The sequence below is a fragment of the Arthrobacter glycogeni genome (genome assembly GCF_054510815.1).
Genome location: NZ_JBTNDV010000019.1, coordinates 1 through 57,080, shown reverse-complemented (window position 1 = coordinate 57,080; position 57,080 = coordinate 1). Strand labels below are relative to the sequence as shown.

The following is a 57,080-nucleotide window of genomic DNA, read 5'->3' as shown; positions in this document are numbered from 1 at the left end:
TGCGCATCAACCCAGGAACGCAACCCTCCCAGATCCTTAATCAGGTCCAGGGTCCGCCCCGCATCCAGGCCGACCACCGCCGCCACAGCCACCCCGCCCATCAACGCCGGCCGATCAGCTGACGCTTCCCGATCAGCCGCCGGGGCGGTCCACACCGCGCCGACGCCCAACGGACCACCCGGACCATACCCACCAGACGCCCCGCCAGACGTCCCCGACGAACCGCCCGAAGCCCCCGCGGCGGTATTCGCGGGCCCGCCGGTCGAGCCGGAATCCGCGCCGGATTCGGGAGGGTATCCCGTTCCGGTAGGAGAAGCTGTACTGCTTTTCATACCTTCATTCCATCATCGGGCACTGACAAAATAAGGTCCGTGGGAAGCCATCCGGAAAAGAATTTTGAACTATTTTTCGCGGCCCGGTCACAGCCCACAGGGGGCGTGCACGAAACCCCACAACCCACCCGCCGAGGCGTCAGATCGGGCGACTCACACGCCCAATCACCCACCAGATCTCACTGGGGTTAGCCTCTGTTGGTGGACACCTGAAGTAGCGGGATCCTTGGATTCTGCGGGAAGGTGTTCTTGTGAGCACAACACGACGTAAATTTACCCCGGAGTATCGGCGGGAGGCGGCTCGCTTGGTGATCGATACCGGGCGGCCGGTCGCGCCGGTGGCTCGGGAGTTGGGGCTCGGTGAGCAACTCTTGGGCCGGTGGGTGGCCCAGGAGCGAGCCCGTATGGAGGCCCCGGAGAAGTCGGCGGCGATGGAGGTAGAGGCATCGGAGCTAGAGCGTTTACGACGGGAGAACGCGCAGCTGCGAATGAACGATGAGTTCTTGGGAAAAGCCGCAGCCTTCTTCGCTTCCAAGCAACAGAGTCGGAATGCTTCGAACTGATGCAGGCGCAGAAGGCCAACTATCCGGTTGCACGAATGGCCCGGCTTTTACGCGTGTCTCGATCCGGTTTCTACGCTTGGCGGCGCCGGATCCTCGATGGTGGCTCCACCCGAAGATCAGATCAAACCAACCTTGATGAGTTGGTTCGGCAGGTCCACCTCGACTCGAACGGGACGTATGGGGCTCCGCGGATTCGGACGGTGCTGGCTAGGAACGGGACCGGTGTTGATCGGAAAACTGTTGCCGCATCGATGCGGCGCCAGGGTTACGATGCAGGAATCCCTTTGGTCAACGCTCAAAGCCGAGTTCTACGACCGGCGCCGCTGGGCGACACGACACGCAGCGATCCAGGCGACCGGTAGATGGATCGAAGAGTTCTACAACCGCATCCGCCTCCACTCAGCGCTGAGCTACACGACTCCCGTGGAACACGAACAATTTCTCACCACAGCAAAGCCTCAGCCGGCACAAGCCGCCTGACCAACTGTCCACGACTTGCGGACAACCCCAATCACGGTTCGGCGAAGGGGAGGGTACGGAGGGGGTTGAGGAGGGGTAGAAGGGGAGTCGAGTCGAACGAATCCGCTAGGCGAGCACAGTGTGCGACACGTTGTCCGGGTTGCCGAACCGGTGAGCAGTGATGCTCACCGCCTGCTCGTGCAGGAACGGCAGCATCTCAAGGCGCCCCGATTCGGTAACCGGTCCTGCATAGATGGCCACGTCCGGATCACCCAACGTCGCAGCACACAGGTCCGAATAGCCGCCGCCCACCAGCCGCACCCGGCCGAGACCAGCTGCCGGCGCGTGCGCCAGCCAGGCGGCGTCGTCCTCAACACCATGATCCACGGCGTGCGCCGACAACACAGCAGTCAGCGCAGGCGGCAGGGAATGGGCAGACGACACCCGCAGCGTCGCTCCTGTACGCAGCCCGGCGGCAAGCACCCGAACCAACGACGCCAGGGTTCCCTGCTCGTTGAGACGGACCGTCACCGCACCAGGAACGTACCGGAACTCATTGCGTTCCACCCCGAGCCCCGACACATCACGGTTGGCGCCGAAGGACTTCACCCAGTGGCGCTGATCGTCGGCCGTCGCACGGGCCAGGAAGCCCTGGTCGACGGCGGGAATGTCGGCAGCGTGCAACAGGTCCCGGACCGGTGCGCTCAGCGGCGCATGGACATTTCCCGGGTGCAGCTCGACGGGCTTCCAGCTGCCGAGGTGCATCAGGTAATTGGGGCCGCCGGCCTTCGCGCCGGGTCCAACTGCCGACCGCTTCCAGCCGCCAAAGGGCTGACGCTGCACGATGGCGCCGGTGATGCCGCGGTTGACGTAAAGGTTTCCGGCCTGCACTGCGTCCAGCCACAGGGCCAACTCATCGCTATCCATGGTGTGGATGCCCGCCGTCAGACCGTAGGCACTGGCGTTCTGCCATTCAATCGCCTGTTCCAGCGAATCGGCGTGCATCACGCCCAGCACCGGACCAAAAAACTCGGTGAGATGAAAGTAGCTGCCGGGTTTCACCCCCGCCCGGACGCCCGGGCTCCAGAGCCGTCCGGTGTCGTCGAGCTGCTGCGGTTTGACCAGCCAGGTCTCGCCGTCGCCGAGCGTGGTCAGCGCATCACGAAGCTTTCCTTCGGCTGGCTCGATGACCGGGCCCATTTCGGTGGCCGCGTCGTGGGGGTACCCCACCTTCAGGGATGCCACGGCGTCGACCAGCTGGTTGCGGAACCGCGCCGATCGCCCAGCCGACCCCACCAGAATCACCAAGGATGCCGCAGAACACTTCTGCCCGGCATGACCGAACGCCGACTTGACGACGTCGGCGGCCGCCAGATCGAGGTCCGAGCTGGGCGTCACAATCAACGCGTTCTTGCCGCTGGTTTCAGCGAGCAGGGGCAGGTCATGCCGCCAGCTGCGGAACAGCTTCGCGGTGTCGTGCGCCCCGGTGAGGATCACCCGGTCCACCGACGGATGGGAGATGAGGTGCTGGCCCACAGGGCCCTCCTCGACGTCAGCGAAGTGCAACACCTCGCGGGGGACTCCTGCGTCCCACAGCGCCTGCACGAGAACCGCAGCACAGCGCTTCGCCTGCGGTGCAGGCTTGACGACGACGGCGCTGCCCGCCGCCAACGGGGCAAGGGCAGACCCGGCCGCGATGGCCACCGGGAAGTTCCACGGCGGAGTCACCACGGTCAGACCGGCCGGAACAAACTCGGCACCCTCGACCTGGTCCAACTCCTCGGCGAGGAGCGCGTAATAGTTGGCGAAGTCGATTGCCTCGGAAATCTCCGGGTCGGACTCGGCGACTGTCTTGCCGGTCTCGCTGGCCGCAACCTCCACCAGGTCCCCGCGGATCGCCGCGAGCCGCGCCGCCGCGTTCCGCAGCACCACTGCCCGTTCGGCTCCGGTCCGGGACGCCCAGCCGACCTGGCCCGCGAGCGCCGCCACGATGGTACGGTCGACGTCGTCGTTCGTGTCCAGCCAAGACGCCTCCACTAGCTCAACCCCGAGGAATGACCCCGGAACCCGCTCAAGGATTGCTGTCGCCCAGTCCCTGATCACCGGGAGAGACGGGTCGGAGTCGGCCTGGTTGGCGAACTCACCGGGGACCGACTCCACGAACCGGTCGACAGTCTGCGCGCGGTTCGGTCCTGGCACAGCGGTGTCCACAGCGGCCAGCGAATCGAGGAAGCGCTGCTTCTCCCGTTCGAACAGCTGGGGATTCTTGTTCAACTCGAAAACAGCCGACATGAAGTTTTCCTGGCTGGCATTCTCCTCGAGCCGACGGATCAGGTAGCTGATGGCGACGTCGAACTGGGCCGGGTGCACCACCGGCGTGTACAGCAGGAGAGAGCCAACATCCTTCTTGATCTCTTCGGCCTGCTCCTCCGCCATCCCAAGCAGCATTTCGAACTCGATCCGGTCCTCCACCCCGCGGGCGAGCGACAGCAGGCGCGCGAAAGCGATGTCGAACAGGTTGTGGCCGGCCACACCGATCCTGACCGCCTCAGCGTTCTCGGGGCGCAACGCCCAGTCAAGGCACCGCTTGTAGTTGGTGTCGGTCGCTTCCTTCGATGGCAGGGTGGCGGCCGCCCACCCGTGGACCGTCGCATCAACCAGTTCCATGGCCAGGTTGGCTCCCTTGACGAGCCTGACCTTGACGGCCGAGCCGCCGTCTGCCCGGCGCGCGGTGGCCCACTCAGTGAGGTCCTGCAGCGCCCCGAGCGCATCGGGCAGGTAGGCCTGCAGCACGATTCCGGCCTCGAGGTGCGTGAGGTCCGCAGTGCCGAGGATGCGTTTGAACACCGCGACGGTCAGATCGAGGTCGTGGTATTCCTCCATGTCGAGGTTGATGAACTTCGGCGCTGGCGACGACGCAGCCAGCCGGTACAGGGGAAGGAGCCGCTCGGCGACCCGCTCCACCGTCTCGTGGAAGTCCCACAGGTTCATGGTGCTCACCACGGACGACACCTTGATCGAGACGTAGTCGACATCGTCGCGGGCCAGCAGTTTCCTGGTCCCTGCGAGGCGGGCGTCGGCTTCCTCGTTGCCGAGCACCGCTTCACCGAGCAAATTGATGTTGAGCCGGATCGATTCGCCCCTGAGCCCGGCAATCGCCTTGCCCAGTTTGTGGGGCCGGGCGTCGACGATGAGGTGTCCCACCATTTCGCGCAGCACCCGCTGCGCCACGGGCACCACGATGCCGGGCAGGGCCGGAGCAAGTGCTCCGCCGAGTTTGACGGCGCCGCGCATGTACCAGGGGAGGAACGACGGCGTCTGCCGGGCCAGTTTCGACAGGTTCCGTGCAGCGACTGCGTTGTCTTCGGGCCGGATGACCCTGTCGACGAAGCCGAGCGTGAACTGCAGTCCGGCGTCGTCCTTCAGGACTTCGGCGAGGAGCTGCGCCGATCGTGACCCGCGGGTGACGGTGGGCTCGGGGCGGCGGGCGTCGTCCAGGTGCAGCCAGCGGCGTACCAGGGCGACGGCGTCGTCACCCACGGCTGCGGGAGCGGGATCAGCGGTGGGAAAGCGTTGTGTCATGCGATCGTGCCTCACAATGCGACGGGCCACTGCAATCGGATCCTGAGTCAGGTGGTATTCCCCTTGCGGGGCCGGTGGCCGATCAGCCGGGGGCGCATTCCGCCTCGGCATGGTAGGCCGCGCGATGCGGGCGCGGGTACCAGAAACATCGTAACCCGCGTCGCGGGTCGCGGGTGCCAATCTGCGCTAGAGTGGTCGAATGTCTGTAGTACAACTCCTTAGCTAGCCGTACGGTCGACCGTGCGGCATGCCCCTCCCTGGACGAGGGGCTTTTGTGTGTCTAGGGGCAATTGATCAAGAGGACAGGGCAAACGACAGTGAGCACGCAAGCCGACGCCGGGCAACCGGACGAGAACACCTATAACTTCGCCGACATCGAAGCCCGGTGGCCCGCGGAGTGGGACCGGCTCCAGCCGTTCAAGCCTGCCGACGACGGATCCCGGGAACGACGCTACGTCCTTGACATGTTCCCGTACCCCTCCGGCGACCTGCACATGGGTCACGCCGAAGCGTTCGCGATGGGCGACGTCGTCGCCCGCTACTACCGTCAGCTGGGCTTCGACGTCCTCCACCCGATTGGCTGGGACTCGTTCGGGCTGCCCGCCGAGAACGCCGCCATCCAGCGCAACGCCCACCCGTCCGAGTGGACCTATACGAACATCGAGACGCAGGCCAACTCGTTTCGGCGTTACGCGATTAGTGTCGACTGGTCGCGGCGGCTGCACACGTCCGACCCGGGGTACTACCAGTGGACGCAGTGGCTGTTCGTGCGTTTCTTCGAAAAGGGCCTCGCCTACCGCAAGGACTCACCGGTCAACTGGTGCCCCAAAGACCAGACAGTGCTGGCCAACGAGCAGGTAGTCAACGGCGCCTGCGAGCGCTGTGGCACCCCCGTCACCAAGAAAAGCCTGAACCAGTGGTACTTCAAGATCACCGACTACGCGGACCGCCTGCTCGATGACATGGACCAGCTGCAGGGTCACTGGCCCGAACGGGTGTTGGCCATGCAGCGCAACTGGATCGGCCGCTCCGAGGGTGCCCGTGTTGACTTTGTCGTCGAGGCAGCTGAAGGAGCGCCGGCGCAGAGCGTCCCCGTGTTCACCACCCGTCCCGACACGCTGCACGGTGCCACGTTCTTTGTGGTGGCAGCTGATGCGCCGCTGGCCCTGGATCTGGTCACCGAGGCCCACCGGGCTGAGCTGGAAGAGTACCGGGAGGGGATTAAATCCCTGTCGGAGATCGAGCGCCAGTCCACTGAGCGGGAAAAAACCGGCGTGTTTATCGGGCGCTGGGCCATCAACCCCCTGAACGGTGAGAAGCTGCCGGTCTGGGCCGCCGACTATGTGTTGGCCGACTACGGGACCGGAGCCATCATGGCCGTCCCCGCCCACGACCAGCGTGACCTCGATTTCGCGAAGGCGTTCAACCTGCCGGTGAGGATGGTCGTCGACACGGGTGCTGATAACCCTGCCGCATCGGGAGTCGCGACTACTGGCCCCGGCACGCTGGTGAACTCCGGCGAACTGGACGGGCTGGGCAAAGACGAAGCGATCGCCCGCGCCATTGAACTGGTGGCCGAACAGGGCACCGGCGAACAGACGGTCAACTACCGGCTGCGCGACTGGCTGCTGTCCCGGCAGCGGTTCTGGGGCACCCCGATCCCCATCATTCACTGCTCAACGTGCGGCGAAGTGCCGGTCCCCGACGACCAGCTGCCTGTCACCCTGCCCGAGGACCTGCGCGGCGGGGATCTCTCCCCGAAGGGCACCTCACCGCTGGCCGCGGTCGAGGAATGGGTGAACGTGTCCTGCCCCCAGTGCGCGGGGCCCGCCAAACGGGACACCGACACGATGGACACGTTCGTCGATTCGTCCTGGTATTTTCTGAGGTTCGCCTCACCGGAGACCACCGATGCACCATTCGACACGGATGCGGTCAACCGCTGGCTGCCCGTGGGTCAGTACGTGGGCGGCGTCGAGCACGCCATCCTACACCTGCTGTACAGCAGGTTCTTCACCAAGGTGCTGTTCGATCTGGGACTCATCGGGTTCATCGAACCGTTCGCCGCACTGTTGAATCAGGGGCAGGTACTTAACGGCGGCAAAGCCATGAGCAAGTCGCTGGGCAATGGTGTTGACCTGAGCCAGCAGCTGGACAAGTTTGGTGTCGACGCGATCCGGCTGACCATGGTCTTCGCTTCCCCGCCCGAGGACGACGTCGACTGGGCGGACGTCTCGCCGTCGGGCTCCTCGAAGTTCCTCGCCCGCGCCTGGCGCCTCGGCCCGGACGTCACGAGCGCGCCCGGCGTCGACGTCTCGGCTGGTGACCGTGCGCTGCGGTCGATCACCCACCGGACCGTGGCCGACAGCGCGGCATTGCTGCGGAGCAACAAGTTCAACGTGGTCATTGCCCGTGTGATGGAACTGGTCAACGCAACCCGCAAGGCCATCGACTCGGGCGTCGGCGGTGCCGACCCGGCCGTTCGTGAAGCCACCGAGGCCGTTGCAGTGATCCTGAGCCTGTTCGCCCCCTACACGGCCGAGGATCTGTGGAACCGGCTGGGACACCCGGCGTCGGTGGCGACAGCGGGCTGGCCCGCCGTCGACGAGACACTACTGGTACAGGACACGGTGGTCGCCGTCGTGCAAGTGCAGGGCAAGGTCCGGGATCGCCTCGAGGTTTCACCGGACATTACCGAGGAAGCGCTGCGGGAACTGGCGCTGGCCAGTGCTCCCATCCAGAAGACCCTTGACGGTAGGGGAATTCGGACCATCATTGTGCGGGCTCCGAAGCTGGTCAATATCGTTCCGGAGTGACCCATGCCTCCCGTTCAAGCAGTGCAGCCTCACCCGGTTCACGCCGCACCGGTTCACGCCGTAGCGGTCCAGCGTGAACCGTCGGCGCCGCCGAAACCCGGCCCTCCCGGTTGGTATCCGATGAGGTGGCTTGAGCGGCTGTGGGTCCGGCCGTCGGGTGCACGGGCCACGCCCCAGACCGCCGTGAAGCCCCGGATTGCCGTGGTGACCGATTCGGCCGCGGCGCTACCGCCCGGCTGGCTGGCCGAGGGCGGGGCGGCGCACGGCGTCGTCGTGGTGCCGATGCCGGTGATGATTGCCGGCCGGATCTTCGGTGAGGGGACCGACGATCTCACCGGACCGCTCTCCGTCGCGTTAGCCGAAGGGGCCGAGGTGCGCACCTCACGGCCATCGCCCGGACAGTTCGAAGGCGTGTACCGAAGGTTGGAAGCCGAGGGCGCAACGGGCATTCTCTCCGTGCACCTTTCGGCTGACCTGTCGGGTACCACCGACGCAGCACGGTTCGCGGCCGCCGCGGTGTCGATTCCGGTCGAGGTTGTCGACTGCCGGACGGTCGGTATGGCGATGGGGTTCGGTGTAGCCGCCGCGCAAGCCGGTGGGCGCGACGGTCTTGACCTGGCCAGCGCAGCGGCGGTGACGAAGGCCGTCTGCGATTCGTCGACCCTGCGGTTCCTGGTGCCGAGCCTTGAACAACTGCGCAAGGGCGGCCGGATCGGCGCAGCAGCCAGCGTGCTTGGCACCCTCTTGGCGGTAAAACCCATCCTCAGTGTTCAGGAGGGCAAGGTCCTTCCGCTCGAAAAGGTGAGGTCCACTGCCAAGGCAACGGCACGCCTCATCGATTTGGTGGAGGCAGACATTGCTGGACGGTCCGAAGCGGTGGTGGCGTTCCATTACTTCGGCAATCACACGCAGGTGGCGGAGCTCGCGACGACGCTGCAGCACCGCCACCCCGAGGTGCGCACAGTCCTGGCCCAGTTGCCAGCTGTGCTTGCGGCCCACACCGGTCTGGGCGTCATCGCGATCGCCGTAGCCGGACGGATTGGCGACGCCGACCGGCCCTCCACAGCCCCCTGAGTTCCACTGGGATTACCCACATAACCTGACGCCGCACCCCCGTAATTCGTCGGGGAATCCTAGGCTCAGCAGCATGGCACAACACCGCTGGGCGACCAGCCCTCCGTCCCGCGGCAGGATCAGCGCATGGCAGAATCCGCCAGATCCCGTACAGGACGTTGACGGTCCAGAAGATCTTGAGACGCCGGAAAATGTTGTGACCTTAGACAATGTTGAGACCCTGGACGGTCCGCGGCCGCCACCTCGGGGAGGCCGCCGGTGGGCGGTTGGACGTGGCGCGTCGCTGGTGGTGCTTGGTCTGACGCTCTCCATCGCCTTCGGTCTCTTTGTTCTGCGCGGTGCCCCATCGCCGGAGGTGACCTCGGTGGCGTTCGACGCGCCAGCCAGTAGCCAACCCGGAACGGGCGGCGCCTTAGGTTCGTCTGGAGCGCCCTCGTCTGGAGCGCCCTCGTCTGGTGTACCTCCGCAGGGGGAGCGGGTGGGAAGCGGATCAACTGGTGGATTGTCGCCGCCTGCGCCGTCCCAGGGAACCGCCGATACGGCCGAAGACGCAGTCCAGCAGGTTCTCCTAGTTCACGTTGCCGGGGCCGTAGCTCGCCCGGGTGTGGTGGAGCTGGCATCGGGTTCTCGAGCATTTGAAGCGCTGGATTTGGCAGGCGGAGCGTTGCCTGAGGCCGATCTCGCCGCGATTAACCTGGCCGCGCCCGTGCAGGACGGCCAACAGATCAGGGTTCCGCTGCACGGTGAGGTCCCGCCCAATGGGCCGCCACCTCTAGGTTCCGGCGACGCCGGTGGCGCTGGTGGCGGCCCTGCGGCGGGCGGCCCTGAAGCCCCGCCTCCTGTCGGCCCGATGGGTTCACCGGGGATGGTGAACATCAACACGGCCGATCTTGATGAGCTCGAAACACTTCCGCGGATTGGCCCCGTCCTCGCAGAGCGCATCCTCCAATGGCGGACCGACCACGGGGGGTTTACCAGGCCCGAAGACCTCGACGCCGTCCCAGGTATCGGCGAAGCGATGCTCGCGGCCCTGCTCCCCGTGGTGACAGTGTGACGGGCCCGCGTCGACGGGGTACGAGATGAGAACCCGCAGGGCCTGGACAAGGTATCTTCAGGCGGCCACCGAGCCGCCCCAATCACGGCGCGACTCGGTGGATCAGATTCCTGAGCGCCGCTCCGGCTGGTTAGCCCTACCCGGCTGGGTCTCGCTGTCCGGCCGGGCCGCGATAGCTGGACGGTTGACGAAGTGGAAGGAGCGTCTGGCACCGGACTCCCCGACACCTCGCACCGAACCAGGGACCGGGGATTTTCGCCTTCTGCCAGCTACTGCAGTGGCCTGGGCTACCGCAGCGGGGGTGACACGGCTCGACGCCGCTGCAGCCTTCCTCTGTGCTGGAGTCTTGGCGGTGTTGGCCGCGTGTTCCGGGATTGGCTGTTTCGTTCCCGTCGGAATGAGGCGGATCAGACTAGTAGTCCTCTGGTGTGTGGTGCCTTTGGCTACTGCAGCGGTGGTCGCCGTGTCGGCCGCCGCCGCAGTTGAGGCCCGCACCATGGGGCCGGTGCTCTCAGCCGTGCACGAGCGGGCGTCCATCACCGCGGTCCTCGAGGCAACCTCGGATGCCGTCCTGATCAGCCCCGACCGGTTCACGGGGGCGGACCGGTTCCTTGTTGAGGCGGCGCTGATAGCCGGCACGGTCAACGGGACCCAATTCGCTGCACACACCCCGGTGGTGGTAATCGGGCCGGCATCCTGGCACCGGGTCACCTCCTCAGACTCGATTAAAACCGCGGGGCGTCTCCTGCCAACGGAACCAGGAGACCGGGCAGTCGCCTTACTCATGGCTGAGACGAGCCCCCTGGTGCAGACGTCAGCAGATTGGACCACCTACCCGGCACAGGTGCGAAAGGATTTCGTGGAGCTGGCGTCGCGGCTGGCGGGGGAGGGTGGCCTCTTGCCGGGGATGGTCATCGGCGACCGTAGCACCCTTGACGAGCTAATTGAACAGGATATGCAGATCACCGGCCTGACCCACCTCACCGCGGTGAGCGGCGCCAACTGCACCTATGTGCTCGCGTTCGTTTTCCTCGGTGCCCGCGCCGTGGCCTTGCCCCGCCTGCCCGCGGCTGTGTTGGGAGTCCTTGCCCTGATCGGCTTCGTGATCCTGGTCAAGCCCGAACCAAGCGTGCTCCGCGCTGCCGTGATGGGAGGGCTCGGCGTGGCAGCGGTGCTAACCGGTCGTGGCAGGGTGCCGCTAGCTCTCCTGCTGCTGACCGTCGTCGTATTGCTCACGGCCGATCCATGGCTGACCGCCTCCTACGCATTCATGCTGTCGGTGACCGCGGCCTCCGGTCTGATCCTGTTTGGTCCGATACTGGCGACCAGGCTGGCCCGATTCATGCCGGCGCTTGCCGCCCGGCTCCTCGCCGTTCCGATTGCGGCTCAGCTGTTCTGTACTCCTATCGTGATCCTCCTGCAGCCCGCGCTACCGCTCTACTCGGTTCCCGCGAACTTGGCTGCCAGCCCGGTAGTGCCGGTGGTCACGATCCTTGGAATGGCAGCCGTGGTGTTGCTTGTCGTAGCTGAGCCCCTTGCCGTGCCGTTGGTCCTGGTGGCCGGATGGGGAGCCGGCTGGGTGGAAACGGTAGCGACATTCTTCAGCTCCGCACCGGCGGCGGCCCTGCCGTGGATGGGCGGTCCGTTGGGTGCGGTGCTCACCGGCGCCCTGTCGTTGGCGATAGTTCTGGCTGTCGTATTCAGCCCACGGCTGCGCGCGGTTTTCCGGAAACCGCACCAATCAGGTCGACGGGGCGGGCACCGACCGGGTGCCGGTCGAGGCAGGGCCTTCGCTGTGCTGTGGCTGGCGGCTGGCTGCGCGCTGGGCCTTGGCGCAGTGATGGTGTGGTCGTCAGGTCGCGGCACGGAGGGCGCCTGGCAAGTCGCCGCCTGCGATGTTGGCCAGGGCGACGCGTTTGTGCTGCGCACCGGTGAGCGGGAGGTGATTCTGGTCGACACCGGTCCGGAACCCGACGACGTCGACGCCTGCCTTGATCGCCTCGCTGTCACCACTGTGGAGCTCCTGGTCCCGACCCACCTGCACGCCGACCATTACGCAGGAATTGAAGGAGTTTTCAGGGACAGGTCGGTGGAGCGGATCCTCTACTCGTCCTCCGAGCCGGCTCTCCCCACAGCGGTCACGGCGGCCTCCTCTCAGCGCCCTTCGCCGGAGCGGCTGGTGGAGGGCATGCACGGAGAACACGGCGACGGTGGCTCCTATGGCCGTGTCAGCTGGACGGCGCTGTGGCCAAGTGCTGGTGCGCAGCTCGAATCGGAAAATAATTCTAGTGCGGTGTTGGAAGTCATCATCGATTCTCCAGACGGCGCCGACGTCGCGATCCTGATGACGGGTGATCTGGAGGAGGACGCTGCCCAATCGTTGCTGCGCGCCAACCCGGGTCTCGTGGAACGAGGAGTTGACATCCTCAAAGTCGCTCACCACGGTGCACCTAATGGCGGGCTGGAACTTGTCCACGCCGTTCGCCCCCAACTCGCCCTGATATCAGCTGGCCAGGACAACGACTACGGACACCCTCATCCGTCGATCGTCTCTGGACTGTCAGCGGCGGGGATTACTGTGGCAAGAACCGACGAGCTCGGGACGTTTCTCGTCTCGGTGCAGGACAACTTGTTGCGGATCCGGCGGTGACCACCGGATCCGCTTTGCCGTAGGTCCGGCCCGTGGCACAGTTGACACGTAGACCATCGATCCGCCCACCACTCAGCAGGAGCAACCGCGTGACGTCGAGGCAAGCCGCATCCCGTCGGGAACCAGCTGGCAGCTCGGGAATCCAGTGGCGGACAGTTGTGCCTGCGTCGGTAGTCCTGCTCAGCGGCCCGGAGGAGTACGCAGCGGGTCAGGCTGTCGAACGCATCCGCCGCAGCCTGCGCGATGCCCGTCCCGATCTTGAGGACGTGAAGCTGGACGCCGGTAAGTATGAGGCCGGTAATTTGACGATCCACGGCAGTCCTTCCCTTTTTGGCGAAGCTAAATTGATCGAGGTGAGTGGCCTCGCTCAAATGAACGACGACTTCCTGCAGGACGCACTCGGCTACCTCTCGGATCCAGCGCCCGACGTCGTCCTGGTGATGCACCACAGCGGCGGAAACCGCGGCAAGAAACTCCTGGACGCCGTCAAAGCGTCGGGGGCACCTGTCGTTGACTGCCAGCCGCTGAAGAAGGACTCGGACAAAACCGATTTCGTGGTCGAGGAATTCCGGGCCGCTGGGCGGCGGATCGGCGGTGGGGCACTGCGAGCCCTGGTGGCGGCCGTCGGCTCCCAGCTCGCCGAGTTAGCAGCAGCCTGTCAGCAACTGATCTCCGATACGGCAGGAGAAATTACCGAGGAGACGGTCGAAAAATACTATGGCGGCCGGGTCGAGGTGACCGGGTTCAAGGTGGCCGACGCGGCTTTGGCTGGCAGGGGAGGTCAGGCCCTCTCAATGCTTCGGCATGCTTTGGCCACTGGTGCCGATCCGGTACTGCTGACCGCGGCGCTGGCGATGAAGGTCAGGGCCGTGGCGAAGGTCCATCAGGTGCGGGGGAGCTCAGCCCACTTGGCCAAAGAACTGGGGATGGCACCCTGGCAGGTAGATCAGGCCCGACGCGACGCCCAGCGGTGGAGCCCCGAGGCGCTGGTGCTGTGCATCCAGGTCCTTGCAGAGGCCGACGCCCAGGTGAAAGGCGCGTCACGGGATCCGGTGTACGCCGTCGAGCAGGCCGTCACCATGATTGCCCTCGCTGGCCGCGGCTAGTTTCCATCCCGACCCCACCCCGACCCCACCCCGGCCCAACACCCCGGCACCCCACCCCTCCGCCGAACCGTGCGGTCTGGCGGGTCGCCAGACGTAACCGCTCGGCGCACGGCGTTCGGCGCAGGGCGGTGGGTGAACGGAGGGTGAGGTTGAGGGCCCGCCCGTTAAACGACAGATGGCCGACCCGAAGGCCAGCCATCTGGAAAACGTCGAACAGTCGATCTCTGGTTAGAGAGCGTTGACCTTCTTCGAGATCGCGGACTTGTGGTTCGCCGCGTTGTTCTTGTGCACGACACCCTTGCTGACAGCCTTGTCCAGCTTGCGGCTTGCCGACTGGAGGGCGCTGGTAGCGGCTTCCTTATCGGCCGAGCCGATCGCAGTGTTGACGGCGCGGATAGCCGTCTTCAACTCGGACTTCACCGAGTTGTTGCGCTGACGTGCCTTCTCGTTGGTGAGAATGCGCTTTTTCTGGGACTTGATATTTGCCACGTATTTAGAACTCTCTTTGTATTGCGGACTGGTCGTGAGGGTAATTCAGTTCAACCAATGACTGAGCGGCGTGGGGATACCGTAGGCGATTGGACTAAAGTGCCCGTCGACCTGCGCGGACACACAGCTGTCTAGATTACCAGAGATGCCGGGATTAGTCCCGGCGGCGAGTCTGTCCGAGCGCGGCGGCACCGTCGAAAGATACGGCAACGTCAAGGGGTGGCGGCACCAAAGAAAGATGGAGGCACCGTCGAACGATCAGCCCAGCCGCGCCGCAACACGATCAAATTGCGCCCGCGGGAGCACCGCGCCGATTCGGCGGACATCGCCAGGGGCCAGTTGGATGATCCGATCGGTCCTGACCTCGCTGGGTCGTCTCTGCACATCCCAGGAGCCGGACCCGATGTCGACGTAGGCTGGATCCGACCTCGCCGAATCGTTCCGATTGCGACTGGTCAATATCAGGCCCAGCAACCTGCCGCGGTTTTCCCCGATCAGCAGGACGGGACGGTCCTTGCCCTGTCGGTGATCCTCTTCGTAGGGCACCCAGGCCCAGACGATCTCGCCGGCATCCGGGACATTGTCGGCCCGGGGGGCGTAACTCACGCGAGGGGTCCCGGTGAAATCACCGGGATAGGCGGTCGGCTTGCGGGCAACCCCCGACGGCCGCGTCGGGGGTTGCAACAGCCGGATGGCAGAACGGGCTAGTCGCAGTAGGGAACGGGCATCGAAGGGCATGCGGTCAAGGATACAGTTCGGGTTCCTAAGCAATTCAAGATCAGTCGCCAGCTCGTGGGAGACTGTTAACCGAGCTGGTTTTACGTGACCGGCTGAAGAGGTAAGTTCACCTCGCTCCGAACCCGGCAGTTGTTGCTGAAACCAGTTGCTGCTGAGACGGCCGCTACGCAGCAGCCCTTTCGCAACAGCCCTTCCGCAACAGTAAGGAATGTCCTGTGTCACCGAAGGCCCGCACCTCACCGGTGCCCGCCGCCACTGATCCGGCGATCATCAGAAACTTTTGCATCATTGCCCATATTGATCACGGGAAGTCCACCCTGGCGGATCGGATGCTGCAGCTCACCGGCGTCGTCGAGCAGCGGGACATGAAGGCCCAGTACCTGGACCGGATGGACATTGAGCGCGAACGGGGCATCACCATCAAATCCCAGGCCGTCAGGCTGCCGTGGGAGCTCGATGGCGTGAGTCACGCACTGAACATGATCGACACCCCCGGTCACGTTGACTTCACCTACGAGGTGTCACGGTCGCTCGCGGCCTGCGAAGGGGCGATCCTGCTGGTCGACGCCGCCCAGGGGATCGAGGCCCAGACCCTGGCCAACCTTTACCTGGCGATGGAAAACAACCTGACGATCATTCCGGTCCTGAACAAGATTGACCTCCCCGCAGCCCAGCCCGAAAAGTACGCCGCTGAGCTGGCCAACCTGATCGGCGGTGACCCCGACGACGTCCTCCGGGTCTCCGGGAAGACCGGCATGGGAGTCGAGGCACTCCTTGACAAGATTGTCAGGGATCTTCCCCCTCCCGTCGGCGACCCCAACGCACCCGCCCGGGCCATGATCTTTGACTCGGTCTACGACACCTACCGCGGCGTCGTGACCTACGTTCGTGTGGTCGACGGCATGCTGCACCCCCGCGAGCGGATCCAGATGATGTCCACCCGTGCCAGCCACGAACTCCTGGAGATTGGAGTCAGCTCCCCGGAGCCCACGCCGTCCAGGGGACTCGGCGTCGGCGAAGTGGGCTACCTCATCACCGGGGTGAAAGATGTCAGGCTTTCCAAGGTGGGCGACACGGTCACCAACCTGGCCAAGCCGGCACAGGCGTCCCTCCCCGGTTACGCTGATGCCAAACCGATGGTCTTCTCCGGCCTGTACCCGCTGGACGGCACCGATTACCCGGTGCTCCGCGATGCGCTGGAAAAACTGATGCTCAACGATGCGGCCCTCGTGTACGAGCCGGAGACCTCCGCGGCCCTCGGCTTCGGTTTCCGGGTCGGGTTCCTCGGACTCCTGCATCTGGAAATTACCCGTGAGCGGCTTGAGCGTGAGCACAACCTGAACCTGATCTCCACCGCCCCCAACGTCGAGTACCAGGTGACGCTTGAGGACAGGAAGCTCATCCACGTGACCAACCCCAGCGAATATCCCACGGGCAAGATCGCCGAGGTCCGCGAGCCGATGGTCGCGGCAACGATCCTCGCCCCCACCGAGTTTGTCGGGTCCATTATGGAGCTGTGCCAGAGCCGGCGCGGCGTCATGGGCGGAATGGATTATCTTTCGGAGGATCGGGTGGAAATCCGTTACCGCCTGCCACTGGCTGAGATCGTGTTCGACTTCTTTGACATCCTCAAGTCCAGGACCAGGGGCTACGGTTCACTGGATTGGAAGGCCGACGGCGATCAGGTCGCCGACCTGGTGAAGGTCGACATCATGCTGCAGGGCGAGCAGGTCGACGCGTTCTCCGCCATCACCCACCGCGATAAGGCATACGCCTACGGCGTGATGATGACCGGTAAACTGCGCGAGCTCATCCCGCGCCAGCAATTCGAGGTGCCCATCCAGGCGGCCATCGGTTCACGGATCATCGCCCGGGAAAGCATCAGGGCCATCCGTAAGGACGTTCTCGCCAAATGCTATGGCGGCGATATCACCCGCAAGCGCAAGTTGCTGGAGAAGCAGAAGGAAGGCAAGAAGCGGATGAAGATGGTGGGACGCGTCGAGGTCCCCCAGGAAGCCTTCATCGCCGCCCTGACCACCGACGAATCCAAGGACAAGGTCAAAAAGTAGCAATGCCGAGTGCCCTGCCTCTCGGCCTGCCAGCGCCGGAGAACGGCCTGCTCCCGGAGCAGTCAGCGATTGGCAGCGCCCACCGCAAACTGGGGCTTTACGTCCATATCCCCTTCTGCGCAGTGCGTTGCGGCTACTGCGACTTCAACACCTACACGGCCACCGAGCTCGGCGGCGGGGCGTCCCAGGACCGGTACGCCGCAACCGTCAGTGCCGAACTGGACTTCGCCGCGGGAGTCCTGACCGCAGCGGGGGCAGCACCGCGCCCGCTGTCGACGGTGTTCTTCGGCGGCGGAACTCCCACGCTCCTACCAGCCGAGGACCTCGCGGCTGTGCTGCGCTCCGCCGTCGGGCACTGGGGGCTCGTCCCCGGCGCTGAGGTCACCACGGAAGCCAACCCGGACTCGGTGACGCCCGAGTCCCTCAAGATGCTGGCCAGGGCTGGGTTCACCAGGGTCTCCTTCGGCATGCAGTCGGCGGTGCCTCACGTGCTACGGGTCCTGGACCGCACCCACGCGCCGGAACGGGTTCCGCTGGCGGTACAGTGGGCACGCGATGCTGGCCTGCGCGTCAGCCTCGACCTGATCTACGGCACCCCGGGGGAGAACGCAACCGATTGGCAGCAGTCACTTGACGCGGCCCTGTCCTACGGGCCGGACCACGTGTCCGCCTACGCGCTGATTGTTGAGGACGGGACCAAGCTGGCGGCGCGGATCCGGCGCGGTGAGATGCCCGACATCGACGACGACGATCACGCCGAAAAGTACGCGCTGGCGGAACGGTCGATGGAGGCCGCCGGCCTGGGGTGGTACGAGGTCAGCAACTGGGCCCGCACACCAGACGACGCCTGCCAGCACAACCTGGCCTATTGGCGCGGCGACGACTGGTGGGGTGCCGGACCGGGCGCCCACTCCCACCTGGGGGGTGTGCGGTGGTGGAACGTGAAACACCCGACGGCTTACGCCCAGCGCCTCGCCTCGGGCGTCTCGCCGGCCGCGGGCCGGGAAGTCCTCGACGACGACACCCGCTATGTAGAGGAGGTCATGCTCCGCGCCAGGCTCAGCGAGGGTCTTCCGACCCATAGGCTTCGTCCCGCGGGACGACTCGCTGTGGCGGGCCTGATAGCCGACGAACTCATTGTTCCGGCTGACGCCTTCGCTGGCGTCATCACGCTGACCAGCAGCGGCAGATTGCTGGCCGATGCGGTTGTCCGCAGGCTGCTACCCGACTAGGTCGCCCGAGTGCCCGGAGACCTTGGGAAACGTCTACCTGAACAGGTGCAGGTTGAAGGCATACCGGTACGGGCGGCCTCGGTTGACCTCGATCCCGGCAATCACTGAAGAAACGGCGATGGCCACCCAGATCAGCGCATTGACGACGGCGAACAGCCCACCGACCGTCGGCAGCAGTGACAGCAGCCACGCAAGAAACGCCACCAGCGTGGGCGGGAAAGTGAAATTGAAGGCTTCCCTCGATTCCTGGGCGGTAAAGGGGCCGCGGTTCCTGAAGATCAGCAGGATGACTAGTGAAGGAATGAACCCCAGAATCCCGCCGAAATGGGACAGTGTAGCCCACTGCCGGTCCTCGGACGCGGTCAATGGCAGGGCATTCGCCGGCACACCCTCAAAAGCGGAAGGGGGCTGGGTCTCGCCGCCCTCGGATCCGTGCTGTTTGTGCTGGTCAGCGGGGTTCGACAACTAGACATCCTCTATTGCATGGGGGCGCCTGGGCAGGTACCTTTCCCCTCTAGAATACGTCTTTGCCCGGAAAACGCGTAGCGCGGATCAGGGGCTCAAGCCGGGATTCCCGGGAATTGTGAGGAAGTCAATGACCTCTTCAACCCTGCCCAGGAGCGATGGTTCGAGGTCCGCGTAACTGGTGACGCAACCTAGCAGACGTTTCCAGCCATGCGCCACAGCAGCCTTGTCCCCGTATGGCCAGCCAAGACCGGCGAGGATTCCGGTCTTCCAATCCTGGCCGCGCGGGACCACAGGCCACGCGGTGAGTCCGACTGCGGCCGGTTTGATTGCTTGCCACACGTCAACGTAAGGGTGCCCGACGACGAGAACGTTGGACGCCGCACCCGGAACCTTCATCGCCTCCTGCGCGATGCGCTGCTCTTTCGACCCGGTCACCAGGTGGTCGACCAAAATACCAAGCCGTCGGTTCGGTCCCGGGCCGAAGGAACGGATCATTCCGGCCAGGTCGTCGACGCCGTGGAGCGGTTCGACGACGATCCCCTCGAGTCGTAGATCGTCACCCCACACCTTCTCGACCAGTTCGGCGTCGTGCTGGCCCTCCACCCAGATCCGGCTGGCCCGGGCGGTCCGCGCCCGCGCGCCGTCGACCCTCAGCGAGCCCGACGGCGTCAGCCGGCGCGCTGGTGTCGCCGGCGGGCCGATGGGTGCCACCACTTCGACAGGGCCACCATCGACGTGGAAACCGAATCCCAATGGGAAGGTCTTGAGTTTGCCGCGCCGGTCCTCCAGCACCATCACCCGCATGCCTCCGGACTTCTCGACCCGGACAACAGCGCCCACGTAGCCGCTCTGTACATCCTCGAGTACCAAGCCCGTGCTGGCTGGAACCTTCGGGAGGGAAACCCGCCGCGGGGCGGAGATATCCTGGGCGCCCCATTCGTGTGGTGACAAAATTTTCGCTCGCTTCCAGTCTCGCCGCTGGACGGTCCGGCCAGGGATTTCAATGCTAACAATCCAATGGAACGTACTAGACTTGGCACTTGGGCGTGTCGAGTGCCAGATTTGCCGGAAGTGTCAGGAACCGTGTGCGGAGGTGAAATGTGAGCGAACCACGCCGCCTTGAGGTGTTGCGTGCCATCGTCGAGGACTATGTGCATTCCCGGGAGCCGGTGGGGTCGAAGGCCCTGGTGGAGCGCCACCAGTTGGGCGTATCATCGGCCACCATCCGCAACGATATGGCGGTCCTCGAAGAGGAAGGTCTCATCACCGCACCGCACACCAGTTCGGGGCGCATTCCCACCGATAAGGGTTACCGGCTGTTCGTCGACCAGATTTCCGAGGTCAAGCCCCTGTCGGCGCCCGAGAAGCGTGCCATCCAGGCTCTGTTGGAGGGCGCTGAGGACCTCGACGACGTCATGGACCGGACCGTCCGGCTCCTCTCGCACCTGACCAATCAGGTGGCGGTTGTGCAGTACCCCCACCTGGGGAGCGCGGCGGTTCGCCACCTTGAGTTTGTGTTGCTGGCTCCGAACCAGGTGTTGGTGGTGCTGATCGCCACCAACGGAACGGTCCAGCAGCGGGTGGTATCCCTCCCCGAAGCGGTGCCAGAGACCAGCCTCGCCGAACTCCGGCAGCATTTCCTCGGCTCGCTGGCCGGCACCAGACTGACATCCCTGCCGCAGGAACTCGCACTCGCCGTCGCTGCGTTGCCGTTTCAGCAACGCCGGGCGGGAACCGTGCTCGCGCGAACGCTTGAACAACTCGCCGGCATTAACCGCGACGACCGGATTGTGATGGCTGGCACAGCCAACCTGGCCCGATCCACAGTAGACTTTCCGTTGAGTATTGGGCCAGTGCTGGAAGCCCTTGAGGAGCAGGTGGTCATGCTACGCCTACTGTCCGAGATGAAGCACGACGCGTTTGGGGTCTCGGTGCGGATCGGGCGGGAGAACCCGCACGGCGGGCTTGCCGAAGCCTCGGTGATTGCCACCGGATACGGCCGCGATTCGTTGGCCAAGGTGGGAGTCCTGGGACCGACCCGAATGGACTACCCCACATCGATGGCGGCAGTACGTGCAGTGGCCCGCTACCTTTCGAGAATTCTGACCGACTGAGCCGCAGCCACGGCAGCGATGAATGTGTTCCAGCAACAGCCAAGCCATACCAGGTGGGGCACGAAGCCCCCATCTGGTCAGTAACGTAGGAAGTGAAGTGCAGGAGTGAGTAATCACTATGAAGTCCTCGGTGTGAACCGCGATGCCAGCGGCGAGGAGATCAAGAAGGCGTACCGCAAACTCGCGCGTAAGCTGCACCCGGACGTCAACTCGGGCCCGGACGCGTCCGAAGAGTTCAAGTTGGTCACCCGTGCGTACGAGGTGCTGTCGGACCCCCAGAAACGCCGCGTGTATGACACGACCGGCAACGAGAACGGGACTGACAACGGTTTCGGCGGCGGACACGCCGGCCCGGGCTTTGCTTTTCAGGACATCTTCGAAACCTTCTTCGGTGGGGGTGGTCCAAGCGGCCCGCCGTCGCGCACACGCCGCGGCCAGGACGCGCTCATCGCCGTCCGGATCGACCTGGTCGACGCCGTCTTCGGGATCAACAAAAAGATCGACGTCGACACAGCAGCCGTCTGTCCTACCTGCGACGGGTCCTGCTGCCAGGCGGGCACCTCGCCCAGGACCTGCGACATTTGTGGTGGCTCAGGCCAGGTGCAGCGGGCTGTCCGGTCAATTCTCGGTCAGGTCATGACCAGTGCCACCTGCGGCACCTGCCAGGGCTTCGGCACTGTCATCCCCAACCCCTGCAACGAATGCAACGGCGACGGCCGCGTCCGCAGCCGCCGCAGTCTCACCATCAAGGTGCCGGCGGGAGTCTCCACCGGCACTCGGATCCAGCTCGGCGGCCAGGGTGAAGCCGGTCTCGCCGGCGGGCCCCAGGGCGACCTGTACGTGGAGATCCGGGTCAACCCGGACCCCACCTTCCTGCGCGAAGGTGACGACCTTCATGTCACCCTTAGCGTGCCGATGACCGCCGCCGCCCTCGGGACCACCCTGAACCTTGCCTCATTCGACGGCGACCAGGAACTCGGGATCAAATCCGGCACCCAGTCGGGTGAGATCGTCACCCTTCGCGGCCTCGGCGTCACCCACTTGCGTGGCTACGGTCGGGGCGACCTCAAGGTCCACCTCAACGTTGAAACGCCGCGGAACATTGACCAGGCGCAGGAGGAACTGCTGCGCCGCCTCGCCGAACTTCGTGGGGAAGAATTCGTTGACGGCCAGCTGGCCAGCAACGGTTCCGGAGTTTTCGCGAAGCTGCGGGAGCGGCTGGGTAATCTCTAGGCGTGAGTAACGCACTCTACTTCGGTGACCCCGCCGCTGTCGCCGCTGCGCGCGCCGGATCGGACTTCGTCCTGACCGGCGCCGAGGCGCGGCACGCCGCCACCGTCAAGCGGGTAGCGGTCGGCGAGACGATCGATGTCGCCGACGGCCGGGGGCGGAGGGTCGTCGGGACAGTGAAAAGCACCGGGCAGGACGTTGTCCTCGACGTCGGGGCGGTGACCGACGAACCGGCCCCCGCCTGCCGCCTGATCCTCATTCAGGCCCTGGCCAAGGGAGACCGCGATGAACTGGCGGTGGAGGCAGCCACCGAATTGGGTGTCGACGCGGTTGTCCCGTGGCAGGCAGACCGCAGCATTGTGCGGTGGCGGGCAGAAAAGGCGCTCAAGGGGCAGCGGAAATGGGAAACCACCGTGTGGGGCGCTGCCAAGCAGTCCCGGCGGGCGTGGCTGCCCGACGTCCACCCGCTGCTCGACAGCGGATCGCTTGCCCACTGGTTGGCGGGGGTGGACTTGGCCCTGATTCTCCACGAGGACGCAGCATTGGGGGTCGGCTCGCTCCTGCCACCACAGTCGGAGGGCCACCCCAGCGCCATCGCCGTGGTGGTGGGCCCCGAGGGTGGCATCAGTGCGCGGGAACTGGACCTCTTCACGGCCCAGGGTGCGCACCCAGCCAGACTGGGCAACCAGGTACTCCGCTCGTCCACCGCGGGCCCGGCGGCCCTCGCTGTACTGAGCCAACTGATCGGCCGCTGGTAGCGGGCACGCCACCAGCAACCGAGAGGCCTGTGTTCAATAACAGCTTGCGCTATTTTACGGTGATGCGTTTGGTGTCGGTGTTGAGTTCCGGCCCGGACGGGTCATCCGACGGGCGATCGAAGACGCTGATCTCGTACTCCCCGGGCAACAGGGCGATGGTGAACTCGAACGGCCCAGGAGAGCCGGGACCATCGTCCAGGCGGACCGTGCCGCTGCGGTAGGGCTCCAGCACGGCGCCGTCCACCGCGGAAATACGCCAGTGCAGTACACCGACCTCGGAAACCGCACTGCCAGCCACGGTGATCGTCGACTGGTCGCGGACCTCACCATGCTGCGGCTCAATAATCCAGATCGGGGCCATCAACGCGGCATCGCGCTGCATCCGCCCACCAAGTTCGATCTGCCCGAAGGCGTTGAAGCCGGCCACTCCATCGACCAGGACGACGACGCTGCCCGGGTCGCCGTCGGACACCAGCCCCGCGTTGGCGGCTGCGGCAGTTGCCGTATACACGAGTTGCTGGATGGCCTGATAGGCCGAGCCCTCATCGATCCCGGCACCGAAGGCATCCGACGAGATGTCGACGGTGATGATGTTGTCGGGGGAGATCGACGCACTTACCGTGCTGGCCGGCGACCACGACCCGAAGTAGTCCGGGTCCAGGGGGCTGCTGGCGGTCATCGCCTGGATCGCGGCAGCGATCGGGTCGCCACCCTGATCACCCTCGATGAACTCCCGGTACAACAGGAGGTCGCCTTCGTTGTCGCCCAACCAATAGACGGGGAGCAGATTGCCGCTAGTGGCCGTGGCGGGGGGGATAACCGAATTGGCCACCGACGAGGGATCGGTCAGAGTACTTGCCTGCTGTGGGAGGGATGTGGTGGCATCGTCACTGTCGACTGACGCGCAACCTCCCACTCCCGCAGTAATCAGCGAGATCAGCACGACCGTAGCGAGAACGCGGCCCCGACGGCGCCGCACCACTCCGCGTTGAAAGGTCCAGTCCATCGGTGTCCTGTCCTTTCGCCGGTCCGCAGGTCATTGTTCGTCGCAGAGTGGTGCATCCACGCAACGTCTTCAAGCTTGACATACGGCACCCCGACCAAAAGGGGGTTAAGCCAACTCGTCGCCGGACTGAGACAGTATTGGAACCGAGCCGTTGCAGGGAAGAGATCAACTGCTTCCTGGTGGCACTGACGCGGTGCCGGTCCTACGGATTCGCCGTGGGTGGAAACGCCCGGGTAGGGGAGCGCATAACGTAAGATTGACCGCGGGGCGGTATGCCGTCACCAACCGATTCAAGGAGAGATGGAAGGCCGCGAGGGCCGATTATATGACCGATTCTTCAGTTGGCATTAGCGCAGTGGGCATGGACACGAAGGTAGTCCACTTCGATTCGACCGAACAGATGGTTCAAGCGCTGGGAACCAACGATGAAGCGCTGAGGCTGATCGAGAGCACCTTCGTCGGGGTAAATCTCCACGTCCGCGGCAACGAGTTGTCCATCACTGGCCCCGCCGTCGACGTTTCACGGACCGAACGTCTGATCTCCGAGATCCGCACCCTTGCCGCCAACAACACCACCGTCAACCCCCAGGTGCTCAAGCAGCTGGTCGCGATGCTGAAGGACCAGTCGATCAGCAGTCCCTCCGATGTACTGACCATGAACATCCTCTCCTCACGCGGCCGGACGATCAGGCCGAAGACGCTGAACCAGCGTGACTACGTTGAGGCGATCGACCGGCACACCATCGTGTTCGGCATCGGCCCGGCCGGAACCGGAAAGACCTACCTGGCAATGGCCAAGGCCGTCCAGGCGCTGCAGCACAAAGAAGTCAACCGGATCATCCTCACCCGTCCTGCAGTCGAAGCGGGGGAGCGGCTCGGTTTCCTGCCCGGCACCCTCAGCGACAAGATCGACCCGTATTTACGGCCCCTCTACGACGCGCTGCACGACATGATGGACCCCGACACCATCCCCCGGCTGATGGCCGCCGGCACCATCGAGGTGGCGCCCCTGGCCTACATGCGTGGCCGCACCCTTAACGACGCCTTCATCATCCTCGACGAAGCGCAGAACACCACCCCGGAGCAGATGAAGATGTTCCTGACCCGGCTGGGCTTCGGCTCCAAGATGGTGGTTACCGGCGATGTGACCCAGGTTGACCTGCCCGGGGGGACCAACTCGGGCCTGCGGGTTGTCAGCGAAATTCTCGGTGGGGTACCGGACGTCAGTTTCCGCACCCTCGACGCGTCCGACGTCGTCAGGCACCGGTTGGTTGGCGACATCGTGACCGCCTACAGCGTCTGGGACGAAAACCAGCGGGCGTCGTCCGCCCGGGATCACCGCGGCCCACGCGGGCACGCCGGGGTCAAACCGGCCGGGGTCAAAGCATGAGCATCGAAGTCAACAACGAGTCGGGGATCCCGGCCGATGAAGAGAATCTGATCCGGCTTGGCCGCTTCCTCCTTGATGGGCTGTTTGTGCACCCCGAGGCCGAGCTTTCCATCATTTTGGTAGACACCACCACGATGGAGAAGCTCCACCTTGAGTGGATGGACGAACCGGGGCCGACCGATGTCCTATCCTTCCCGATGGATGAGCTCCGACCGGGGACTGCGGGCCGGCTCACCCCCGCTGGGGTGCTGGGCGACGTTGTGCTGTGTCCCGAAGTGGCGCAGGCTCAGGCCGTGAAGGCCGGGCATTCGACCCAGGAGGAACTGTTACTCCTAACAACGCACGGTGTCCTGCATCTTCTCGGATATGACCACGCCGAGCCGGACGATGAAGCTGTGATGTTCGCACTGCAGCGCCGCCTGCTGGCCGAGTTCCTGGGCGGAAAAGCGCCCGAGGAGACTGTCAGTTGATCATTTGGGTTCTCGCCATCATGGCGTTGGTGTTTGTTCTGGTAGCTGCCCTGGTGACTGCGGCCGAGGCCGCCTTCAGCTACCTGCCCCGCCAGGAGGGCGAAGAGCTGGTTCAGGGCTCATCGGGCAAGGCTCTGGAGGGAATCCTTGCGTCTCCGATTTCCCACATGCACGCGCTCCGGTTCTGGCGCGTCTGGTTTGAGATGGCAGCCGCCGTGGCGGTGGCGATCCTGTTCCACGATGTCCTGGACAACGTCTGGATTGCTGGACTGCTGGCAACCGCCACCATGGCCGCCGTCGGGTTCGTGCTGGTGGGAGTATCACCCCGCCAGCTCGGCCGGACCCACGCGAGCAGGGTGGTTCCTGCGACTGCCGGACTGGTGAGGTTCCTCTGCAGGATCCTCGGGCCGGTTCCGCGCTGGCTGGTCTCCCTGGGAAGCGCTATCACACCGGGTGCAGCCCGCGCGGAGGCTGCCTTCTTCACCGAGGAAGAGTTCCGCGAACTACTCTCCCGCGCCAACGACGCCGAAATGATCGAGGACAGCGAAGCCGAACTGATCCACTCGGTCTTCGAACTCGGCGACACCAAGGTCCGCGCGGTGATGGTGCCGCGCACCGACATGGTCTGCATCGACTCGGGTTGCACCCTGAAACAGGCGATGTCTTTGTTCCTCCGTTCGGGATACTCACGAATTCCGGTGATTGGCGAGAGCGCCGACGAAATTGTCGGCATCCTCTACCTCAAGGATGTGGTGGCTCAACTGCACGGCCCCGACGGTCATGACGAGGACCTGGTCGACGGCGTCTGCCGGGCCGTGCGTTATGTCCCCGAATCGAAACCAGTCAGCGATTTCCTGCAGGAGCTGCAGCGGGAATCGACCCATGTGGCGATCGTCATCGACGAGTACGGTGGAACAGCCGGGCTCGTTACCTTGGAAGACTTGATCGAGGAGATTGTTGGCGAGATCGTCGACGAATACGATTCTGAGGTACCCGAACTGGAACAGCTGGCCAACGGCGAATACCGGATCAGTTCGAGGATGGGCATCGACGACCTAGGCGAAGTGTTCCACGTCGACCTGGAGGACGACGAGGTGGACACGGTCGGTGGGCTGCTCGCCAAGACCCTGGGTCGGGTACCCATCGTGGGCAGTGAGGTAACAGTCGGCAGTATCGGCCTGCGTGCCGAACGTGTCGAGGGTCGCCGCAACCGGGTTTCGCACCTTATTGTGTGGAAACGGGAACGAGCGTTCGACGACGACGGCCGGGACCGGAATCCCGCACAACTTCAAGGACACGGCGGAACATCATGAGCGAACACCATCACCGGGCTGGCTTTGTTTCCCTGGTCGGACGTCCCAATGCCGGGAAGTCGACGCTCACCAACGCGTTGGTGGGGCAGAAGGTGGCTATCACCTCCTCCAAACCCCAGACCACCCGCCATACCATTCGTGGCATTGTGCACCGGGAGGACGCCCAGCTGATCCTCGTTGACACGCCGGGGTTGCACCGGCCGCGTACCCTCCTGGGCCAGCGCCTCAACGACCTGGTCGCCGACACCCTCGCCGAGGTCGACGCCATCGGCTTCTGCATTCCCGCCAACGAGCCGATCGGCCCGGGCGACAAGTTCATTTCGCAGCAGCTCTCCAGGTTGCAGCGGAAACCCCTGATCGCTGTCGTGACCAAAACCGACCTCGTCGACCGCGCCGCCTTGACCCGCCAGCTGATGGCAGTCGTTGCCCTCGGCGAGGAAGTGCTGGGCGCTGACGGGTGGGCCGACGTCGTCCCCGTTTCGGCTGCTGACGGTTTCCAGGTGGAAACGGTCGGCGACGTTTTCGTCTCCCACATGCCCGAATCCCCGCCCCTGTACCCGGGTGGGGCTCTCACCGACGAACCCGAAGCCGTAATGGTGGCGGAACTGGTGCGGGAGGCGGCCCTTGAGGGGGTGCGCGAGGAGATGCCGCATTCCCTCGCGGTGGTGGTCGACGAAATCGTCCCCCGCGAGGGCCGGAGCGCTGACAACCAGCTTCTCGACGTCAGGGTCAACCTGTTCGTCGAGCGCTCCTCCCAGAAGGCCATCATCATCGGCAAGGGTGGGTCCCGGCTCCGGGAGGTTGGCACTAACGCCCGCAAGAGCATCGAAGCCCTGCTGGGCACCCGGATCTACCTCGACCTGCACGTGAAAATTGCCAAGGACTGGCAGCGGGATCCGAAGCAGCTGGTGCGCCTCGGGTTCTAATCGGGCACTACCCGGTCGCAGCAGACGTTGTCTCTAGTGGCTGGGGTCAGTCCGCTCCGCTGGAACTCAGGCCAGCTACCACCGACCGAATCCTTCGAAAGGGCTGCAACGCATGAGTAGTCGACGCGCCGATGCCAGCCACAACGCCGAAGGTTCAATGGTGTCTCCGGGCGGAAGGCATCTGGGCCGTCAGGCGCCGCAGCGGATACTGAAGATCATTGCTGTTGCCCTGGCCGCCGTCCTGGTGGCGGGCGTCGGATTCGCGTCAGTGCAGCTGCTCCGGCTCCAGGGCAACGTCGCAACACAGCCACTGAACCTCTCAACCGATCAGGGCGACGACGCCGCAGCCAACATTGACAGTGACCCCGTCCAGGTGCTCATCCTCGGTACCGATACCCGGACCGGCGCAGACAACGCGGCGTATGGCGGCGCTGAGTTCACCACCGAGACCGGCAACTCCGACGTGATGATGCTCATGCACCTGTCCGCTGACCGCGAGGACGTGACAATGGTCAGTTTCCCCCGCGACCTTCTGGTGCCCTTACCGGCATGCCTCGATCCGGAGACTGGAACGCTCAGCCCATCACAGGACCTCGCCATGCTCAACGGCGCGCTGGGCAACGGCGGGCCGGGTTGTACGGTCGCCGCGATCAACGAACTGACCGGGCTGAAGATTGACCACTTCATGATGGCTGACTTCAACGCGGTCAAGGAACTCTCGTCAACGCTCGGCGGCGTTGACGTCTGCGTCAATGAGGCAATCGAGGACACCTACTCGGGTCTCAGCCTCCCCGCCGGAACCTCAGAGGTGGAAGGCGAACAGGCCTTGGCCTTCCTCAGGACCCGACATGCGTTCGGCGACGGCGGGGACGAAGGCAGGATCCGTGCCCAACAGTCCTTCATGGCGTCGCTGGCCCGCAAGATCCAGGTGGAGGGCACGCTCACCAACCTTCCCCGCATGTACGCCATCGCTGAGACAGTCACCAAGAACCTTACTGTCGACGACGGTCTGAGCCAGATCCCCGACCTGCTTCGTCTGGCAGACCGACTCAAGGACGTCGACCTCGCCAAGGTTGCTTTCGTGACAGTGCCCGTGCTGCCGTATGAACCCGACCTCAACCGGCTGATCCCGGACGAGGAACGCGCAGAAGAGCTCTTCGCAACCCTCGTCGAGGACCGCAGTATCGTCGCCGAACCGACCCCCGAGCCTTCCGGATCCAGTAGTTCGCCCGGCTCGACAGATGCGGCGGAGAGTCCAGGCATGGAACCGTCCGACGCCGCTCTGGACTTCGATCCGGCGGGCGTCCCGTTTACCATCATCGATTCGTCGGGGGAACCGGATCGCGGGGAGGAGATCCTGGATCTCCTCCTGGGCAAGGGGTACACGCAGGCGGTCGTCACCGAGGATGTGGCCACCCCGGCGACGCAGCTGTTCGTGGGCCCGGGCTATGAGGCGATCGGCGCAGCAGTAGCCGAGCTGTTCGGCCTGGCCGAGGTACAGGTGCTCTCCAGCCCGGTCACCGTGGGCCTGGCGTTGAGCGTCGGTGAGGATTTCACCTCGGGCGACACCGTCTCGACAGAGGGGTTGCCCCCGGAGCTGTCCGGCCAGACAGCAGATCAGGTGACCTGCCAGGCATCCTTCGGGTCTTAGCGGCTACCAGATCCTGACCCGCAGGGCGGGGTCCAACCACAGGTCGTCGCTGTCGGTGACGGAGAACGCATCGTGGAACTGGTCGAGGTTCCGCACCACCTGGTTGCAGCGGAACTCGTTGGGGGAGTGCGGGTCGACGGTGAGGCGGCGTAGAGCCTCCTCACCGCGGATTTTCTGCCGCCAGCATCGCGCCCAGGAAAAGAAGAAGCGTTGTGCGCCAGCCAGGCCATCAACCTCCGGTGGCTCGTGGCCGTCGAGGCTGAGGAGATAGGCCCGGTAACTGATCGTCAGACCGCCCAGGTCCCCGATGTTCTCTCCCAGGGTCAGCCGGCCGTTCACTGAATGTTCCCGCGCTTCTGCAGGGGACAGGTGGTCGTACTGGTCCACCAACTGTTGGGTCAGCGCATCGAACGCGGCACGGTCCTCATCGGTCCACCAGTTGGCGAGCCGGCCGCTGCCATCAAACTGGGAGCCCTGGTCATCGAAACCATGACCGATTTCATGGCCGATCACCGCACCGATCGCCCCATAGTTCACGGCCGGATCAGCGTCAACGTCGAAGAACGGTGGCTGCAGGATGGCGGCGGGGAAAGCAATCTCGTTCATGGTGGGCAGGTAATACGCATTGACCGTCTGCGGGGTCATCAACCAGTTCCCCCGGTCAACCGGTCCACCGAGTTTCGCGAGCTGACGATCGAGTTCAAACGCGGTGGCCCGCTGCACATTCCCGTAGGTGTCGCCGTCGACAATGTCCAGTGCCGAATAGTCAATCCACGAATCGGGAAACCCGATTTTGGTGTGGAACTGGTCCAGTTTCGTGAGGGCCCGCGATTTGGTTTCGTCGGTCATCCAGTCGAGGGAGCTGATGCTGCTCCGGTAGGCGGCCAGGAGATTCTCGACGAGGCCGAGCATGACCGCCTTGTGGGTGGGCGGGAAATGCCGGGCCACGTATTCGCGCCCAACGGCTTCGCCGACTGCCCCTTCCACCAGCGCCACCGACCGCTTCCAGCGGTCCTTGATCCTGGGCGTCCCGCTCAGCTGGGTGCCGTAAAATTTAAAGGCCGCGTCGACGAACGGCTTGCTGAGATAGCCCGCGGCGTGCAGCAGCACCCGGGTGGCCAGCCAGCTCTTCCACACGCTCAGGTCTTCGGTGACCATCAGGCGGTCCACGGCTGCCAGATACTCCGGCTGGCTGACCACCAGCTCCCCCATTCCGGTGTTGTTTCCGGTCAGCCGGTCCAGCCAGGCCCGGCTGAACGGCGCGAGCTCGGTCAGCGCATCAAGGGTCAGCAGATTGTAGGTGGCCTGCGGGTCCCGCCGGGTCACCGCATCCATGTGGGAGGCGGCAAGCTGTGTCTCAAGGCCAACGACTGCCTGTGCCCGTTGCTCGGCGTCGGGCTCTCCCGCCGCCGTCAGCAAGGCTGCGAGGAGCTGCCGGTACTCGTCCCGGGTCTGGCTGAACTTGTCCTCACGGTAATACGACTCATCGGGCATGCCCAGCCCCGACTGGTAAAGGTGCACCACGTAACGCTCCGGATTGCCTGCGTCGTTGCTGACATAGGGCAACGCCAGGCCGGCACTTCCAGTGCGGGACAGGTCGGCGTCCAACGCGACCAGCTCGGCAGGCGACCCCACAGCGGCGATCCGGCGGAGGATCGGTACCACCGGGTCGGCGGCCAGCCGCTCGATCCGTTCCTCATCCATGAACGAACTGAACAGCGCCTTGATCCTGAAGGTGTCTCCGGCGGCGTCCGGCGTGGCGGCGGCGTCCTCGATGATCTCGCGGACGGCCAGTTCGGCTGCGTCACGCAACTGGGTGAACGCGCCCTCGAGCGGCCGATCCGACGGGATGTCGGTGGCGTCAAGCCAGCTGCCGTTGATGTGGCGGAACAGGTCGTCCTGCACGCGGGGCGCGGTAGTCGTGGTCGCGCTGGTCGTGGCTGCCGATGCCATGGGTGGTCCTAACCGCTGAGAGTGAAATCGTTCCGAAGCCCATCCTATGCTCCGTGCTAGGGTTGGCTTGTGCGCGCAGAACTGCTTCTACTTAGCTGCCGTGGCGGGGCCAGAACGACTTCCTAGTCAAGGCCGACCCCCCGCTGCGGAGTCAGTAACGCCCCGGCCCAGTCGTGAAGCATCTGCCCCAAGAACTTCCACAGAACAGGCCAACCCCCCATGCGCAACGCACAAAAACCCTCCGGAATGCCGTTTCACAAGTACACCCCGTTCCAGGACCAGATCACCGTCCACCTGCCGGACCGGACCTGGCCGGACAAGGTCATCACCAAGGCGCCGCGCTGGTGCGCCGTCGACCTGCGGGACGGCAACCAGGCGCTGATCGACCCCATGAGCCCTGAACGTAAGCACAAAATGTTCGATCTGCTGGTACAGATGGGCTACAAGGAAATCGAGGTGGGGTTCCCGTCCGCGTCGCAGACCGACTTTGACTTTGTCCGCCAACTGATCGAAACGGACCGGATTCCCGATGACGTCACGATCCAGGTCCTCACCCAGGCCAGGGAACACCTGATCGAGCGTACCTACCAGTCCATTGACGGCGCTGACCGGGCCATCGTTCACCTCTACAACTCGACGTCCGTGCTGCAACGACGGGTGGTCTTCAACCAGGACATGGACGGCATCGTCGACATTGCGCTGACCGGCGCGCGGCTCTGCCGCAAGTTCGAGGAGACCCTTCGAAACACCCACATCACCTACGAGTACTCACCGGAGTCGTTCACCGGCACAGAGTTGGAGTTCGCTGCCCGGATCAGCAACGACGTTGCCGCCGTGCTCGAGGCCGGTCCCGACCGCCAGATGATCCTGAACCTGCCGGCAACAGTCGAGATGGCCACCCCCAACGTCTACGCCGACTCCATCGAATGGATGTGCCGCAACCTGGAGAACCGGGACAACATCATCTTGTCGCTCCACCCTCACAACGACCGCGGTACGGGAGTGGCGGCGGCGGAGCTTGGGTACCTGGCCGGCGCCGATCGGATCGAAGGGTGCCTCTTCGGCAACGGTGAGCGCACCGGCAACGTTGACCTGGTCACCCTGGGTATGAACCTCTACGGGCAGGGCATCGACCCGCAGATCGACTTCTCCGACATAGACCACATCCGACGGACCGCTGAGTACTGCAACCAGCTGCCCGTCCCGGAACGCTCGCCCTACGGCGGGGACCTTGTGTTCACCGCATTCTCCGGCTCTCACCAGGACGCCATCAAAAAGGGCTTCGAGCGGATGGAGAGCGACGCCGCCGAAGCGGGCAAGACGGTCGAGGACATCCCGTGGGCTGTCCCGTACCTGCCGATCGATCCGAAGGATATTGGGCGCAGCTATGAGGCAGTGATCCGGGTGAACTCGCAGTCCGGTAAGGGCGGGGTGGCATACCTGCTCAAGAACGAGCACAGCCTTGACCTGCCCCGGCGGGCGCAGATCGAATTTTCGGGGGTCATCCAGCGGCGGACGGACACCGTCGGCGGAGAGATCAGCGGTGCCGAACTGTGGAAGGTGTTCCAGGACGAATACCTGCCCAGCCGGTCCGGAGGCGCGGGCACCTGGGGTCATTACGCGCTGATGAGCGTCAACACCGCGACAGCCGAAGATGATTCCTTCAAACTGACAGCCTCTTTGCTGGTCGACGGGGTCCAGCAGCGCCGCTCCTCCCAGGCCAATGGCCCCATCGCGGCCCTCCTGGGCATTCTGGGCGAAGACGGCGTCGACGTCAGGGTGCTCGACTACACCGAGCACGCCCTGTCAGCAGGCGGTAACGCCCGGGCGGCAGCCTACGTCGAATGCACCATCGGCGAGCGCGTCCTGTGGGGGGTAGGTATCGATTCAAACACCACGATGGCCGCGTTGAAAGCGGTCATCTCAGCAGTGAACCGGGCCATCAGGGACCAGCAGCAGTCCAGCTAGCAACCGGGACGCCCCCGGCACTGGTTCATGCCGCACTGGTTCATGCGGCGCTGGTGCGTCCGGCGGCGGGGCGGCGCGCCACCGCCGGATGCATCGGCAAAGGGTAAGGGGTGCGAAAATAGGGGAGTGTCTTCGTCTTTCGCTTCCCGCACCTACCGCGCTGAAGGCGTGGTGCTGCGCACCCACAAGCTGGGCGAAGCCGACCGGATCATCGTTTTCCTGACCCGGGACCACGGGCAGGTGAGAGCCGTTGCCAAGGGGGTGCGGCGCACCAGCAGCAAGTTTGGTTCGCGACTGGAACCGTACATGACCGTCGATCTGCAGTTGGTCGCCGGTCGGAGCCTCGACGTGGTTACCCAGGCCCAGACGAAGGGCGCGTACGGTCACGGGATTGCCGCCGACTACGGCCGCTACACGGCCGCCGCGGCGATCGCCGAAACCGCCGAACGGCTGACAGACGCCGACGGCGAGTCCTCCACCGCACAGTACAACCTGATCGTTGGTGCGCTCTCAGCCCTCAGTAGGGGGCTGCACGCCCCGGAGCTGATCCTCGACTCCTACCTGCTGCGGGCCCTGGCCACCGCCGGGTGGGCTCCGAGCTTCACCGACTGCGCCCGCTGCGGCACCCCCGGACCGCACACCGCGTTTTCGGCACCACTGGGCGGGGGCGTCTGCTCGGATTGCCGGCCCCCCGGTGCGGCGTCGCCGTCGGCCGAGTCCATGGCGCTGCTGGCCGCCCTGCTGTCGGGGGACTGGGAAACGGCTGATGCTTCAGGTCCGCAGTCCCGCCGGGAAGCGGCAGGACTGGTGGCAAGTTACCTGCAGTGGCATCTTGAACGTGTCGTCAAGTCCCTCAAACTAGTGGAGCGTCAGTGATCCAGAACCGACCGGGTACCCCTTCGGAGCCGTGGCCGCACCCCAGCGGTGAGACGGCGCCCACCATTCCCGCGCAGTTCGTGCCCAAGCATGTGGCGATCGTAATGGACGGTAACGGCCGGTGGGCCAACCAGCGCGGCCTGCCCCGGACCGAGGGTCACCGGGCCGGCGAAGCAGCGCTGCTGGATGTGATGGCCGGTGCCATCGAGATCGGGGTCACCCACGTCTCCGTCTACGCCTTCTCCACCGAAAACTGGAAACGGTCCCCCGACGAGGTGCGTTTCCTGATGGGTTTCAGCAGGGACGTCCTGCGCCGGCAACGGGATCAGCTCGACGCCTGGGGGGTCAGGATCCGCTGGTCGGGGCGGCGGCCACGATTGTGGGGATCGGTGATCAAGGAACTTGAGGTCGCCGAGCGGCAGACCTTGGGCAACAGGACGTGCACCCTCACCATGTGCGTCAACTACGGGGGCCGGGCCGAGATTGCCGACGCCGCGCGAGCCATCGCCGAGCAGGTGGAGGCGGGGAAGCTGCGGGCCTCGGCGGTGTCCGAGAAGACAGTGCAGAAGTATCTCGATGAGCCCGATCTACCCGACGTTGACCTGTTCCTCAGGACGTCGGGTGAGCAGCGGCTGTCCAACTTTATGTTGTGGCAGTCCGCTTACGCCGAAATGGTGTTCATGGATGTCCTCTGGCCCGACGTCGACCGGCGGGTGCTGTGGCGGGCCATCGGGGAATACGCCGCGCGGGACCGCAGATACGGCGGAGCGGTCGACCACTCGGCGTCGGCACCGGGCTAGCTCAGTCGCTAGTGCAGTCTGGCTGGTCAAACTGGGCTGGTCCAGCTGGGCTGGTTCAAACTGGGCTGGTCCAGCTGGGCTGGTTCAAACTGGGCGAGTCCAGCCAGCGGTGTTCAGGCCCGTTGGTTTACAGGCGGTGCCCAGGCCTGCCGCCCCAGCCGGGTTGTTTCCTGACAGCGCAGCCAGGCATCGAGCGACTGGTACACCCTGCGACGCACCGGCTCCCGGGACAGCAGGACGTCATGCAGGGCGTCCTCGAACCGGCAGACGGTAACTGTTGACCCGAGTTGCAGAGCCCGTTGGGTCATCAGGGTGACATCGAGGACGCTGTCCGTGGTGAGCATCGCGTCATTCCAGACAGGGCTGACCGACGATCGGGCGGAAGCCAGGACCAACACGGGTACATCAATGGTCAGCCCTCTGCGCACCTGCGCGTGCCCGGCCAGGACCGCCGCAACCCACCCGGCCCTGATCGGGAACCCGAACTCGGGGCGCCATTGCGGGTGGAGTTCCCATTCCCCGTCGGCGGCGTTGCTGATGCTCCGCCAGTAGAAACCGAATTCGGGCAACTTCAGCCGAGCCTTCGGCCTGAAGCGGATGATGGGGTCCAGCAAACCCTGGGTGGCGCCGCGCAGGATGGCGCTACCCTGCACATCCAGCCACGGACTGTTCAGGATCAGGCTGGCGATCCGGCCAGGATTCCGGTTCGCCCAGAGGGAAGCGACCAGCGCACCCGTGGAGTGCGCCATCAGATGGATGTCCGCCCGGACGGGGGTTCCCCGCTGCTCGGCCGAGTGAGCGGAGATTGCCGTCAACGCGTGGTCAATGTCGTCGTCGTACTCGGTGAGGTTCGTGACATACCCGGGGGTCTGCCAGGTGCGGAGGCTCCGCCCGTATTTTTTCAAGTCCAGCGCGTAGAACGCGACGCCGCGCTCGGCGTAGAACTCGGCCAGCCCACGGTGCATGAAATAGTCGCTCCAGCCATGCAGATACAGGACGGCGGCGACGGTCCGGGAGTCCGCGTCGGGCACAGATCCGGCCTCACCGTCAGATTCGGCGGGGACTGGCGCCGGGTGGTTCCGGAGCGCCGACCACCAGGCGCTCAGGTTGGCGGTAATGCTGCGGCGCAGGGTGAAGTTCGTTGCGGTGGGCGGGGGACTGGCCGGCGCCGGGACGACTGGACGGGCGTAGGACACCAGGGTGGCGACGCACGGGCCCTCATCGTCGGACCCGAGGTTCAGTTCGGCGCACGTGAACCCGTCGCCGAGATAGTCCGGTTTCCAGATCAACCCCATCCGAAAACTGTAACCGCAATTGCGGTTGACGGGCCCGCACCACGGCTTGCCCCTTCGACAACGAGTTGTTGTTGACTGGCCCCGCATGGGAGTTTTAGACCATGCGAATCTACCCGGCGATTTTCCGACTGCTTTTTGCCCGCATGGATGCCGAAAGGGCTCATCGGATCGGGTTTCGCCTGATTCGGGTAGCCGGGCGCACGCCGGCAGGACTGGTTCTGCGCCAGCTCACCAAACCGCATCCGGGGTTGCAGACCAGCGCCCTGGGGATGACGTTTCCGTCGCCGTTTGGTCTCGCCGCCGGTTTTGATAAGGAAGGGCACGGGATTGCCGCCCTGACCAGCCTGGGGTTCGGCCACGTTGAGGTAGGCACCATCACCGGTCAGGCGCAGCCCGGCAACCCGACGCCCCGCCTGTTCCGGCTCATCGCGGATCGTGCGGTGATCAACCGGATGGGCTTCAACAACGACGGGGCCGCTGCGGTCGCGCCGCGCCTCCGGGCGGCCCGTACCACGCTGGAACGGCGGTACGTTGCCAACCGGCCCATCATCGGCGTCAATATCGGCAAGACAAAGTCAGTCAACCTGCGGGACGCGGTCGAGGACTATCTGGTCAGCACCCGCGAGCTCGCCCCCGCCGCCGATTACCTGGTGGTCAATGTCAGCTCGCCCAACACGCCAGGTCTTCGGCTCCTCCAGGACGTCGAATCGCTGCGGCCGCTGCTCACCGCAGTCCGCCGGACCGCTGACGAATGCGCCGGCCGGCCGGTGCCGCTGCTGGTCAAAATTGCGCCCGACCTTGAGGACCAGGACATTGACGACGTCGCTGCCCTCGCTGTCGACCTCCGGCTGGACGGGGTGATCGCCACGAATACCACAATCACCCGGTCCGGTCTGGTCACCGACAACGCAACGGTGATGAAGTGCGGCGTCGGCGGTCTCAGTGGAGCCCCCCTGAAGCAGCGTTCGCTCGAAGTGCTCCGACGCCTGCGGGCGACCGCCGGGGACCAGCTGGCCATCGTGTCGGTTGGTGGCGTCGAAACCGCCGAGGACGTACTCGAACGCCTTGATGCGGGCGCCACCCTGGTCCAGGGGTACACGGCGTTCCTCTATGAAGGACCGTTCTGGGCCCGCAAGATCAACCGCCGCCTTGAGGCACTGCTCGCCGCCCGGCAATAACCCTGAACGGCAGAAACCCTGAACGGCAACATCCCGGGAAACAAACGAAAACGCCCCTGGCTGTCGAAGCCGGGGCGTTTTCGAAGTATTTCTAGGCGGGGTATTGGCCGCGCTTCACAAGTGCCTTGGGTAGCCGCAACCGGCGAAGCTGCAATGCACGGGTGACTCCGTACCAAAGATCGCCGCGGCCTGGTTCGCCGAACTTGGCGGTCAACCGCTTCTTCAGGCTTCTTCGGAGCAGGAAGCAGTCGACGACGACGGCGATGATGCCGATCCAAAAAGCGTTCAACGCGATGGCCTGCACCTGCATGCTGGGCACGAAGCTGAGCAACACAAAAACCAACGCCGCGACCATCAGGAACTCGCCGAGGTTCCAGCGGGCGTCAACAAATTCCCTGACGTAGCGACGGTTCGGGCCCTTGTCGCGCAGCGGTAGGTACCGTTCGTCACCGGTGTCGAGGGCCTGCCGTGTCTTGAGCCGCTCTGCCCGCTGCGCGTCGCGGCCTGCCGCCTTGGCTGCCTTCCGGTCATCGGGGACCAGCGGGCGCTTCCTGGCAGCCACCTGCGAGCTACGGCGCGGCGTCGGCACCCCCTTACCAACTGAGCGCTCTACGGGTAACTGGTCTACTGGGGCCTCAGGGCCCTCTTTTCTACGTCCAAACACCCTTCAAGGATACCCGCCGCGTCGGGCCCGTTCGCCCGGACTTGCGTCAGTGGGATGTGTAGCGTCCCTGTCCAGCGCTACTGTGTAAGGTCGTCTTCATGACTCAGCAACGACTTCCGTCCAGCACAGACTTCTCAACCCAGGATCTCCGCGCCGCTGTCGCGGCGGGCTTCGATGGGACAGTCAGTCAGCTTGTCGACCTGGTGGCCATTCCCGGGATCGCCTGGGCGGCCTTCGACCCGGCCGAGCTGGATCGCAGCGCCGCCGCTGTCGCGGAGCTGATCCGGGCCGCGGGCATCAACGACGTCCAGGTGCTGCGGGTCAGCACGGACGGTGTACCGGGTGGTCCCGCCGTCGTTGCGCGCCGTCCCGCCGCGCCCGGCAAGCCGACAGTCCTGCTCTATGCCCACCACGACGTCCAGCCGCCGGGGGACCCTGCCCTGTGGGAAAGCGAGCCGTTCACCGCCGTCGAACGCGATGGCCGGTTGTATGGCAGGGGAGCGGCCGATGATAAGGCCGGGATCATGGCGCACCTCGGTGCGCTCCGGGCGTTGGACCAGGTGTTGGGGGAGGACTTCGGCGTCGGCGTCACCCTGTTCATTGAGGGGGAGGAAGAGGCAGGCTCACCAACGTTCAGGACCTTCCTCGACACCCACCGGGAGTTGCTGCAGGCGGACGTCATTGTGGTGGCCGATTCCAGCAACTGGAAGGTCGGCGTTCCGGCCCTTACCACCAGTCTCCGCGGGCTGGTCGATGGAACCGTAGAAGTACAGGTCCTTGAGCACGCGGTGCACTCGGGGATGTTCGGGGGGCCGGTTCTCGACGCGCCAACCCTGCTGTCCCGGCTGATCGCCACCTTCCATGACGACGCCGGCGACGTCGCCATTGCCGGACTGGCCGGCGGCGACGACGCAACAGTCGACTATCCGGAAGCCGACTACCGTGCCGACGCCTCAGTGCTCGGCGGCGTGCGGCTCGCGGGCACCGGGTCCATCGCGTCACGGCTCTGGACCAAACCGGCCCTGTCCATCATCGGACTGGACGCGCCGACCGTCGCGCTGGCAGCAAACACCCTGCTGCCGCGGGCGCGCGCCAAGTTCAGCCTGCGCCTTGCGCCGGGCCAGGATCCGGCGTCGGCCATGGCCGCGGTAAGAGACCACGTCCAACTGAACGCACCCTTCGGTGCCACGGTGACGTTCACCGCCGGTGAGACTGGCAACGCCTTCGCTGCCGACACCGCGGCGCCAGCAGCGAAGACAGCGCTGTGGGCACTCGAGGAAGCCTGGGGCGTCCCGGCGGTGGAAGCAGGCATGGGCGGTTCAATCCCGTTCATCGCGGACCTCACCGAGGTGTATCCGGCTGCGCAGATCCTGATTACCGGTGTTGAGGACCCGGATTCCCGCGCGCACAGCGCCAACGAATCGCTGCACCTCGCCGAATTCCAGAAGGCTGTCCTCGCCGAGGCCTTGATGCTCTCCCGGATCAACGCCGAGGGCCTCTGACGTCCCACCACCGAATGGCGGAACCTGGGGCCCAGGACGGGCAGAATCCGCCGGGTTGGTTCCGACCGGGACTACCGACGTACCATTGAGCAGGACGCAAATCCGCGACACGTGTCCACAGCGAGGAGAAACCAATCATGAGTACTTCCACCAGCGAAACCACCAACGAAACCACTGCGGCCGTATTGGCCGCGCACGAGGTGCAGCTCTCCGACGTTGCCGCCGACAAGGTGCGTAGCCTCCTGGAACAGGAAGGCCGAACCGACCTGCGGCTCCGCGTCGCCGTGCAGCCCGGCGGCTGTTCCGGTCTGATCTACCAACTGTATTTCGATGAGCGGACTCTCGACGGCGATGCCGTCCGGAACTTCGACGGCGTCGAGGTCATCGTCGACCGCATGAGCGTCCCGTACCTTGCGGGTGCCTCCATCGACTTCGAAGACACCATTTCGAAGCAAGGGTTCACCATCGACAACCCCAATGCTGGCGGCTCCTGCGCGTGTGGCGACTCGTTCCACTAACAGGGGTGTTCTGCCCAACCAACCACCGGAAACGACCCGCGAAAAGTTCGGCGGCGGGCTGCTGCCGCGTCATCCAATGGCGGCTCTTACAGGTAAGCTCTACAGTAAGTAGTAAAACTAAATGTGTGCTTTCTGCGCACACGGGGTAATGCCGCCAGCGGTGGCAGACACGTAAGAATAGGAAGGGCCGTCTGTGAGTTCGCAGGACCGAACCGGCACCGGGCGCGTACGGATCGCCAAGATCTCCAGCCTCACGCTGGTAGGCGCGCTGTTTTTGTCGGGCTGTTCATCTGAAGTCCAAAAGGGTTGGTTGCCCGCTGAGCGGGACAACACCAGCAATACTGGCCGGATCATCGATCTGTGGGTGAATTCCTGGATCGCCGCGCTGATCGTGGGCGTCATTACCTGGGGTCTCATCATCTGGTGCATCGTTGCCTATCGCCGTCGCCGGAATGAGACAGGATTTCCCCGACAGGTCAGCTACAACCTTCCACTGGAGGTGTTCTATCTGACCATCCCACTGTTCATGGTGCTGGTGTTCTTCTACTTCACCGACCGGGACCAGCAGGCCATTGACGCCCGCGTCGACGACCCGGACGTCGTGGTCGACGTTCGAGGAAAGCAGTGGTCGTGGGACTTCAACTATGTGAACGAAGACAAATACTTTAGCGGCGTCCAGGCCAATCTCACCGGCGAGGAAGGCGTTCCAGAGACGCTTCCGACGCTCTACCTGCCGGTCAACCAGACGGTCGAACTCCAGCTCAACGCCCGCGACGTCATCCACTCCTTCTGGGTGCCGGCGTTCTTGCAGAAACGGGACATGATTCCCGGCCGCACCAACTTCATCACGCTCACTCCCACACGTGAAGGCACCTTCGACGGTAAATGTGCTGAACTGTGCGGCGAGTTTCACTCGGAGATGCTGTTCAACGTTGCTGTCGTTTCGCAGGAGGAGTTTGATGCTCACATGGCCACCCTTGAAGACGGCCAGCTCGGGGAAGAATACGATCGCAATCCGGCCCCGGACGACGAACTAGAACCAGCGGGGAGTAACGGCTGATGTCCACTTACGAATATACGGCCGAGGATTCCGGCACCATTGTCGCCCCTCGGGTAGTACCCCGGTCGAAGGGCCGTGTGGTGGTCAGCTGGATCACCTCCACCGACCACAAGACCATCGGGTACATGTACCTGATTGCCTCTTTCGTGTTCTTCTGCTTCGCAGGCGTCATGGCCTTGGTGATTCGTGCGGAACTGTTCGAACCCGGCATGCAGATCCTGCAGACCAAGGAACAGTACAACCAGCTCTTCACCATGCACGGCACGGTGATGCTGCTGATGTTCGCGACGCCGCTCTTCGCAGGTTTCGCCAACGTCATTATGCCCCTCCAGATCGGCGCACCCGACGTCGCCTTCCCTCGGCTTAACGCCCTGGCCTTCTGGTTCTTCCTCTTCGGCAGCACCATCGCTGTGTCAGGGTTCATCACGCCCCAGGGTGCGGCGTCCTTCGGCTGGTTCGCCTACGCCCCGCTATCCAACACCACCTTCTCTCCGGGGCTCGGTGGCGACCTGTGGGTGTTTGGGCTGGCGCTGTCCGGTTTCGGAACGATTCTGGGTGCAGTCAACTTCATCACCACGATCATCTGCATGCGCGCCCCGGGCATGACGATGTGGCGGATGCCGATCTTCACCTGGAACACCCTGGTGACGGCGATCCTCGTCCTGATGGCCTTTCCGCCGCTGGCCGCAGCGCTCTTCGCTCTAGGCGCGGACAGACGGTTTGGGGCCCATATCTTCGACCCGGAGAACGGGGGAGCGATCCTCTGGCAGCACCTGTTCTGGTTCTTCGGTCACCCGGAGGTCTACATCATCGCGTTGCCCTTCTTCGGCATTGTCTCCGAGATTTTCCCGGTCTTCAGCCGCAAACCCATCTTCGGCTACAAAGGTCTGGTCTACGCGACCATCGCCATTGCTGCACTGTCCGTGACAGTCTGGGCGCACCACATGTACGTTACTGGTGCGGTTCTGCTGCCGTTCTTCGCGTTCATGACGATGCTGATTGCGGTGCCGACGGGCGTCAAGTTCTTCAACTGGATAGGCACCATGTGGCGGGGCTCGATCACCTTTGAGACACCCATGCTGTGGAGCCTCGGCTTCCTCGTCACCTTCCTCTTCGGCGGACTCACCGGCATCATCCTCGCGTCGCCACCCCTCGACTTCCAGGTGTCCGACACCTACTTCGTGGTCGCGCACTTCCACTACGTCGTCTTCGGCACCGTTGTCTTCGCGATGTTCGCCGGGTTCTACTTCTGGTGGCCGAAGTTCACGGGCAAGATGCTCAACGAACGGTTGGGGAAGATCCACTTCTGGATGCTCTTTGTCGGCTTCCACGGAACGTTCCTGATCCAACACTGGCTCGGCGTCATCGGCATGCCCCGCCGCTACGCCGACTACCTGCCCGAGGACGGGTTTACGGCGATGAACCAGTTCTCAACAATCGCATCCTTCATCCTCGGCGCATCGCTGATCCCGTTCTTCTGGAACGTGTACATCACCTGGCGCAGCGGCAAGAAGGTCGAGGTCGACGATCCATGGGGCTTCGGGGCGTCACTTGAGTGGGCGACGTCGTGCCCACCACCGCGCCACAACTTCACCTCACTGCCCAGGATCCGTTCAGAGCGTCCCGCCCTGGATCTCCACCACCCCGAACTGCAACAGCAGCACACACCGAGCTCGGCCATCGGCCAGGCCCTCGGTGCGGCCGACCGGAAGGACGCCTAAGACGTGAAGGTAGAAACCGGACTTTTCATGTGGGGAGTACCCTTCTTCATCCTCGTGGGTGTGGTCTATGGCTATCTGACCGGGTGGACCGAATATGTCGGCTTCCTGGGCATACTCCTCGTCGGTGGCCTGGCAGCGATGATCGCGTTCTACCTGGGATTCACCGGTCGCAGAGTTGGAATGCGCCCTGAAGATCGGCTCGACGCAGAAATCCACGAAGGGTCAGGCGAGCAAGGCCACTTCAGCCCCTGGAGCTGGTGGCCACTGGCCCTCGGGATGTCGGCCGCCACCGGCTTCCTTGGTCTGGCAGCAGGCTTCTGGATCCTTTACATCAGCCTTGGCATGGTCGTCATCGCCCTGATCGGCTGGGTCTTCGAGTACAGTCGCGGAGACCACGCCCACTAATCGGTCCGACTGGATCGGGCTTTGACGGCGAGGGGCCCCCACCATGTGGTGGGGGCCCCTTCTCCTTTGGTAGCGTGTTCCCGGTCAGAGCCCGCGTCGACCCGCCCAGAGTCCCTGCAGCAGGGGGACCAGCGAAACGATCATCAGCACGTTCCCCAGCACCGTATCGTCGGCGCGGAGCAGGGCCCCGGCAATCAGCAGTGCGCCAAAGATCAGCGCCGACGACGCCCGTTGCGTTGTGCGATCGAGCCGGGCCAGCCGTTGTTCAAGGCGCGGAGTGGCCACCGACACCGAACCGTCCTCGATCCGGGTGACCAGGCCATCGAGACGTTGCGGCAGGCGCAGCGCCACTCCGGCGGCCTCAAGCGCCTGCGCAGCAACATCCTGCACAATGTTGCCGCGTTCGTCCCGGATGAGTTGGGCGGCATAGGGTTCGACTGAGTCCCATAGGTTGAATTGGGCGTCCAACGAGCTGGCCACCCCCGAGGTCAGGGACATCGCTCGGATGATGAGAAGAAAGTTTTCCGGCAACTGGAACGGCAATGAGCGAACCAGGTCCCCGAACTCGACGGCAAAATCGATGAACTCCCGGGGATCGACCTCGCGGAGTTCGGCGAAGCCCATCCCACCGAAGCGTGCGAAGAGTTGAGTCATCGCCCGCTCAAGCTCGGTGGTATCGGCTGAGGGGACCAGAACACCCACCTCACTGATCGCCGCCACCAATCCCTTACCGTCACGCGACGCGGCAGCGATGAGTAGTTTCCGCAGGCCGTTGCGGGTGCTCGGCGGAACCTCGCCCATCATGCCGAAGTCGATGAAGGTCAGCTTCCACGGGAGGGCTGTCGCCGGACCGTGCCCAGGATGGAGAGCCGAACCCTGTCTTGGACCGAGCCCCGAACCGAGCCCCGAATGGAGAGCCGGAGTGACGAAGATATTGCCGGGGTGCGGATCAGCATGGAAGAAGCCTTTGGTGAACAGCTGATCGAACATGACCGAGGCGAACACCGGCGCAACCTGCGCCGGATCGATTCCGGCATCCAGCAACGCCGTCGTGTCGGTGATCTTGATCGCCGTGACGTCCTGGAGGGTGAGGACACGGCGGGTCGTTCGTTCCCAAACGACCTCGGGGACCGCGACCCGATCGTCGTCGGCAAAATCAGCGGCGAACCGCTCAAGATTCGCTGCCTCATGCAGGTAGTCGATCTCTTCCCGGCTGATGTGCGCGAATTCCTCGACCAGCGCCGGCATGTCAGCGCGGGAGGACACCAGCCGGACGTGGCTGAGCCAACCTCCCACTTTGCGTAGTGCTGCCAGGTCGACGTCAACGATGGTATCGATACCAGGGCGTTGGACCTTGAGCACCACGCTGTCGAGCCCGGTCTCGGCGGAATCGCCGTGTCGAAGCCGTGCCCGGTGCGCCTGACCGAAGGATGCAGCTGCAATGGGTACCTCGTCGACCGAGGCGAACACCTGGTCGAGCGGCGCGCCCAGTTCGGCCTCGGCAAGGGTGCGGATGAAAGGAAACGGGACCGGGGGAACCTCGTCCTGGAGCCCCTCCAGCTCGGCAGTGATTTCCGGCGGCAGCACATCCAGCCGCGATGAAAGGAACTGTCCTACCTTGATCATCAGGCCGCCGAGGTCCACCGCCAGGACGCGGAAGCGCTGAGCGAAGCGCAACATCCGCCGCGTCCTGGTGCGTTCGGCTATTCTGCCCAGCCCGATGCGGGGGAGGAACAGCTCAAACCACCAGGTCACCGCAAGATGCCACGCGGCAAAGCGGAGGATTCGGCGGTAACGGGCCCGGGGGTTCCCGATGCCAGGCACCGGGGCAGACCGGTCCCGGCGACCCCACATCACGCGCGTCAGTCCTGGGCGAGGATTGAGTACAGCCGACGACGGGCATCATTGAGGACCTTGACAGCCTCCCGAACCTGTTCCGGGGAGCCGGTGCGGCCGACCTGGGTGGCGGCCTGTGCCAGCTCGACGCCCGCCTTGGGTAATGCTGCGAAACCGGTAGGGGTCTCCTGGCCGGGTGCTGCCCACGGTGTCGCTGCGCCCACGCCCGCTACTTCCTCATGGCCTGCCTCGGTGAGCGAATAGATCTTTCGTCCGTTGGACTCCTCGGCGCTGATGAATCCCTCGTCGGCCAGGAGCTGCAGGGTGGGGTAGACGGAACCGGCGCTTGGCTTCCAGCCGCCACCGGTGCGTTCCTCGATTTCGTGGATGATCTGGTAGCCATGCATCGGTCGCTCGGCGAGGAGAGCGAGGACAGCCGACCGCACCTCGCCCCGGCCTGCCCGGGTGCCTGCCCGCTTTTCGAACCGTGACCGCAGCTCCTCGACTGCCTGCCACATGCCATCAATGTTGTTGCCGCCGAAGCCGCCGGCCGGGTATGAAGTACGCATGGTGCTCTCCTCAGTCATTTTCAACGATATATAACGATAGTCAACGATACCTCCCGCTGCCCGGACAAATCCACCTTTTACATACCCCCGAGTTCGAGCCAAACCCCGAACCTGAGCCCTTGAATCAGAGGCTCGAGTCGGTGCCCCAAAATCGGTGCCCTCTGATCAGGACCCTTGAATCAGGGCACCCTAGAATGGGGTCACCCCATGTTGTCTGGAGTCCGAGGAGGGACCTGCCGGTGTCAAGTACCTTGTTGCGCTCGTTGGAACGCCAGCTGACCCCCGAATCGTCAACGCCGAAGCATGTGCAGCTACGGGAGATCCTTCGCGACCTGATCGCCGAGCACGCGGAGCCAGGCACTGCCATCCCGTCCGAGCGGGAACTCACGCGACACTTCGGGGTTGCCAGGATGACCGTGCGGCACGCAATTGACGCCCTGGTCGCTGAGGAGATTCTTGAACGGATCGTGGGGCTGGGCACCTTCGTAGCACACACCAAACTCGACCTGCAGATGAAGCTCACCTCCTACAGCGAGGAAATGCATCGCCGGGGTATGGTTCCCGACGCTCGTGTGCTCAGTTTCGAGCAGATCGGGGCCACGCCGCTGATTGCGAGGGAGCTGCAGCTCGAGCAGGGTCAGCCGGTGGTGCGGTTCAGGCGACAGCTGCTGGCCGACGGCGAACCCATGAGCGTCGACGAAAACTTCATCCCGGCCCACCGCGTGCCGGGGATCCTCGACGAACCCGCACCGACGTCGCTATACAACGTCCTGAGCGAACGTTTTGGGCTGCTGATGGAGTGGGGCGAGGACACGATTGAGGCGACAGCGGCATCCGCGTCGATTGCACGTCTCCTCAACGTTGACCTGGGTGCGCCGCTGCTGAAGATCCAGCGGCACGCCTACGTGGCTCGGTCGATGGTTGACTATTCGGTGTCCTATTACCGGGCGGACCGGTACAAGCTCTGGGTCCCGCTCCAGCGTCCAGGGGTGCGCTCTCCGCGGGCCTACTCCGCCAAGCGGCTCAACAGCCGTTTACCGGGTTGAGCAGCCCTGGGACACGCCCAGCGGAAGCTCCGTCTAAACGAAAGGACCCGGCCGAGCTCTCAGCTGGGCCGGGTCCTTTCCATCGAAGACTTACCGCGAAACCGCCGCCTGGTCATGCTGTTCGGCGATCGCTTCGTGGTGTCCATGCGAGTGAGCTGCTTCCAACTCGGCTGGGGTCACCGGAGCGACCCTGTCCTCGAAGAAGAAGCGTGACAACCGGCCACGCGCCTTCTCCGTCCTGGTGACGTGTCCGTTGACGTCGGCCTCGGCGGGCAGGACTCCATGGGACTCGAAGTTGACCAGGTTGTAGCGCTTGTACTCATCGAGTGGTTCGTGCACCTCGATGAACTCCCCGTGGGGGAGGCGCACAATCCGGCCGGTCTCGCGACCGTGCAAGGCGATTTCCCGGTCCTTGCGCTGCAACGCCAGAGCGATGCGCTGCGCCACCATGAAACCGATCACAGGTCCTACGAAGAACAACACCCGCAACCAGTAGGTTACGTCGTTCAGCGAGACGAAGAAGTGGGTGGCAATGAGGTCCGAGCTGGCTGCTGCCCACATGATGCAGTAGAACGCAACACCGGCGACACCGACTGCGGTGCGGAACGGTGCGTTGCGTGGACGATCAAGCAAGTGGTGTTCGCGCTTGTCCTTCGTCAGCCAGGATTCTATCCACGGCCACGCGAACATCAGGGTGAAGACGATCCCGGCGGGAACCAGAGCTGGAATGAGCACGTTCAGTGAGAGCGTGTTCACGCCCCAAGGCATTGCGAGTTCCCATTCGAGCGGGAAGCCGCCAACGACGCCTGGCATCAGGCGCAGCGCGCCATCGACCCAACCGATGTACCAGTCGGGTTGGGTACCGGCCGACACGGGGGAAGGATCGTACGGTCCGTAGTTCCAGATCGGGTTGATCGTGAAGGCGGCAGCGATCGCGGCCACGATGCCGAACACGATGAAGAAGAACCCGCCGGCCTTCGCAGCGTAGACCGGTCCGACAGGGAAACCGACCACATTATCGTTGGTGCGGCCTGGGCCGGGGAACTGGGTGTGCTTGTGGGTCACCACCATGAAGAGGTGGATGGCAATCAGCAACAGGATAATGGCGGGGATCAGGAGGATGTGCAGCACATACAGCCTCGGGATGATCACCGTCCCCGGGAACTCGCCGCCGAACAGGAAGAAGCTGATGTAGGTGCCGACTACTGGGACGGACTTGATCACGCCATCAATGATGCGCAGACCGTTACCGGAGAGCAGATCATCGGGGAGGGAGTATCCGGTGAAGCCAGCGGCCATCGCCAGAATCAGCAGGACGCAACCCACCACCCAGTTGAGCTCACGTGGTCGGCGGAACGCGCCGGTGAAGAAGACGCGGAGCATGTGGACTGAGACGGCTGCTACGAAGAGCAATGCCGACCAGTGGTGGACCTGGCGCATGAAAAGCCCGCCACGGATATCGAACGAGATATTCAGCGAGGTGGCATATGCTTCGGACATTTCCACTCCGCGTAGCGGGATGTAGCTGCCCTCGTAGTGGGTCTCCGCCATCGATGGATCGAAGAAAAAGGTCAGGAAGGTCCCGGAAAGGAGCAGGATGACGAATGAGTAGAGCGCCACCTCCCCGAACATGAAGGTCCAGTGATCCGGGAAGATCTTCCGGCCAAATTCCTTGACGATACCCGAGCCGCCGACCCTGGAGTCGACGTAGTCGGTAATTTTCCCGACGCTGGTTTTCGGTTGATAGGTGCTTTGCGTTGTCGTGCTGCTCATGTCAGCCACGCTCCCAGAAACTCGGTCCTACAGGCTCTTGAAAATCGCTGGTAGCGATGAGGTAGCCCTCGTCATCAACGGCGATGGGCAACTGCGGTAGCGGTCGTGCGGCAGGACCGAAGATGACCTTGCATTCCTGCGTCAGGTCGAACGTCGACTGGTGGCACGGGCACAGCAGGTGGTGGGTCTGCTGTTCGTAAAGAGCAACAGGGCAACCCACATGCGTGCAAATTTTGGAGTAGGCAACGATACCCTCGTAACCCCAATCTTCGCGTTCCGGGGAAGGATTAAGGGACTCAGGGTTCAGGCGCATCAGCAGAACAACTGCCTTGGCCTTCTCCTCCAGGTAGTGCTCGGAGTCCGAGAGTCCCTCGGGGATGACATGGAACGCGGACCCGACGGTCACGTCCGAAGCCTTAATCGGGGTACCGCTTGGGTCCCGTGCAAGCCGCATCCCCGATTCCCAGAACGTGTGGCGCAACGAATCTCCGGGCAGTGGGCCGAGGTCGCGGAAGATAAAGACTGCTGGGAGAGGCGCCAGAATCATCGCTCCCAGCAGGGTGTTGCGAATCAGGGGACGGCGCTTGATGCCGGTTTCCTCAACGATGTCGTTGATGATCTTCTCGGCGTCGGCCCGGTCCGCTTCGGTGCGGATCTCGTGGCGATCCTCCGACACTTCGTGATCGGGCATCAAGGTCTTCGCCCAGTGCACAATGCCCACGCCGATTCCCAGCATGGCAAACGCCGTACCAAGACCAAGAGTGAGGTTCTGCAGGCGAAGCGTCGCAATCGTTTCGTCGAGAGGGATGAAGAAGTAGCCGACGAAGAACAGCACGGTGCCAATGATCGACACCAGGAAGAGAATTGCAACCTGCCGTTCGGCGCGCTTCTCGGCGCGCGGATCCCTGTCAGCGAGGCGGGGACGGTGCGGCGGCAGCCCAGGGTTCTGGAATTTCTGCACATCGCCCTGACCGGGCCTAGCTACGACGCCAGTACTCGCTGGACTGCCGTGACTATGATCGGCCATGATCCCTCGCATCCTTCTGATGACAATCTACTTGTGGTCTGTTGATCGGTGTGGTGTCGCTACCGTGCGGCAGCGTGCGGCGCGTCATGGTGTGCTAGGACGATCGGGCCGTGAGCCAGACAGTGAAGGCGATGATAACGCCAAGACCGGCTACCCAGATGAAGAGGCCTTCGGAGACCGGGCCAAGTGCACCCAGGTCGGCACCGCCTGGCGAACCCTGCTCGTCGATGGTCTCAAGGAACGCGATAACGTCACGTTTGTCCTCAGGGGTGATGTTCGCATCGTTGAAGACCGGCATGTTTTGCGGACCGGTGACCATCGCCTCGTAGGTGTGCTTCGCCGTCGAGCCTGAAAGGGCTGGGGCGAACTTGCCGCGGGTGAGGGCACCGCCAGCGGCGGCAGCGTTGTGGCACATGGCGCAGTTCACTCGGAAGACCACGCCACCGTTGGCGGGATCCGCTTCGCTCGTATCCAGGGCTTCTTCGCCGGGAATAGCAGGACCCGCGCCAAGCGACGCTACGTAGGCGGCCATCTGCATGGTTTGCTCGTCGTTGAACTGAGGCGGCTTCACCTGAGCCTGCGGACCCTGCATCTGCATTGGCATGCGGCCGGTGCCGACCTGGAAGTCGACGGACGCTGCGCCCACCCCAACCAGCGACGGGCCATTGTCGGAGCCTACGGCGCCCACTCCGTGACAGGTGGCGCAGTTGGCGACGAATAACTTCTCGCCCTCGGCCACCTCGTCGGCGGAGAAGTTCTGAGCCTTGGCTTCGTTGGTGCTGCTCGCCAGGGCATAGACGCCGCCCGTGAAGAGTAATCCGATGAGCAGCAATGCTAGTGCTGCCAGAGGATGACGTCGCCTTTGCGAAAGTGCCTTCACTTGCTGGTTCCTGCCTTCTGTCGTGCAATCACTGCCAGTACCACTTGATGGAATTCTACACCTAGTAGAAGAAGCTTCAACTAAGGGTTACTTCAGGAAGTAGATGATGATGAACAAGGCGATCCAGACGACGTCAACGAAGTGCCAGTAGTACGACACGACGATCGCCGAAGTTGCCTCGAAGTGGCCGAATCGTTTGGCTGCGAAACCGCGTCCGATGATGAACAGGAAGGCGATGAGCCCGCCGAGTACGTGGAGCCCGTGGAAGCCAGTCGTGATGTAGAACGAGGATCCATAGGCGTTGGAGGAAAGCGACACGCCCTCGGAGACCAGCACCGCGTACTCGTAGCCCTGCACCGCCACGAAGATGGAGCCCATCAGGAAGGTCAGCAGGAACCACTCGATCATGCCCCACTTAAGGGGGGAGAAGACGCTGCCGTTACGACGTGGCTGTAACCGCTCGGCGGCGAAGACACCGAATTGGCACGTCACCGAGCTCAAAACGAGGATGATCGTGTTGATCAGGGCGAACGGCACGTTCAGCTTTTCCGTCTCCAGGGCCCACATCTCACTCGAGGTGGAGCGCAGGGTGAAGTACATGGCGAATAGTCCGGCGAAAAACATCAGTTCACTGGAAAGCCAGACAACGGTTCCTACGGAGACCATGTTGGGGCGGTTCAGCGTGGGATGCGCCGTGGTACTGGGGGCTTGGGTCGCAGATGTCACAGAGCCATTATGTCTCTAAAAAGGACCAGTTCACCAATGCTGAGGATGCTCCGGCGCGTCCTCGTCGGCGTGTGGGGCGCACCAGCCCAGTAACGGCGCGGAAGATGCCAACAGATGACTTTCTACAATTCGTAGATAACCTTGAGGTGTGACGACGATTTCCAGCCCCGCCAGCGGATCACCGACCTGGCCCGCACTGATTTCCGCCCTGATCCAGGGGGACGATCTGTCCTCCGGTCAGACCCATTGGGCGATGGACCAGATCATGGAGGGCGAAGCCTCCCACGCCCAGATTGCCGGGTTTCTGATCGGCTTGCGGAGCAAGGGGGAGACGGTCGGTGAACTGGTCGGCCTGGTCGACGCGATGCTGGCCCGGGCGCACCGCTTCACGGTCACCGGGCCCACCCTGGACATCGTGGGCACGGGCGGGGACGGGCTGAATACGCTGAACATATCCACCATGTCGTCGCTCGTGGCGGTGGGCGCCGGGGCGAAGGTGGTCAAGCACGGCAACCGCAGCGCGTCATCCTCCGCCGGGGCCGCCGATGTGATCGAGGCACTGGGGGTCCGGCTCGACCTGTCGATTGACGACGTCGCCCGCTCCGCCGAGGAGGCGGGAATCACGTTCTGTTTCGCTCAGGTCTTTCACCCCTCCATGCGCCATGTGGCGGTCCCGCGGCGTGAGCTCGGGGTTCCCACTACCTTCAACTTCCTGGGACCACTGAGCAACCCGGCGGGGGTCGATGCGCAGGCGATGGGGTGCGCGAGCAAGCGGATGGCGCCTCTGATGGCAGGAGTGTTGGCGGCGCGGGGCATCCGCGCGCTGGTATTCCGTGGCAGCGACGGGCGCGACAAGCTCACCACCAGCGGTTCGTCGACCATCTGGGAGGTCCGCGATGGAGCTGTCACCGAGCAGACAGTCCACCCGGACGACTTCGGCTTGCCGGTGGCTCCGGTCGACGCACTGCGCGGGGCTGACGGAGCAAGCAATGCCCGGGTGGTGCGCGCTCTGTTAGCGGGGGAGAGGGGGGCGGTACGGGACGCCGTCGTGCTCAATGCTGCGGCCGGGCTGGTGGCCTACAACGCCGATCACGAGGCTCCATTGGTCGACAGGATCCGGGCGGGCATGCTGCGCGCCGAGCACTCGATTGACTCCGGAGCAGCCCAAGCGACGCTGGAGAAGTGGGTGCAGGTGACTGGCGGTCCGGTCTAGCCCAGGTCTAGCCCAGGTCTAGCCCAGCTGGTTCGCCTGCTGAATCACTGCCGTGACCAGCAGGGGGTCGGTCACCTGGTAGCTGGAGCCTTCGGTATCGGCGGCGCCGAGGGGCACCCCCGCGTCGGGCGGGTGGTGGGTCGCCTTCGCCGAGAGGTGGACCTCGGTGATGCCAGCGGCCGCGAGCTGCGGCAGATCGTCGGGAATCACACCGCCACCGGCAAGAATGGTCAGACCGCTGCCCGCCGCCGCCATAGCTCGCAGTGTTGCGATGCCCTGCCCCGCGGTGGGCGCGCCACCCGAGGTCAGAACCCTGGTAAACCCGGCGGCTGCGATGGAATCCAGCGCGTCGAGGGCAGAGTGACTGTGGTCGATTGCCCGGTGAAAAGTGTAATCAAGCTCCGGCGCCACCTGGCGTAGGGCGCGAAGGGCACTGGTGTCGACCCCGCTAGCCCCGGTCAGAACCCCGACAACGACGCCCGTCGCGCCTTCAGCAGCGGCAGCCGATATGTCTTCGGCCATCAGGTCAAGCTCCCAGGGGGAATACCTGAATCCGCCGGGCCGGGGACGGATCAGCACCTGGAGGGGCAGTGCCGGAACCGTTGACCGGACCTGTCGGATCAGACCGATCGAGGGAGTCAGCCCGCCCAGCGGAAGACCAACGCACAGCTCAACGCGCACCGCACCGGCGTCGTGGGCGATCGCGGCACCGACGGCGTCCTGAACGGCAACTTCGACCCGCATCCTAGCCTTCGAAGCCCAGCGAGAAGGCGGTATCCAGATCATGTTTTGAATACGAGCGGAACGCGATCTGGGTGGTGGTGGACTCCACACCATCGATCTTGGAGAGCCGATCGGCAATCACGTCGGCGAGATCCTCATGGCGGCCGACCCTGGCAATGGCGATAAGGTCCCATTCCCCGGTCACCGAGTACACCTCGCTGATGCCCTCAATGTCAGAAATCTCCTGGGCGCACTCCGGAATCCGTGAGGCATCGGTCTGGATCAGAACAAAGGCGGTAATCATGGCGTATCTCCCTGGTAACGGTGGCGGTACTGGCTGGTCGGTATGCTCACCTGCCAACCTATCCCGAAGTGGTGCGGCGTCGCATGATCAGCGCCGTGACGGCACGGGGTAGGAGCAGCAGGACACCCAGCACAACGACTGCGACGAGCTGGAAGCTGATCGCCATTCCTCCACCGAGGAGAGCGCGCAGGCCAAGACCGCCGAGGGCAGTGCCGAGCCAGATCAGCACGCCGGTGGGCCTCAGTGCAGCGGGCGACCGCCACGCCCTGGTCATGCCCCACGTGAGCAAACAGGCAGCAAGGAACGGGCCGGCGGTGCTGAGGATGCCGAAGATTGCCAGACCTGACTCGTGGGTGGACCGTCCGGTCGCAGCAAAAACGATGATCAGCGCCAGATCGATCGCCAGCCAGGCGGCAACCGGTTGGCGGTTCAGGACGTGCTCTCCACGATCAGGCGTGCGGTCTGCCCGGGCTGGTCCCAGTGCGGGAAGTGGCCGCACTCGTCGAACCAGTGTAGTTTCGCGTCCGGGAAACGCTTCTGTGCGGTGGCCGCCTGGCTGGGGAGGGTGACCCGGTCCTGTCGACCCCATCCGATCACCACGGTGCCAGCGAGGCCCCCCGCCGGTACACCCTGCTGGACCGGACCCTCGATTAACGCGCGGCGGGCCTCGTCAAGGCTGGGGGAGTTCGAAAAACCCTCCAGTTCGGTCAGGACCAGGCTCGGATCTAGCTGCCAGGGTTTCGCGGAGAACTGGGCGAGCAGTGCGGTGCGGCCAGCGGCTGAGCGGGTCAGGAAGGGGAGCGCCGGGCGGATCGCACGAACCAGAGCGATGGAAGCGGTGATGCTGGCGCCGAAGACCCGTCGCTGGCCGCCGTTCCAGAACCCGCCCGGATCCAGTGCGACAGTGGCGCCGGTGTGACCGCGCCGCGCCAGTTCGAGGACTATTCGCGCGCCCATCGAACTCCCCACTAGATCTATCCCGTTTAGCCCCTCGGTGAGGATGAAGCGCTCGACGGCGTCGGTCAGGGTTCCCACCGTCACCGTCCCGATCAGGGGACGGGTCTTACCGAAACCGGGGAGGTCGACGGCGATCACGTCACGCTCGGCGGTCAGCGACGACATGATCGGGTCCCAGGTGCGAAGGCTCGATCCGAGGCCGTGCACCAGGAGGAGGGGTTTGCCGCTGCCGTGTCGTTCGAAATGCATCATGATCCTTTGCTCGGGAATGCTTCAACTCTAAACATGGAATGACCGTAGAGCTGAACCGAGGTGGCTATTCCCCCGACGATGAACTAGGCCTACGCTATGGAACATGTGCAGAAACATCCGTACTCTGTCCAATTTTGAACCGTCCGCATCGGACGACGAAATCCACGCAGCGGCCCTGCAGTTTGTGCGCAAGGTCAGCGGCTCGACTCATCCGTCGAAGGTGAACCAGGAGGTGTTCGACGCGGCTGTTGAACGCATCGCCCACGTGACAGCGCACCTCCTTGAGGACCTGGTCACCGCGGCGCCCCCGAAGGATCGCGAGGTTGAAGCCGAGAAACTCAAGGCACGCTCAGCCAAGCGGTTCGCCACGACCGGTTGACCCGGGATCGGGTCAGACTCGCCGGCCTGGCAGGCTCCCTCGGGGTCTGTCAGCAATAGTGTCCGTCAGGACCGAAGGAGATTATGATGACCACCCGACTGAACCCCTACCTGAATTTCAAAGGCAATGCACGGGAGGCAATGACTTTCTATCAGTCGGTCTTCGCCGGTGAACTGACCATGAGTACCTTCGACGACTACCAGGCCGCCCAGGACCCGTCAGATGCGGAAAAGATTATGCACGGGCAACTCGAGACTGGGGCCGGTCTGGTGCTGATGGGCGCCGACGTCCCAAGCGGCATGACGTACACGGAGGGTAGTAACTTTTCGGTGTCGCTGAGCGGTGAAAACGAGGAGGAGCTCCGCGGTTACTGGGACAAACTTTCGGGTAGCGGCTCTGTTACGGTTCCGATGGAGCGGGCGCCGTGGGGTGATAGCTTCGGCATGTGCACCGACCAGTATGGAGTCGGCTGGCTGGTCAATATCAGCGGCTCCTGACCCGACCCGGTCGACGCAGCTACTGCTGGCGGGCGACGGCCGCTGAGATCGCTGCGCCCAGATCGGCAGGACGGGTGAACTGTGGCCAATGTCCCGTGGGCAGATCGACGTACTCGACATCGGTGATGTGGGAGAGTTCAGCGACGTTGGGGTCCCCGGTCGCGATCCAGTGCTTGAGCTGCTTGGAGCTGAATTCGCAGCAGATCACTGTCGTGGGCACCTCGAAGCGGCGTTCATCGTGAAGCCGTTGCTGGTCGGTCGCCACCCCTTTGGGCTGCGGGATGGCACGCCGGATAAATGCGTCCTTCAAGTTGGGGGTGAGATCGACGAGGTCCTCGTCCTCGAAGAGATCCCAGTGGGGGAGCGGTATCTCATCGCCGGCGGAGGGCAACTGGTCGTTGATCACGCCTCCCTCGCCGAGCGGGCCGCTGTCCACGTAGACACCGCGGAGCACGACGTCGGGTCGTTGGTCGATAGCGCCGTAAATGATCGCCCCGCCAGCTGAGTGTCCCACCAGGATCACCGGTCCGCCGACGGAGTCGATTGCTGTCACCACCGCGTCAATGTGTTGCCGCAGCCCAATTCCGGATCGTGGCGCATCCTTCGCCTCCAGACCCGGGAGAGTGAGCGGGTGGACGTGGTGTCCAGCTGCGATGAGTCGGGGAGTCACCTGATCCCATGACGACGCGTCCAGCCAGAATCCGGGAACCAAGATGATGTCCATGTCGGGATTCTACGCCGCGGTGGGAGTTCGAGGCAGCCATTGGCGGCAGCAGATTCCCCTTTGAGCGGTCGTTCCGTCATGATTCGCCTGTGGTGATTTTGAAACGGCTGGTGGCGACCCGGATTACGGCGAACGATCAACAGATACCCAGTTCGACACCGGCGAAGTGAGCTCAAGAAATGTCGGGCGTCAGCGCATTGGGGTTTGATCTTGGGAATGGTGGTGGTCGCGGTGGTAGTGGTTTTGGCGGGGTTTTCGGGCCGGGTCGATGTATGGGGGTGGGATGAACCACGGGACCCGGTCTTTGACCTCGATCGCCCATTCGTTCTGGTGCAGCAAATGATGGTGCCGGGTGCAAAGGAGGACCCCGTTATCGGTGGTGGTTGGGCCGCCTCTGCTGAAGGGAAGAATGTGGTGGGCATCGGTCCACGGTGAGGGGATCATGCAATCCGGGAAAGCACACCCACCATCGCGGGCCGTCAACGCTTTGCGCAGGGTGGGAGGAAACAGTCGGCGAGGCCGTCCGACATCGAGGATCTGGCCTCGGCTTCCCAATACCACCGGAAGAATATCCGCGTCACAAGCGATCCGGCGAATCGATCGGGCACTAAGTAACCCACCAAACGCGGCCGTGCCGGCCCGACCCACATCGGCGACCAACTCCTTGTAATCGATCGTGACCAACACCTGGGGCCTCAAACCGCCGGCAGCCGGCAGCTCATTGGTGGACAAAGCGATCCGGCA

Annotated in this window: 49 protein-coding genes and 2 pseudogenes; 29 read left to right on the top strand and 22 right to left on the bottom strand. The window is 64.2% G+C overall.

Going from position 1 to position 57,080, the window contains the following annotated elements; genetic code table 11:
* Window positions 1-332: pseudogene (locus ACX80G_RS16430) on the bottom strand (HNH endonuclease); the annotation flags it as partial.
* Between the two features lie 251 nt (window positions 333-583).
* Between ACX80G_RS16430 and ACX80G_RS16425 the strand changes: the two are divergent.
* Window positions 584-1,375: pseudogene (locus tag ACX80G_RS16425) on the top strand (transposase).
* A gap of 105 nt (window positions 1,376-1,480) precedes the next feature.
* On the opposite strand, the gene ACX80G_RS16420 reads toward ACX80G_RS16425, so the two are convergent.
* Window positions 1,481-4,936, bottom strand: a complete 3,456-nt coding sequence (locus tag ACX80G_RS16420) for a bifunctional proline dehydrogenase/L-glutamate gamma-semialdehyde dehydrogenase (protein ID WP_459309029.1) — start codon at window positions 4,934-4,936, stop codon at window positions 1,481-1,483.
* A gap of 290 nt (window positions 4,937-5,226) precedes the next feature.
* Between ACX80G_RS16420 and leuS the strand changes: the two genes are divergently transcribed.
* The 5 genes from leuS to holA all read left to right on the top strand — a co-directional run bounded on the left by leuS (window position 5,227) and on the right by holA (window position 13,636).
* Window positions 5,227-7,752: a leucine--tRNA ligase gene (leuS, locus tag ACX80G_RS16415; RefSeq protein WP_459309028.1), complete on the top strand. Its 2,526-nt coding sequence runs from the start codon at window positions 5,227-5,229 to the stop codon at window positions 7,750-7,752.
* Between the two features lie 3 nt (window positions 7,753-7,755).
* Window positions 7,756-8,826, top strand: a complete 1,071-nt coding sequence (locus ACX80G_RS16410) for a DegV family protein (RefSeq protein ID WP_459309026.1) — start codon at window positions 7,756-7,758, stop codon at window positions 8,824-8,826.
* A 73-nt stretch (window positions 8,827-8,899) separates the two neighbouring features.
* Entirely contained in the window at window positions 8,900-9,880 is a 981-nt protein-coding gene (locus tag ACX80G_RS16405) for a ComEA family DNA-binding protein (RefSeq protein WP_459309024.1), read from the top strand.
* A 25-nt stretch (window positions 9,881-9,905) separates the two neighbouring features.
* On the top strand, window positions 9,906-12,530 hold the full coding sequence (locus tag ACX80G_RS16400) for a ComEC/Rec2 family competence protein (protein WP_459309022.1): 2,625 nt from the start codon (window positions 9,906-9,908) through the stop codon (window positions 12,528-12,530).
* 89 nt (window positions 12,531-12,619) lie between these two features.
* Window positions 12,620-13,636 carry a DNA polymerase III subunit delta gene (holA, locus tag ACX80G_RS16395; protein ID WP_459309020.1) on the top strand — a complete coding sequence of 339 codons (1,017 nt, stop codon included), beginning with the start codon at window positions 12,620-12,622 and terminating at the stop codon, window positions 13,634-13,636.
* Between the two features lie 228 nt (window positions 13,637-13,864).
* Here holA and rpsT read toward each other — a convergent pair whose 3' ends face one another.
* Both rpsT and ACX80G_RS16385 read right to left on the bottom strand, forming a co-directional pair.
* Window positions 13,865-14,125, bottom strand: a complete 261-nt coding sequence (gene rpsT, locus ACX80G_RS16390) for a 30S ribosomal protein S20 (protein WP_459260271.1) — start codon at window positions 14,123-14,125, stop codon at window positions 13,865-13,867.
* Between the two features lie 258 nt (window positions 14,126-14,383).
* Window positions 14,384-14,731: a type II toxin-antitoxin system PemK/MazF family toxin gene (locus ACX80G_RS16385; protein ID WP_459309018.1), complete on the bottom strand. Its 348-nt coding sequence runs from the start codon at window positions 14,729-14,731 to the stop codon at window positions 14,384-14,386.
* 347 nt (window positions 14,732-15,078) lie between these two features.
* Between ACX80G_RS16385 and lepA the strand changes: the two genes are divergently transcribed.
* The gene (gene lepA, locus ACX80G_RS16380) at window positions 15,079-16,932 is read left to right on the top strand and encodes a translation elongation factor 4 (RefSeq protein WP_459309016.1); all 1,854 of its coding nucleotides are present in this window, start codon (window positions 15,079-15,081) and stop codon (window positions 16,930-16,932) included.
* A 2-nt stretch (window positions 16,933-16,934) separates the two neighbouring features.
* Window positions 16,935-18,164, top strand: coding sequence for a radical SAM family heme chaperone HemW (hemW, locus tag ACX80G_RS16375; protein WP_459309014.1), 1,230 nt, complete (start codon window positions 16,935-16,937; stop codon window positions 18,162-18,164).
* Between the two features lie 33 nt (window positions 18,165-18,197).
* Here hemW and ACX80G_RS16370 read toward each other — a convergent pair whose 3' ends face one another.
* Both ACX80G_RS16370 and ACX80G_RS16365 read right to left on the bottom strand, forming a co-directional pair.
* Complete coding sequence (locus ACX80G_RS16370; RefSeq protein ID WP_459309012.1) at window positions 18,198-18,629, bottom strand: DUF4870 domain-containing protein; 432 nt, start codon at window positions 18,627-18,629, stop codon at window positions 18,198-18,200.
* A gap of 87 nt (window positions 18,630-18,716) precedes the next feature.
* Window positions 18,717-19,583, bottom strand: coding sequence for a DUF3097 family protein (locus ACX80G_RS16365; RefSeq protein WP_459309010.1), 867 nt, complete (start codon window positions 19,581-19,583; stop codon window positions 18,717-18,719).
* Between the two features lie 149 nt (window positions 19,584-19,732).
* Between ACX80G_RS16365 and hrcA the strand changes: the two genes are divergently transcribed.
* The 3 genes from hrcA (at window position 19,733) to ACX80G_RS16350 (ending at window position 22,734) form a co-directional block, all read left to right on the top strand.
* On the top strand, window positions 19,733-20,746 hold the full coding sequence (hrcA, locus tag ACX80G_RS16360; RefSeq protein ID WP_459309008.1) for a heat-inducible transcriptional repressor HrcA: 1,014 nt from the start codon (window positions 19,733-19,735) through the stop codon (window positions 20,744-20,746).
* Between the two features lie 105 nt (window positions 20,747-20,851).
* Window positions 20,852-21,979 (top strand): molecular chaperone DnaJ, encoded by a 1,128-nt coding sequence (gene dnaJ / locus ACX80G_RS16355; RefSeq protein ID WP_459309006.1) that lies wholly within the window; start codon window positions 20,852-20,854, stop codon window positions 21,977-21,979.
* Window positions 21,980-21,981: 2 nt separating this feature from the next.
* Window positions 21,982-22,734 carry a 16S rRNA (uracil(1498)-N(3))-methyltransferase gene (locus ACX80G_RS16350; protein WP_459309004.1) on the top strand — a complete coding sequence of 251 codons (753 nt, stop codon included), beginning with the start codon at window positions 21,982-21,984 and terminating at the stop codon, window positions 22,732-22,734.
* 49 nt (window positions 22,735-22,783) lie between these two features.
* Here ACX80G_RS16350 and ACX80G_RS16345 read toward each other — a convergent pair whose 3' ends face one another.
* Window positions 22,784-23,740, bottom strand: coding sequence for a GerMN domain-containing protein (locus ACX80G_RS16345; protein ID WP_459309002.1), 957 nt, complete (start codon window positions 23,738-23,740; stop codon window positions 22,784-22,786).
* A gap of 325 nt (window positions 23,741-24,065) precedes the next feature.
* On the opposite strand from ACX80G_RS16345, the gene ACX80G_RS16340 reads away from it, so the two are divergent.
* The 5 genes from ACX80G_RS16340 (at window position 24,066) to ACX80G_RS16320 (ending at window position 29,490) form a co-directional block, all read left to right on the top strand.
* A complete protein-coding gene (locus tag ACX80G_RS16340; RefSeq protein WP_459309000.1) occupies window positions 24,066-25,130 on the top strand; it encodes a PhoH family protein in 1,065 nt (354 codons plus the stop codon).
* Window positions 25,127-25,600 carry an rRNA maturation RNase YbeY gene (gene ybeY, locus ACX80G_RS16335; RefSeq protein ID WP_459308998.1) on the top strand — a complete coding sequence of 158 codons (474 nt, stop codon included), beginning with the start codon at window positions 25,127-25,129 and terminating at the stop codon, window positions 25,598-25,600. The genes ACX80G_RS16340 and ybeY overlap by 4 nt, the downstream gene beginning before the upstream one ends.
* Before the next feature lie 20 nt (window positions 25,601-25,620).
* Complete coding sequence (locus tag ACX80G_RS16330) at window positions 25,621-26,913, top strand: hemolysin family protein (RefSeq protein ID WP_459309035.1); 1,293 nt, start codon at window positions 25,621-25,623, stop codon at window positions 26,911-26,913.
* A complete protein-coding gene (gene era / locus ACX80G_RS16325; protein ID WP_459308996.1) occupies window positions 26,910-27,839 on the top strand; it encodes a GTPase Era in 930 nt (309 codons plus the stop codon). Before ACX80G_RS16330 ends, era begins: the two co-directional genes overlap by 4 nt.
* A 112-nt stretch (window positions 27,840-27,951) precedes the next feature.
* A complete protein-coding gene (locus tag ACX80G_RS16320; RefSeq protein ID WP_459308994.1) occupies window positions 27,952-29,490 on the top strand; it encodes an LCP family protein in 1,539 nt (512 codons plus the stop codon).
* Window positions 29,491-29,493: 3 nt separating this feature from the next.
* Here the strand turns inward: ACX80G_RS16320 and ACX80G_RS16315 are convergent, their stop codons facing one another.
* On the bottom strand, window positions 29,494-31,443 hold the full coding sequence (locus ACX80G_RS16315) for a M13 family metallopeptidase (RefSeq protein ID WP_459308992.1): 1,950 nt from the start codon (window positions 31,441-31,443) through the stop codon (window positions 29,494-29,496).
* Window positions 31,444-31,662: 219 nt separating this feature from the next.
* On the opposite strand from ACX80G_RS16315, the gene leuA reads away from it, so the two are divergent.
* The 3 genes from leuA (at window position 31,663) to ACX80G_RS16300 (ending at window position 35,087) form a co-directional block, all read left to right on the top strand.
* Complete coding sequence (gene leuA / locus ACX80G_RS16310) at window positions 31,663-33,411, top strand: 2-isopropylmalate synthase (RefSeq protein ID WP_459308990.1); 1,749 nt, start codon at window positions 31,663-31,665, stop codon at window positions 33,409-33,411.
* Window positions 33,412-33,537: 126 nt separating this feature from the next.
* Window positions 33,538-34,287, top strand: coding sequence for a DNA repair protein RecO (recO, locus tag ACX80G_RS16305; RefSeq protein WP_459308988.1), 750 nt, complete (start codon window positions 33,538-33,540; stop codon window positions 34,285-34,287).
* On the top strand, window positions 34,284-35,087 hold the full coding sequence (locus ACX80G_RS16300; RefSeq protein WP_459308986.1) for an isoprenyl transferase: 804 nt from the start codon (window positions 34,284-34,286) through the stop codon (window positions 35,085-35,087). The genes recO and ACX80G_RS16300 overlap by 4 nt, the downstream gene beginning before the upstream one ends.
* Window positions 35,088-35,200: 113 nt before the next feature.
* Here ACX80G_RS16300 and ACX80G_RS16295 read toward each other — a convergent pair whose 3' ends face one another.
* Window positions 35,201-36,382, bottom strand: coding sequence for an alpha/beta hydrolase (locus tag ACX80G_RS16295; protein WP_459308984.1), 1,182 nt, complete (start codon window positions 36,380-36,382; stop codon window positions 35,201-35,203).
* A 101-nt stretch (window positions 36,383-36,483) separates the two neighbouring features.
* Here ACX80G_RS16295 and ACX80G_RS16290 point away from each other — a divergent pair, with 101 nt between their 5' ends.
* Window positions 36,484-37,560, top strand: coding sequence for a quinone-dependent dihydroorotate dehydrogenase (locus tag ACX80G_RS16290; RefSeq protein WP_459308982.1), 1,077 nt, complete (start codon window positions 36,484-36,486; stop codon window positions 37,558-37,560).
* 91 nt (window positions 37,561-37,651) lie between these two features.
* On the opposite strand, the gene ACX80G_RS16285 is transcribed toward ACX80G_RS16290, so the two are convergent.
* A complete protein-coding gene (locus tag ACX80G_RS16285) occupies window positions 37,652-38,224 on the bottom strand; it encodes a DUF3043 domain-containing protein (protein WP_459308980.1) in 573 nt (190 codons plus the stop codon).
* 98 nt (window positions 38,225-38,322) lie between these two features.
* Between ACX80G_RS16285 and ACX80G_RS16280 the strand changes: the two genes are divergently transcribed.
* From ACX80G_RS16280 to ctaF, 5 genes are all read left to right on the top strand, one after another.
* Window positions 38,323-39,726: a dipeptidase gene (locus tag ACX80G_RS16280; protein WP_459308978.1), complete on the top strand. Its 1,404-nt coding sequence runs from the start codon at window positions 38,323-38,325 to the stop codon at window positions 39,724-39,726.
* Window positions 39,727-39,863: 137 nt separating this feature from the next.
* Window positions 39,864-40,244, top strand: coding sequence for a HesB/IscA family protein (locus ACX80G_RS16275; protein WP_459308976.1), 381 nt, complete (start codon window positions 39,864-39,866; stop codon window positions 40,242-40,244).
* A gap of 193 nt (window positions 40,245-40,437) precedes the next feature.
* A complete protein-coding gene (ctaC, locus tag ACX80G_RS16270) occupies window positions 40,438-41,304 on the top strand; it encodes an aa3-type cytochrome oxidase subunit II (protein ID WP_459308975.1) in 867 nt (288 codons plus the stop codon).
* Complete coding sequence (gene ctaD / locus ACX80G_RS16265; RefSeq protein WP_459308974.1) at window positions 41,304-43,025, top strand: aa3-type cytochrome oxidase subunit I; 1,722 nt, start codon at window positions 41,304-41,306, stop codon at window positions 43,023-43,025. The genes ctaC and ctaD overlap by 1 nt, the downstream gene beginning before the upstream one ends.
* Window positions 43,026-43,028: 3 nt before the next feature.
* The gene (gene ctaF, locus ACX80G_RS16260) at window positions 43,029-43,430 is read left to right on the top strand and encodes a cytochrome c oxidase subunit 4 (protein ID WP_459308973.1); all 402 of its coding nucleotides are present in this window, start codon (window positions 43,029-43,031) and stop codon (window positions 43,428-43,430) included.
* A gap of 84 nt (window positions 43,431-43,514) precedes the next feature.
* On the opposite strand, the gene ACX80G_RS16255 is transcribed toward ctaF, so the two are convergent.
* The gene (locus ACX80G_RS16255; RefSeq protein ID WP_459309034.1) at window positions 43,515-45,284 is read right to left on the bottom strand and encodes an ABC1 kinase family protein; all 1,770 of its coding nucleotides are present in this window, start codon (window positions 45,282-45,284) and stop codon (window positions 43,515-43,517) included.
* A gap of 8 nt (window positions 45,285-45,292) precedes the next feature.
* Window positions 45,293-45,835: a PadR family transcriptional regulator gene (locus tag ACX80G_RS16250; RefSeq protein ID WP_459308971.1), complete on the bottom strand. Its 543-nt coding sequence runs from the start codon at window positions 45,833-45,835 to the stop codon at window positions 45,293-45,295.
* Between the two features lie 251 nt (window positions 45,836-46,086).
* On the opposite strand from ACX80G_RS16250, the gene ACX80G_RS16245 reads away from it, so the two are divergent.
* On the top strand, window positions 46,087-46,881 hold the full coding sequence (locus tag ACX80G_RS16245; RefSeq protein ID WP_459309032.1) for a GntR family transcriptional regulator: 795 nt from the start codon (window positions 46,087-46,089) through the stop codon (window positions 46,879-46,881).
* Between the two features lie 90 nt (window positions 46,882-46,971).
* Here the strand turns inward: ACX80G_RS16245 and qcrB are convergent, their stop codons facing one another.
* From qcrB to ctaE, 4 genes are all read right to left on the bottom strand, one after another.
* Entirely contained in the window at window positions 46,972-48,654 is a 1,683-nt protein-coding gene (gene qcrB, locus ACX80G_RS16240; RefSeq protein WP_459308970.1) for a cytochrome bc1 complex cytochrome b subunit, read from the bottom strand.
* Window position 48,655: 1 nt separating this feature from the next.
* Window positions 48,656-49,681 carry a cytochrome bc1 complex Rieske iron-sulfur subunit gene (qcrA, locus tag ACX80G_RS16235; RefSeq protein WP_459308969.1) on the bottom strand — a complete coding sequence of 342 codons (1,026 nt, stop codon included), beginning with the start codon at window positions 49,679-49,681 and terminating at the stop codon, window positions 48,656-48,658.
* A 94-nt stretch (window positions 49,682-49,775) separates the two neighbouring features.
* Complete coding sequence (gene qcrC, locus ACX80G_RS16230; RefSeq protein WP_459308967.1) at window positions 49,776-50,561, bottom strand: cytochrome bc1 complex diheme cytochrome c subunit; 786 nt, start codon at window positions 50,559-50,561, stop codon at window positions 49,776-49,778.
* An 87-nt stretch (window positions 50,562-50,648) separates the two neighbouring features.
* Window positions 50,649-51,287, bottom strand: coding sequence for an aa3-type cytochrome oxidase subunit III (gene ctaE, locus ACX80G_RS16225; protein WP_459308966.1), 639 nt, complete (start codon window positions 51,285-51,287; stop codon window positions 50,649-50,651).
* A gap of 148 nt (window positions 51,288-51,435) precedes the next feature.
* Between ctaE and trpD the strand changes: the two genes are divergently transcribed.
* Entirely contained in the window at window positions 51,436-52,500 is a 1,065-nt protein-coding gene (trpD, locus tag ACX80G_RS16220; protein ID WP_459308965.1) for an anthranilate phosphoribosyltransferase, read from the top strand.
* A gap of 18 nt (window positions 52,501-52,518) precedes the next feature.
* On the opposite strand, the gene ACX80G_RS16215 is transcribed toward trpD, so the two are convergent.
* The 4 genes from ACX80G_RS16215 to ACX80G_RS16200 are packed head-to-tail and all read right to left on the bottom strand — an operon-like array spanning window position 52,519 to window position 54,736.
* The gene (locus ACX80G_RS16215) at window positions 52,519-53,244 is read right to left on the bottom strand and encodes a copper homeostasis protein CutC (RefSeq protein WP_459308963.1); all 726 of its coding nucleotides are present in this window, start codon (window positions 53,242-53,244) and stop codon (window positions 52,519-52,521) included.
* A 1-nt stretch (window position 53,245) separates the two neighbouring features.
* Complete coding sequence (locus ACX80G_RS16210; RefSeq protein ID WP_459308962.1) at window positions 53,246-53,527, bottom strand: Lrp/AsnC family transcriptional regulator; 282 nt, start codon at window positions 53,525-53,527, stop codon at window positions 53,246-53,248.
* Window positions 53,528-53,585: 58 nt separating this feature from the next.
* Complete coding sequence (locus tag ACX80G_RS16205; RefSeq protein WP_459308960.1) at window positions 53,586-54,026, bottom strand: DUF3054 domain-containing protein; 441 nt, start codon at window positions 54,024-54,026, stop codon at window positions 53,586-53,588.
* A complete protein-coding gene (locus ACX80G_RS16200; RefSeq protein WP_459308958.1) occupies window positions 53,957-54,736 on the bottom strand; it encodes an alpha/beta fold hydrolase in 780 nt (259 codons plus the stop codon). Before ACX80G_RS16200 ends, ACX80G_RS16205 begins: the two co-directional genes overlap by 70 nt.
* Window positions 54,737-54,839: 103 nt before the next feature.
* Here ACX80G_RS16200 and ACX80G_RS16195 point away from each other — a divergent pair, with 103 nt between their 5' ends.
* Together ACX80G_RS16195 and ACX80G_RS16190 are read left to right on the top strand one after the other, a co-directional pair.
* Window positions 54,840-55,115 (top strand): DUF2277 domain-containing protein, encoded by a 276-nt coding sequence (locus tag ACX80G_RS16195; protein ID WP_459308957.1) that lies wholly within the window; start codon window positions 54,840-54,842, stop codon window positions 55,113-55,115.
* Between the two features lie 86 nt (window positions 55,116-55,201).
* Window positions 55,202-55,612: a VOC family protein gene (locus ACX80G_RS16190; protein WP_459309030.1), complete on the top strand. Its 411-nt coding sequence runs from the start codon at window positions 55,202-55,204 to the stop codon at window positions 55,610-55,612.
* A 19-nt stretch (window positions 55,613-55,631) separates the two neighbouring features.
* Here the strand turns inward: ACX80G_RS16190 and ACX80G_RS16185 are convergent, their stop codons facing one another.
* Entirely contained in the window at window positions 55,632-56,336 is a 705-nt protein-coding gene (locus ACX80G_RS16185; protein ID WP_459308956.1) for an alpha/beta fold hydrolase, read from the bottom strand.
* A 189-nt stretch (window positions 56,337-56,525) separates the two neighbouring features.
* A partial coding sequence (locus ACX80G_RS16180) for an HNH endonuclease signature motif containing protein (RefSeq protein WP_459308954.1) occupies window positions 56,526-57,080 on the bottom strand: 555 nt, incomplete at its 5' end.

Excerpts from the sequence above, each read along its gene's own strand:
- ACX80G_RS16330 (WP_459309035.1), top strand. The coding sequence starts at position 25,621 with ATGGCGTTGGTGTTTGTTCTGGTAGCTGCCCTGGTGACTGCGGCCGAG.
- ACX80G_RS16200 (WP_459308958.1), bottom strand. The coding sequence starts at position 54,736 with ATGATGCATTTCGAACGACACGGCAGCGGCAAACCCCTCCTCCTGGTG.
- ACX80G_RS16215 (WP_459308963.1), bottom strand. The coding sequence starts at position 53,244 with ATGCGGGTCGAAGTTGCCGTTCAGGACGCCGTCGGTGCCGCGATCGCC.
- ACX80G_RS16250 (WP_459308971.1), bottom strand. The coding sequence starts at position 45,835 with ATGCGTACTTCATACCCGGCCGGCGGCTTCGGCGGCAACAACATTGAT.
- ACX80G_RS16340 (WP_459309000.1), top strand. The coding sequence starts at position 24,066 with ATGACCGATTCTTCAGTTGGCATTAGCGCAGTGGGCATGGACACGAAG.
- ACX80G_RS16185 (WP_459308956.1), bottom strand. The coding sequence starts at position 56,336 with ATGGACATCATCTTGGTTCCCGGATTCTGGCTGGACGCGTCGTCATGG.
- ybeY (WP_459308998.1), top strand. The coding sequence starts at position 25,127 with ATGAGCATCGAAGTCAACAACGAGTCGGGGATCCCGGCCGATGAAGAG.
- ACX80G_RS16345 (WP_459309002.1), bottom strand. The coding sequence starts at position 23,740 with ATGGACTGGACCTTTCAACGCGGAGTGGTGCGGCGCCGTCGGGGCCGC.
- ACX80G_RS16280 (WP_459308978.1), top strand. The coding sequence starts at position 38,323 with ATGACTCAGCAACGACTTCCGTCCAGCACAGACTTCTCAACCCAGGAT.
- leuA (WP_459308990.1), top strand. The coding sequence starts at position 31,663 with ATGCGCAACGCACAAAAACCCTCCGGAATGCCGTTTCACAAGTACACC.
- ACX80G_RS16190 (WP_459309030.1), top strand. The coding sequence starts at position 55,202 with ATGACCACCCGACTGAACCCCTACCTGAATTTCAAAGGCAATGCACGG.
- ACX80G_RS16420 (WP_459309029.1), bottom strand. The coding sequence starts at position 4,936 with ATGACACAACGCTTTCCCACCGCTGATCCCGCTCCCGCAGCCGTGGGT.
- ACX80G_RS16410 (WP_459309026.1), top strand. The coding sequence starts at position 7,756 with ATGCCTCCCGTTCAAGCAGTGCAGCCTCACCCGGTTCACGCCGCACCG.
- ACX80G_RS16290 (WP_459308982.1), top strand. The coding sequence starts at position 36,484 with ATGCGAATCTACCCGGCGATTTTCCGACTGCTTTTTGCCCGCATGGAT.
- qcrB (WP_459308970.1), bottom strand. The coding sequence starts at position 48,654 with ATGAGCAGCACGACAACGCAAAGCACCTATCAACCGAAAACCAGCGTC.
- ctaD (WP_459308974.1), top strand. The coding sequence starts at position 41,304 with ATGTCCACTTACGAATATACGGCCGAGGATTCCGGCACCATTGTCGCC.
- qcrA (WP_459308969.1), bottom strand. The coding sequence starts at position 49,681 with ATGGCCGATCATAGTCACGGCAGTCCAGCGAGTACTGGCGTCGTAGCT.
- ACX80G_RS16195 (WP_459308957.1), top strand. The coding sequence starts at position 54,840 with ATGTGCAGAAACATCCGTACTCTGTCCAATTTTGAACCGTCCGCATCG.
- ACX80G_RS16275 (WP_459308976.1), top strand. The coding sequence starts at position 39,864 with ATGAGTACTTCCACCAGCGAAACCACCAACGAAACCACTGCGGCCGTA.
- ACX80G_RS16295 (WP_459308984.1), bottom strand. The coding sequence starts at position 36,382 with ATGGGGTTGATCTGGAAACCGGACTATCTCGGCGACGGGTTCACGTGC.
- ACX80G_RS16405 (WP_459309024.1), top strand. The coding sequence starts at position 8,900 with ATGGCACAACACCGCTGGGCGACCAGCCCTCCGTCCCGCGGCAGGATC.
- ACX80G_RS16255 (WP_459309034.1), bottom strand. The coding sequence starts at position 45,284 with ATGTGGGGTCGCCGGGACCGGTCTGCCCCGGTGCCTGGCATCGGGAAC.
- ACX80G_RS16400 (WP_459309022.1), top strand. The coding sequence starts at position 9,906 with ATGAGAACCCGCAGGGCCTGGACAAGGTATCTTCAGGCGGCCACCGAG.
- era (WP_459308996.1), top strand. The coding sequence starts at position 26,910 with ATGAGCGAACACCATCACCGGGCTGGCTTTGTTTCCCTGGTCGGACGT.
- ACX80G_RS16315 (WP_459308992.1), bottom strand. The coding sequence starts at position 31,443 with ATGGCATCGGCAGCCACGACCAGCGCGACCACGACTACCGCGCCCCGC.
- ACX80G_RS16320 (WP_459308994.1), top strand. The coding sequence starts at position 27,952 with ATGAGTAGTCGACGCGCCGATGCCAGCCACAACGCCGAAGGTTCAATG.
- ACX80G_RS16210 (WP_459308962.1), bottom strand. The coding sequence starts at position 53,527 with ATGATTACCGCCTTTGTTCTGATCCAGACCGATGCCTCACGGATTCCG.
- hemW (WP_459309014.1), top strand. The coding sequence starts at position 16,935 with ATGCCGAGTGCCCTGCCTCTCGGCCTGCCAGCGCCGGAGAACGGCCTG.